The 49484-nt window shown below is 47.3% G+C and carries 34 protein-coding genes; 18 read left to right on the top strand and 16 right to left on the bottom strand.

Annotated elements, in window-relative coordinates; genetic code table 11:
- From QUA10_RS20390 to QUA10_RS20365, 6 genes are all read right to left on the bottom strand, one after another.
- On the bottom strand, window positions 1-2625 hold a 2625-nt coding region (locus QUA10_RS20390), incomplete at its 3' end, for a serine/threonine-protein kinase PknK (RefSeq protein ID WP_333086353.1).
- A gap of 215 nt (window positions 2626-2840) precedes the next feature.
- Window positions 2841-3527, bottom strand: a complete 687-nt coding sequence (locus tag QUA10_RS20385; protein ID WP_333082729.1) for a ribonuclease HII — start codon at window positions 3525-3527, stop codon at window positions 2841-2843.
- A gap of 1 nt (window position 3528) precedes the next feature.
- On the bottom strand, window positions 3529-5856 hold the full coding sequence (locus QUA10_RS20380) for an Rne/Rng family ribonuclease (protein WP_333082728.1): 2328 nt from the start codon (window positions 5854-5856) through the stop codon (window positions 3529-3531).
- 408 nt (window positions 5857-6264) lie between these two features.
- Window positions 6265-6393 carry a hypothetical protein gene (locus QUA10_RS20375; RefSeq protein ID WP_333082727.1) on the bottom strand — a complete coding sequence of 43 codons (129 nt, stop codon included), beginning with the start codon at window positions 6391-6393 and terminating at the stop codon, window positions 6265-6267.
- Between the two features lie 933 nt (window positions 6394-7326).
- Complete coding sequence (locus QUA10_RS20370) at window positions 7327-10161, bottom strand: TIGR03960 family B12-binding radical SAM protein (protein ID WP_333082726.1); 2835 nt, start codon at window positions 10159-10161, stop codon at window positions 7327-7329.
- Between the two features lie 140 nt (window positions 10162-10301).
- The gene (locus tag QUA10_RS20365; protein WP_333082725.1) at window positions 10302-10655 is read right to left on the bottom strand and encodes an STAS domain-containing protein; all 354 of its coding nucleotides are present in this window, start codon (window positions 10653-10655) and stop codon (window positions 10302-10304) included.
- A 383-nt stretch (window positions 10656-11038) separates the two neighbouring features.
- Here QUA10_RS20365 and QUA10_RS20360 point away from each other — a divergent pair, with 383 nt between their 5' ends.
- On the top strand, window positions 11039-11233 hold the full coding sequence (locus tag QUA10_RS20360; protein ID WP_193975465.1) for a hypothetical protein: 195 nt from the start codon (window positions 11039-11041) through the stop codon (window positions 11231-11233).
- A 461-nt stretch (window positions 11234-11694) separates the two neighbouring features.
- Here the strand turns inward: QUA10_RS20360 and QUA10_RS20355 are convergent, their stop codons facing one another.
- The gene (locus tag QUA10_RS20355) at window positions 11695-14529 is read right to left on the bottom strand and encodes a PAS domain S-box protein (protein ID WP_333082724.1); all 2835 of its coding nucleotides are present in this window, start codon (window positions 14527-14529) and stop codon (window positions 11695-11697) included.
- A gap of 1263 nt (window positions 14530-15792) precedes the next feature.
- On the opposite strand from QUA10_RS20355, the gene QUA10_RS20350 reads away from it, so the two are divergent.
- The 6 genes from QUA10_RS20350 (at window position 15793) to argH (ending at window position 23445) form a co-directional block, all read left to right on the top strand.
- Window positions 15793-16518: a DUF502 domain-containing protein gene (locus tag QUA10_RS20350; RefSeq protein WP_333082723.1), complete on the top strand. Its 726-nt coding sequence runs from the start codon at window positions 15793-15795 to the stop codon at window positions 16516-16518.
- 272 nt (window positions 16519-16790) lie between these two features.
- Window positions 16791-17423, top strand: coding sequence for a transcription antitermination factor NusB (gene nusB, locus QUA10_RS20345; RefSeq protein ID WP_333082722.1), 633 nt, complete (start codon window positions 16791-16793; stop codon window positions 17421-17423).
- Window positions 17424-17577: 154 nt separating this feature from the next.
- A complete protein-coding gene (ftsY, locus tag QUA10_RS20340; RefSeq protein WP_333082721.1) occupies window positions 17578-19326 on the top strand; it encodes a signal recognition particle-docking protein FtsY in 1749 nt (582 codons plus the stop codon).
- Window positions 19327-20055: 729 nt separating this feature from the next.
- Window positions 20056-21543, top strand: coding sequence for a PP2C family protein-serine/threonine phosphatase (locus QUA10_RS20335; protein WP_333082720.1), 1488 nt, complete (start codon window positions 20056-20058; stop codon window positions 21541-21543).
- The gene (locus QUA10_RS20330; RefSeq protein WP_333082718.1) at window positions 21533-21772 is read left to right on the top strand and encodes a hypothetical protein; all 240 of its coding nucleotides are present in this window, start codon (window positions 21533-21535) and stop codon (window positions 21770-21772) included. Before QUA10_RS20335 ends, QUA10_RS20330 begins: the two co-directional genes overlap by 11 nt.
- 287 nt (window positions 21773-22059) lie before the next feature.
- Complete coding sequence (gene argH / locus QUA10_RS20325; RefSeq protein ID WP_333082717.1) at window positions 22060-23445, top strand: argininosuccinate lyase; 1386 nt, start codon at window positions 22060-22062, stop codon at window positions 23443-23445.
- A 99-nt stretch (window positions 23446-23544) separates the two neighbouring features.
- Here the strand turns inward: argH and QUA10_RS20320 are convergent, their stop codons facing one another.
- Window positions 23545-23736, bottom strand: a complete 192-nt coding sequence (locus QUA10_RS20320; RefSeq protein WP_190738786.1) for a hypothetical protein — start codon at window positions 23734-23736, stop codon at window positions 23545-23547.
- A 465-nt stretch (window positions 23737-24201) separates the two neighbouring features.
- On the opposite strand from QUA10_RS20320, the gene bcp reads away from it, so the two are divergent.
- From bcp to QUA10_RS20305, 3 genes are all read left to right on the top strand, one after another.
- Window positions 24202-24675: a thioredoxin-dependent thiol peroxidase gene (bcp, locus tag QUA10_RS20315; protein WP_333082716.1), complete on the top strand. Its 474-nt coding sequence runs from the start codon at window positions 24202-24204 to the stop codon at window positions 24673-24675.
- 77 nt (window positions 24676-24752) lie between these two features.
- Window positions 24753-25208: an NUDIX hydrolase gene (locus tag QUA10_RS20310; RefSeq protein WP_333082715.1), complete on the top strand. Its 456-nt coding sequence runs from the start codon at window positions 24753-24755 to the stop codon at window positions 25206-25208.
- Between the two features lie 158 nt (window positions 25209-25366).
- Window positions 25367-26173: an alpha/beta hydrolase gene (locus QUA10_RS20305; protein WP_333082714.1), complete on the top strand. Its 807-nt coding sequence runs from the start codon at window positions 25367-25369 to the stop codon at window positions 26171-26173.
- A gap of 68 nt (window positions 26174-26241) precedes the next feature.
- Here QUA10_RS20305 and QUA10_RS20300 read toward each other — a convergent pair whose 3' ends face one another.
- Complete coding sequence (locus tag QUA10_RS20300) at window positions 26242-27153, bottom strand: pantothenate kinase (RefSeq protein WP_333082712.1); 912 nt, start codon at window positions 27151-27153, stop codon at window positions 26242-26244.
- A 314-nt stretch (window positions 27154-27467) separates the two neighbouring features.
- Here QUA10_RS20300 and QUA10_RS20295 point away from each other — a divergent pair, with 314 nt between their 5' ends.
- Entirely contained in the window at window positions 27468-29573 is a 2106-nt protein-coding gene (locus QUA10_RS20295; RefSeq protein WP_333082711.1) for a GAF domain-containing protein, read from the top strand.
- A 621-nt stretch (window positions 29574-30194) separates the two neighbouring features.
- Window positions 30195-32783 (top strand): Calx-beta domain-containing protein, encoded by a 2589-nt coding sequence (locus QUA10_RS20290; RefSeq protein WP_333082710.1) that lies wholly within the window; start codon window positions 30195-30197, stop codon window positions 32781-32783.
- Window positions 32784-33242: 459 nt separating this feature from the next.
- Here QUA10_RS20290 and QUA10_RS20285 read toward each other — a convergent pair whose 3' ends face one another.
- Window positions 33243-33458, bottom strand: coding sequence for a DUF4129 domain-containing protein (locus QUA10_RS20285; RefSeq protein WP_333082709.1), 216 nt, complete (start codon window positions 33456-33458; stop codon window positions 33243-33245).
- Window positions 33459-33806, bottom strand: a complete 348-nt coding sequence (locus QUA10_RS20280; protein WP_333082708.1) for a hypothetical protein — start codon at window positions 33804-33806, stop codon at window positions 33459-33461. It abuts the gene before it with no gap.
- A 348-nt stretch (window positions 33807-34154) separates the two neighbouring features.
- Between QUA10_RS20280 and QUA10_RS20275 the strand changes: the two genes are divergently transcribed.
- The 3 genes from QUA10_RS20275 to QUA10_RS20265 all read left to right on the top strand — a co-directional run bounded on the left by QUA10_RS20275 (window position 34155) and on the right by QUA10_RS20265 (window position 38608).
- Window positions 34155-35882, top strand: coding sequence for a diflavin flavoprotein (locus tag QUA10_RS20275; protein WP_333082707.1), 1728 nt, complete (start codon window positions 34155-34157; stop codon window positions 35880-35882).
- A gap of 358 nt (window positions 35883-36240) precedes the next feature.
- Window positions 36241-36870 carry a hypothetical protein gene (locus QUA10_RS20270; protein WP_333082706.1) on the top strand — a complete coding sequence of 210 codons (630 nt, stop codon included), beginning with the start codon at window positions 36241-36243 and terminating at the stop codon, window positions 36868-36870.
- A complete protein-coding gene (locus QUA10_RS20265) occupies window positions 36863-38608 on the top strand; it encodes a diflavin flavoprotein (protein WP_333082705.1) in 1746 nt (581 codons plus the stop codon). The genes QUA10_RS20270 and QUA10_RS20265 overlap by 8 nt, the downstream gene beginning before the upstream one ends.
- Window positions 38609-38713: 105 nt before the next feature.
- Here the strand turns inward: QUA10_RS20265 and pgsA are convergent, their stop codons facing one another.
- The 5 genes from pgsA to QUA10_RS20240 all read right to left on the bottom strand — a co-directional run bounded on the left by pgsA (window position 38714) and on the right by QUA10_RS20240 (window position 46205).
- Window positions 38714-39232: a CDP-diacylglycerol--glycerol-3-phosphate 3-phosphatidyltransferase gene (pgsA, locus tag QUA10_RS20260; protein ID WP_333082703.1), complete on the bottom strand. Its 519-nt coding sequence runs from the start codon at window positions 39230-39232 to the stop codon at window positions 38714-38716.
- 327 nt (window positions 39233-39559) lie between these two features.
- Window positions 39560-40405 (bottom strand): ADP-ribosylglycohydrolase family protein, encoded by an 846-nt coding sequence (locus tag QUA10_RS20255; protein WP_333082702.1) that lies wholly within the window; start codon window positions 40403-40405, stop codon window positions 39560-39562.
- A gap of 83 nt (window positions 40406-40488) precedes the next feature.
- Complete coding sequence (locus tag QUA10_RS20250) at window positions 40489-41199, bottom strand: sugar transferase (protein ID WP_333086352.1); 711 nt, start codon at window positions 41197-41199, stop codon at window positions 40489-40491.
- 274 nt (window positions 41200-41473) lie between these two features.
- On the bottom strand, window positions 41474-45835 hold the full coding sequence (locus QUA10_RS20245; RefSeq protein WP_333082700.1) for a hypothetical protein: 4362 nt from the start codon (window positions 45833-45835) through the stop codon (window positions 41474-41476).
- Window positions 45836-46067: 232 nt separating this feature from the next.
- Window positions 46068-46205 carry a hypothetical protein gene (locus QUA10_RS20240; protein WP_333086351.1) on the bottom strand — a complete coding sequence of 46 codons (138 nt, stop codon included), beginning with the start codon at window positions 46203-46205 and terminating at the stop codon, window positions 46068-46070.
- A 725-nt stretch (window positions 46206-46930) separates the two neighbouring features.
- Here QUA10_RS20240 and QUA10_RS20235 point away from each other — a divergent pair.
- The 3 genes from QUA10_RS20235 to QUA10_RS20225 all read left to right on the top strand — a co-directional run bounded on the left by QUA10_RS20235 (window position 46931) and on the right by QUA10_RS20225 (window position 49252).
- Window positions 46931-47644, top strand: a complete 714-nt coding sequence (locus QUA10_RS20235) for a Crp/Fnr family transcriptional regulator (RefSeq protein ID WP_190663937.1) — start codon at window positions 46931-46933, stop codon at window positions 47642-47644.
- 90 nt (window positions 47645-47734) lie between these two features.
- A complete protein-coding gene (locus QUA10_RS20230; protein WP_333082698.1) occupies window positions 47735-48232 on the top strand; it encodes a universal stress protein in 498 nt (165 codons plus the stop codon).
- 264 nt (window positions 48233-48496) lie between these two features.
- Entirely contained in the window at window positions 48497-49252 is a 756-nt protein-coding gene (locus QUA10_RS20225) for a DUF2232 domain-containing protein (RefSeq protein WP_333082697.1), read from the top strand.
- Window positions 49253-49484 lie beyond the last annotated feature (232 nt).

The following is a 49484-nucleotide window of genomic DNA, read 5'->3' as shown; positions in this document are numbered from 1 at the left end:
AGCGGCAATTTTAATTTCGTAAATTTTAACTCGATCTAAAATTGTTTGGGCTTCTTGCAAAACCAGTGCTGCCATCTGTTCCATACCATCAAAGTCACCATTTAAATAGGCAGCTTCAGCGGCAGCAATATAGAGATTCAGGGTCAATTCATACTGAAGAAGCCAGCAGTTGGCCCTCAAGAGTTCAATGCCTGTTTGCAGATAGATATTTGCCGCAGCATAAGCAGTTGAAGCTTTAGCTTTACGTCCCGCAATTAAATTTAATTGAGCTAGTCGATCTCGCTCAGTCTGATACTCAATTAACTCCACCCCCATATTCAACTGGTTGACAATATCAAAAATTTTATCTTGTATTTCTGCTTCAGGAGTATTCCTCAATAGCAGTTGCCCAATTTCGAGATGGGTTGACTGTTTCTGGGATTCGGGAATCAGAAAATATGCTGCTTGCTGCACTCGGTCATGTAAAAACTTGTAGGGAACCGATAACTCCGACGCTTGTGCAACTTCAACTGATTCCGAGTCGTGAAAAAACTTGTAAACTTCAGTAATCGGAATAACTAACCCTTCTTGCAACGCTTTCCACACATGAGCCGCTGTCTCACTCTGAGATTTTTTATGAACAATTGCCAGGGTTGCTAAGTCAAATTGGTTGCCAATACAAGCTGCAAGTTTCAGAACATTCTGGGTATCTATGGGCAATTTTTGCAACTGAATCGCCATAAACTCGACCACATCATCGGTAAAAGCTAGCGTCCTAACTTGGGAAATATCGCATTGCCAACCCCCGCTTGCTTCCCTTTGCCAAGGGGGGGGTGGGGGGGTTAAATCAAACTTAATTAACCCATCTTTATGAAGAAAATTAAGAAATTGAGTAGCAAAAAAAGGATTACCTTTGGTTTTGGTAAAAATTAGTTTCGTCAGAGGAATCGCCCTTTCTGGTGGACAGGAAAGAGTATCGGCAATCAGGCAATTTAGGGAAGTTTTGTCTAGGGGTGCTAAAGTAATTTGGTTGACTGTTGCCGAGTTTTTGCGAATCTCATCCAAGGTCAGGATCAGTGGGTGTGCTGGAAAAACTTCATTATCGCGATACGCTCCCATTAACAACAGATAGCGGGTATTCGTCTCGCTCATCAACAATTGTATTAGCTTCAAGGAAGCTGAGTCTGCCCACTGCAAATCATCCAAAAAAATTACTAAAGGATGCTCTTTTGTCGCTAAGACTCGGATGAAATTTTGCAATAATAGATTGAAGCGATTTTGAGCGGCAGTTCCCTCTAGTTCTGGCACTTCTGGCTGCTTGCCAATTAGTCGTTCTAATTCGGGGATGACATCGATAATGACTCGAGCATTCTCACCCAACGCCTCTAATATTTTGACCTGCAATTTCTGCACCTCTGCAGCACTTTCGGTAAGTAATTGTCGGATTAAATTCTGGAATGCTTGCACCCATGCCCAGAAGGGTATATCGCGCTTGAATTGGTCGAATTTACCTTTAATGAAGTAACCCCGTTGGCGGACAATGGGTTTGTGAACTTCGTTGACGACGGCAGTTTTACCAATGCCGGAAAAGCCTGCCACCAGCATGATTTCGCAAGTGCCTTCGCTGACGCGATCAAATGCTTCTAGTAGGGCCTTAATTTCAGTTTCTCTACCGTAGAGTTTTTCGGGAATGACGAAGCGATCGCAAATATCCCTATTCCCCAAGGCAAACTGGCTAATCTTCCCATTCTCTTGCCATTGCTGCCAGCAATTTTCTAAGTCGTACCGCAGTCCAAAAGCACTTTGATAGCGCGATTCTGGAGTTTTTACAATCATTTTCATAATGATGTTATTCAACACTGCCGGGATAGCTGGAATCAGATCGATCGGGGGTGTTGGAATCCTAGCAATATGGCAGTGAACTAGCTCCATCGGATCGGTAGAGTTAAAGGGTAATTTCCCTGTTAGCAGTTGGTAAAATGTGACTCCTAATGAGTAAAAATCGGTGCGGTAGTCAATCCCTCGATTCATCCTTCCGGTTTGTTCCGGGGACATATAAGCTAGTGTTCCTTCTAAGACGTTTGGATTTTGGATTTGTTGGTTTTCTCGGGGTAAAAGAGAGGAAATGCTGAAGTCAATTAATTTAACTTCTTTAGTTTTAGGGTGAATAATAATATTCTGGGGCTTAATATCTTTGTGAATAATTCGGTTGTGATATAGTCCTTCTATGGTTTGGACAATCTGAATCGCGATGGGCATAAATTCATCGAGGGGTAGGGGCGAAGTATGGGGGGAGGAAACCTCAGAATTACTTGATAGACGATCGCCCAAATTCTTCGCTTCAGCATTAGCAGTATACTCAGCAAGGGAAACACCCCCAACATCCTCCATTACCAGAGCAAAAGCATTGCGGTAGTTTAAGAGTGCAATGGGTTTGACAATTCCGGGAAGGTCAAGATTTTTGGTAATGGTGTACTGATTCCGCAACTGCACGAGTTCGCTAAAAGTGGGATACTCGCTCAATAGCAGTTTGATAATTACTTTTTGGTTTGACTCAGAAATTCCTCGATAAACCTGTGTTCTAGAGCCATTGTAGATTTGCTCAATGATGCGATAGCCGGGAATAGTTAACAAATTATCAGTCATGCTGAAGAGGTTAAATAAAGATTCTATAGATGCTACCGGAGCATGAAAATGATAAATTTCGGAATAGATTAAGACAGCTCTATTGCTTAGCTCGTTTCTCTAACAGGTGATATACATTGTTCAGCCTGTACTAGCTGAATTTTTTAAGCGGAAATTCTTGGTTTTTCAAATTTTATATAATTGCGCTCAAATTAGCTAAGTTTTTCACCGTTATTTTAAGATTTTCGACAAGGGCTAAAAGACACTCGGTGAAAAGCCGATCGCCCGCAGCGTTCCAAAGCCAATTTATGTTTTGCTGTTCCATATCCCTTGTTATTTGTCAAGTCATATTCAGGATACTTAACAGCCAAACGTACTATTAATTCATCGCGCCAAACCTTCGCCACAATACTAGCAGCAGCAATCTGAATCGATCGCGCATCACCCTTAATCATCGTCTCTTGCTCGATCGCCAAATTGGGGATTCTTTGATTCCCATCAACCAAACACAAATCCGGCGTCACCTTCAACTTCAAAATCGCCCGTTTCATCGCCAACAAAGAAGCCTGCAAAATATTGAGGCGATCGATCTCCCGCACCGAAGCCGCACCAACTTGACAGTCAACCGCCACAGCCCGGATTTTCACAGCTAACCGACTCCGGGCTGCGGCACTCAACTGCTTGCTGTCGCGCACCCCGCAACTTGCTAATTCATCGAGAACTTCGTCGGGCAAAATGCAGGCAGCAGCCACCACCGGCCCGAACAAAGCTCCTCGTCCGACTTCATCCACACCCGCAATTACCAGAGCGTTCGAGGGAGAGGGGGAAAGGGGAAGATGGAAAGATGGGAAGAGAGTAAAAATTTCTACTTCTTCCTTCTTCCCTCTTCCCTCTGACTTCTTCCTTCTTCCCTCTGACTTCATATCACTCATCCACAACGGCTGACGAGCGGCGGCGGCGGCGACGGTTGATAGCAGGCTCCTCTGGCTCGCTGGGTTGGCTGGGTTGGCTGGCTTCTATCGGCTCATGGGATTCGATCGGCTCATTGAGTTCGATCGGCTCATAGGATTCGATCGGTTCATAGGATTCGATCGGTTCATAGGATTCGATCGGTTCATAGGATTCGTCCCTCACATCGCTGGGTTCCTCCATCCGATCAAAATCATCAGTTTCGTCGATCGAACTCTCGCCATAAATTTGGGCATCATCATCATCATCATCCTCAGAAAAAGCAGGCTCAACTACCGACCTTTCTGGATAATAATCAGGTTCCTCAACATTCTGTGGAGGCGTCGTCGCTTCAAATTCAAATTCGAGCTGCTCGAAAGGCGGCTTGTTCGGTGCCGCTCCGGGGAGAGTCACCGAAACGATCGCATTCTTAGGATTTTTCACGCTGCGATCAGTAAGCACCAAAGGAGAAACCCCCATCAGAGCATAAACATCCTGCTCCTCCGCCGTCATTTCCACCGAAATCACCTCTGGAGGCTCCACCATCGGCTTCATCAACTCAGACTTAGCCGGACGCACGCGATCGAAATCCTCGCGCCTGCCAACAGTCGCCATATTCACCAGCCCGAAGCCCTCCGAAGCCGCCCGGATGCCGGGGGGTGCCAGATACTCAGAGCGCGTATCCGCGACGGGGGCGCTCGAAGTATTCGGCAGCCGCAACTTGCTACGTACAGGTTCCTCCTCCGCCGGGAGAGCAAAAGGCTCTTCGCCAATCCGGCGGCGGCGGCGGCGTCTGGTTCCGTTCCCCAAATCCTGATAGCTGGGATGGTTGAGCAAGTCCAAAGGCGATGCGTTGCTGCCGGTCTCAAAATCCAAACTTTCGCTTTGAGGCTCCCAAGCAGCCCGAGCAGGTTCGGGGGGGCGTTCTTCCCGCACGGGGGCAGGAGTTGCAGCTGCCACAGGCGTCAAGCTGCGGCGTTCCAATCCTTCGGGCAAATTCAACAAAACGCGGTTCGACGTAGCAACGGTGCGATCGCCCGATTCCCGCACCGCTGCGGCGAAGTCTTCTTCCCCAGGCAAGTGCACCAGATGACCCAACCCGCTACAAGTAGGACAACTGTGGCCGAACAACTCGTAAATATTTTGACCTTGGCGCTTGCGAGTCAGTTCTACCAGTCCCAATTCCGACAGTTGAGCGATTTGCGGTCGAGCTTTGTCAGCTTTGAGAGCTTTATTGAAATGTTCCAGCACCTGCAACTGATCGCGGCGGGATTCCATGTCAATAAAGTCAACAATAATCACCCCGGCAATATTGCGTAACCGCAGTTGTCTAGCAATTTCCGTTGCTGCTTCGCAATTTGTCCAGAGTACCGTTTCCCGAGCCGTCGCCGATCGAGTAAACGAGCCAGAGTTGACATCGATCACCGTCAGCGCCTCAGTCGGCTCGATAATCACATAACCACCCGAAGGCAAATCAACCCTTGGTCTGAGGGCTTCTCGAATCGCAGCGTTAACGCGGAAAAATTCTAAAATCGAGGCGCGCTCTCGGTGGTGATCGATCAAAACTCCCGCAGGAAGTTTACCGCCATTCCAGCTCATCAACTGCTGCTTCACCCGCTTAATTCCATTTTGCGAGTCCACCACAATCCGATTTACGTCACCGCTGAACATATCTCGCAGCACCCGCTGGATAAAATCGTCATCCCGGTTGAGTAGTGCCGGCGCCCGCGAAGTACCGCCTTCGAGTTGAACGGCTTCCCACTGTTTTTGGAGGACTTCCAAATCTTCCATGATCGCTTCTTCGGTCATCCCTTCAGCTTCAGTGCGTACCAGCAGCCCCATCCCGGCCGGTTTCACCAAAATAGCCAGGGCTCTGAGGCGGTTGCGCTCGGCTTCCGACTTGATCCGCCGTGAAAGATTGACTCCCCTGCCGTAGGGCATCAGTACCAAATAGCGGCCTGGCAGGGTAATGTTGCCTGTCAGCCGGGGGCCTTTGCTGCCCGTCGGTTCTTTCATTACCTGTACCACCACTTTCTGCTGGGGGGTCAGGAGTTCTGTAATTGCTCCTGCCGAGCGTTTAAGGCGCAGCGGGCCGAGGTCTGTGACGTGCATAAACCCGTTACGTTCTGGATCGCCAATATTAACGAAGGCCGCATCTATCCCAGGGAGTACATTTTCAACAATACCTAAGTAAATGTCACTGACTTGATGGCTGCCTGTAGCTACCACAAGTTCTTGGATTTGATCTTCTGAAAAGACGGCAGCAATGCGATGCTGCTCTGCTATAACTATCTGCTTTGTCATTCAATTTCCTCAAAAAACTGGCAGCAAGTTAGAGACACTTACGCACTCATAGTGCCTCTGACTTAGACTGTAATTAGTAGTAGCTTGAAGAGTTATTAGCTGTGAGTTGGTGCAGGGTGGAAGGAAAGTTAACTGTTGACCGTTCACTGTTAACTGTTAACTGTTGATTGTTCACTGTTAACTGTTACAGATAAAGTAGTTAAACCCGCCCGTACAGAGTTATGAGTTATGCTCAGCAGATAAATCTGAGAGATAGAAATAAGGAGGCTTTTATCGAGTTAGCAATATTGAGATTTGAGTTGACAATTGCGAAATCAATACTCAAAATTCAACACTTACAACTCTTCCTTTGAACTCAGCGAATAAATTCATTGACACCGTACCAATTTCTTAACACACAACTTAACACTACGAACTGATAACTCCGCTTGCGTGGTGGTTGAGGGCTGGTTTTGAGCGAAAGTAGGTAGGAGTGAAAGCGTAAGGACTTTTGTTGAATTCTTGTGCGATCGCACTCAACATACCCCAGCTTGGCATTCGACTGCAACCTCCGCCCCTGCCAACCCTAAAACCTCGTCAGTCGATTTGAGATTTTAGATTTGAGATTTTAGATCTACTCCACAGATGAATCTGGGACATTGAACTAGACTCTAAAATCTAAAATTTTTGGTTCTCCACGAATTAAGTCGGGGGCTTATTTCCGTTTTTTGACGGGTCAGTCGATTTGAGATTTTAGATTTGAGATTTTAGATTTACTCCACAGATGAATCTGGGACATTCAACTAAAGTCTAAAATCTAAAATTTTTGGTTCTTCACGACATAAGTCGGGGGCTTATCTCCGTTTTTTGACGGGTCAGTCGATTTGAGATTTGAGATTTTAGATTTACTCCACAGATGAATCTGGGAGCTGGAACTAAAGTCTAAAATCTAAAATTTTCGGTTCTTCACGACTTAAGTCGGGGGCTTATTTCCGTTTTTTGACGGGTCAGTCGATTTGAGATTTTAGGTTTTAGATTTTAGATTTACTCCACAGATAAATCTGGGAGCTGGAACTTTAATCTAAAATCTAAAATTTTTGGTTCTCCACGACTTAAGTCGGGGGCTTATCTGCGTTTTTTGACCCGTAAAAAAAATCTATTGTTGAATACCCGCTCTGCGGTTTGAACCGTGAGATTTTTGAATAAGCCGACCACCGACAACCAGTCGATTGATCGAAATTAATCGCTAAATTTGGTTCAGACCCCGCTCCGGCGGGTTTGGCGCTAGATTTAGCCCGTGAATGTACAACAAAAAGGCTTGAAGTCTTGAACAGAAGCAATTTGCACCCAGCCCGCGTTGCTGGTTGACGAGGGCGGCGAGCGACTAAAGCGCTCGAGCCGCCGCGGCTTCCATAACAAGCGATTATAGCGTGAAACGACACATCCCGATCGAGAGCCGAAGGTGAAATATTCCACCACGGCTTCCCTATCTTAACCATAACCCAGGATTAGCTGACTACGCTGAACCTGTAGAAGCTGAATTTCCTGCTGGCTGACTTGTTCGAGCATGAACACAATATGTTCTGGCTTTAGCAAGTTGCCATCGCTGCGACAACTGCCGGTAAAGCGCAAGACGGCTCTACCTTCGGATGTAGCACTCCTAGCAGAGGTGCTGTCTGGTTTCTGCTCTACAAGTTCTAGTTTGTGCAGTCGATCGCGCAAATTGACATCCTTCGTCTTTCCCGACTTAGTAGTATGCACCCGCCAAAAAGCCTCCATTTCGGCGATCGTCTTGACCCAAGCTTCCCAGTTGGCATCAGGAGCCACGGAGACAGGAGCAGAATTTTCATGGTCTAATTCGCCATTTTCTGTCAACGAAACCCCTACAGCCACCGTAATCACGTACTCCGCTGCTTCTAACAACTGGTTAGCAGAAGGAGCCTTGAGATCGATCGACTCAACCTTGTAAATCGGAATATTTTCCGGCAGCTTAGCGGCCAACTTTTCCCGAAAACTCTCAATATCGATCGACTCAGTGAGCTCAAAGTCGGCAATTTCCCCAGTGCTGGTAACACCCAGAGGCAGAGCATTTGCGAGAGAAATCCGAGGGTTCGGGTGAAACCCGCCGGTAAACGAAATCGGCAAATCGGCTCTGCGGACTACTCGATCGAACAATCGGATCAAATCCAAATGACCAACCAAAGCCATATCGCCCACCTTGCCGAACCAAACCCGCAAACGCTGTTTCCGCTCCGTATCCGGGACAAACTCCCCAGCAAACTCTGGAATTGGCAGCGCATCCACAACCACATTGTGTCCGAAATCGGTGCCACACACCCCACAGCGCGAACACCCTTCAAAGGAACAGTCGGGAACCGTCGCTGCTTCTAAAGCCTTTTGCAAGTCAATTTTAAGCCAGTTTTTGTCGATCCCCGTATCTAAATGATCCCAAGGCAAGGTCTGATCGAGAGATAGAGAGGGGGAGGGGGAGAGGGGGAGAGGGGGAGAATTGGAAAAATCTTCCTTGATTTCTCTTCCTTCTTCCTTCTCCCTTCTTCCGACGGACATCGGACTGACATCCGTTACATCCGTTACATCCGTTACAGAATCCGTTGCCGAACTTCCTTCTTCCTTCTCCTCTTCCATCTCAAACAGATTCCACTCGCCGCTTTCGACTTGGCGGTATTTCCAGGTAAGGCCCGACTCATCGATCGCCTGAGTCCAAGCTTTGTAAGCCTGATCCAAGCTTTCCCACCACGCATCCATACCCGCGCCAAGTTCCCAAGCGCGGCGGACTACAGCAGCCAAACGCCGATCGCCCCGTCCGACAAAATCCTCCATTGCCGAAATCCGCACATCAGTGTAATTCACCTTGACGCCCCGCATCCCCCGAAACTCTTCCTTCAGGAGTTTTTGCTTACGGGAAAACTCAGCAGTAGAAACCGAGTGCCACTGAAAAGGAGTGTGAGGCTTAGGCGTAAAATTAGAAATTGTCAAGTTAAAATTCAGTCCCCGCCTGCCATCGATCCTGCATTCCCTGTGCAGCCAGCGGACTGTTTCAGCGATACCCAGAACATCAAAATCTGTTTCTCCGGGCAAACCGATCATAAAATACAGCTTGATTTTATCCCAGCCGCGATCGACCGCAGTTTTGACACCCCGGAGCAATTCTTCGTTGGTCAAACCTTTGTTAACGATGTCGCGCATCCGCTGAGTACCAGCTTCCGGCGCAAAAGTCAAACCGCCTTGTCGCGTACCGCCGAGAATGTCGGCAATATTATCGTCAAATCGGTCAACCCGCTGGCTGGGTAGAGACAGAGAAATATTTTTATCTTTCAGGCGATTTTTGATTTCCATCCCGACAGCAGGGAGTGCCAGATAGTCGGAACAACTCAGGGAAAGCAGGGAAAACTCGCTGTGCCCGGTGGCTTGCATCCCCTGTTCGATCGCCTCTACGACTTGCTGCGGTTCGACATCGCGCGCGGGGCGAGTCAGCATTCCCGGCTGACAGAAGCGACACCCGCGGGTGCATCCCCGGCGGATTTCTACTGTCAGTCTGTCGTGTACTGTCTGGACGTAGGGAACCAGGCCGATCGAATAAGCTGGTATGGGAGTTGCCACGCGGCGCAGAATTCGTTCTGGAACTTGCGGGCGGTTGGGATGAACAGAACCGTCGGCCGCCATATCGTAGAATTGCGGGACGTAGACACCGGGAATTTGCGCTAAATCCAGCAGCAATGCTTCTCGGCTCAAATTATTTGTTTTGCCTTCTGCCAAAATCAAGCCAATTTCTGGCAGCAACTCTTCTCCATCACCCAAAGCGATGAAGTCAAAAAAGTCCGCGTAGGGTTCGGGGTTGGAAGTTGCCGTTTGCCCGCCAGCAAAAATCAGCGGTATTTGACCGTTTTGGGGATTTGTTGCTCTTTCTTGCCAAGTTAGGGGAATGCCGGCTAAATCCAGCATTTCCAGAATGTTTGTTGCTCCGAGTTCGTAGCTGAGGCTGAAGCCCAGAATATCAAATTCTGTGAGCGATCGCCTCGATTCTACGGCAAACAGCGGAGTTTTGGTCGATCGCAGTTTTGCTGCCAAATCTGGTGCGGGCAAATAAGCTCGATCGCACAACTGTCTCGGCCCTGCGTTCAAAATGTTGTAAAGGATGATGTGCCCCAGATTGGAAGCACCAACTTCATAAACTTCTGGGTAAGTGAGAACCCAGCGCACCAATGCCTCGTCCCAAGGCTTGTGCGTAGATCCCAATTCGTTTCCCAGATAACGAGCAGGCTGATTAATGTCTGCTGTAAGTAATTCTTCGACTTTTACTGCCACGGCTCGACTCGCTAAATATTTGCGACTCTTAAGCAGCCTACCTTAAAATCTGCCAACACGCCAACGACAGTAGTCTGTCTTTTCGGGCATTTAACGGAATTTACTGGGTTTTGTTGCTTGTTTTCGCTGAGGAGGCACCTCTACCAGTGCTGGTTTACACAGGAGTTTTCGGCTTCAAAGCTATCGACATTTTCAAATATCTCAAAAACTCGATCAAGTTGGCTAAGTTCCAGAATCATCTTAATCCCGGCGGATACCGAGCAAAGACTAAACCTGCGCCCCATTTTTTTCGCCTGCTTCAGGCCCGAAACCAATGTCATCAAACCGGCACTGTCAATAAATTTTACTGCGCCCAAATCTACGAGTACCGCTACAACCCCGGGGGCTGCAATTGCTGTCATGAGTTGCCGTCCCAGTTCTCCGCAGGTGGCTGCATTCAGGTGGTCTAGGGGTCGAATCACCGTAATTGGTTTATGGGCAAGAAGTGTCTGCATATGTCAAACCTATGGTTGCTACGTACTTTCAACTACTGTGCTGGACAGATGTAAGCCTAAACCTACTTGATTACTCTGAGCCTAACTTGCTCTGAGCGAAATCGACCAGTTGTTTTCAGTAATTTTACTGAATCTTTATTTATTGACTCTTTTTTATAAAATTTTGTGCAAGATTTGCGAAGGAAACGTAAGCTACTATACTATTTTTTATTTATGCCGGCAGGTTTAGTCTTGAGAATTCTAAAAAATGCGATCGACTCTCCCCTGGCTGTTAGATAAAAGTGATTCATGTAATTGAAATCACTTGTTAGTTCTGATTTAGATCACGCGCGTGATCGACTGTTCAGATAATAATTAACTTGTACGGAGTTCTCCGAGCTACTATGCAAGCAACCTATGCTATTCGTCATCTTGTAGAAAAAGCCCTCTACATTAAGCAGTTAACGCCTGACATTGAAAACGAAATCAACTACGAGCTCACCCGTTTGGGCTACATCTCGGATATTGATTATGAGGCTTTAGAGTTATTAATGGATGAAATGGATGCCGGTCGGGTGCAACTGGTATCTAGTCGATAGTTGAAACCAGGGCCCAGAAACATCCAAGAGCGAGACAAAATCCTTGTAGGGCGGGAAATAGAGGAGTGCGAGAAGCATTGACCCCGACATGGCATTTTTCAATTGAAGCACGTATTTAGTGAACTTCATATTTGAGGAGATACAGTTAAGGACGATCGTCCCTGCAACTCATACAATTTTAGATTTTAGATTTTAGATTTTAGATTTTAGATTTTAGGAGTCGGACTACTGATGATGATCAGGGTTTGGAACTTGTCTACAGTTGCATTCCTTTTAGAAACTGCTATCAGTATCAAAAATTACCAACTTTGAGGCTAATTAAATTTATAACTGTTGGGGCTTGACAAGTTAGCTAGAGTTCTGATTTCTACTAAGAAAAACGTTGTTATGCCGAATTTTCCGATCGCTAAAATGCAAGAAAAATGATGTGTAGTTACGACATCCGTCATCGCGGAGTCAATCTAAAATCTAAAATCTAAAATCTTTGAGCGCGCCGCCAAACTTGCCACCACCGCCACCAACTCAGCAGGCTCGATCGGCTTGGGCACGTAAATTTGAAAACCTTGCTGCAGTGCCCGTATTCGTTCCTCTACCCTACCAACCGCCGTGAACGCCAACGCCGGAATTTCCCTGTCCACCATCCGCGATCGCACTTGCCGCAGCAGAGCCTCTCCGTCAAGGGCCTGTATCCCGATATCGATCGCCAACACATCCGGATTCAGCCTTTCAATCGCCTCCAACGCACCTTTTCCAGAGCTAGCAGTCTCCACCTGGGCGCCGCAATCTTCGAGCACGGTACAGGCAAAATCCAGGGAATCCGCGTCGCTATCGACCACCAACACCCGAACTCCCGAAAGATTGCTGTTGACAAAAGACTCCTTTACAGGGGCTCGCGCCTTGCTTTGAGGAATCGCCAACTCCCCGAGTCCGGCAACAGAAAATCCGCCGTCACCAGGAAGCTGTTGAATTGGCAATCTCACTACAAACCTCGACCCTTTTCCCTTCCCGGCTGATTCGGCTTGCACCGTCCCCCCGTGCATTTCCACAAAATGCCGTACTAGGGCTAAACCCAAACCCAATCCGTTGTACGATCGCCTTATAGAGCTGTCAGCTTGGCTGAACCGCTCGAAAACGTGCGGCAAAAACTCTTCTGAAATCCCTTGCCCCGTGTCGCTGACTTCAATTTCGACACTAGCGGGCGACAATTTTTTACAGCAAGCGGATTCCTCACGGGCCAAAGTCCTCTCCATCTTTCGCACCTCCACCTTCACCTGTCCGCCATCGGGAGTAAACTTAATCGCATTCGACAGCAAATTCCACGCTACCTGCTGCAAGCGACCGGAATCGGCAAAAATCCGTCCTGCAGTTGGGTCGAAATCCGTCACAATTTCAATATTTTTGGCGGCAATCGCGGGCGCGAGAGTATCGATCGCAGCCTCAACAGTCGAAATCACATCCACCCAACGCAAATTCAGCGACAGTTTCCCGGTAATAATCTGTGACACGTCCAGTAAATCCTCGATCAGAGTTGCCAGCGCTCGTGTATTGCGGTCGATCGTTTCCAGAGCCCGAACAGTCGTTTTTTCGTCAAACTTGCGGTTTCGCAGCAGTTGCGCCCATCCCAGCATCGCATTCAGCGGTGTCCGCAATTCGTGGGACAAAGTTCCTAGAAACTCGTCTTTAATTCGGTTCGCCCGCGCCAATTCCTCGGCTCGATCGTGCAGTTCTCTTTCCAACTGCTTGCCAACCGTCAAATCGAGAATAAAAGCCACAGATTCTTGCCGCTTTTGGGCCAGCAAAACATATCCGATCAACACCGGAATCCGGCTGCCGTCTCTCCTCCAGAATTCCTTTTCGTAGGGAGTGCAAGCCCCTGTTGCTTGTGCCTCTGTCATCCCCTTCTTGTCGAGAGACTGGTACTCCGGCGGCGTGATATCAATCGAGTTTAATTCCCCGCCATGCAACTGTTCCCGCGTGTAACCAACTATCCGCAAAAATTCATCATTGGCCTCGATAATACGGCCGTTAACATCCCCGAAGATAATTCCTATCAAGTTAGCTTCGGCTAACATTCTCAGCTTTTCTTCGCTAGCTTGGAGTGCAGCTTCTGTTTGCTTGCGCTCGGTAACGTCTTGGATATAACCCGACAAACCAGAATCGGAAGGATAAAAACGCATCTTCAACCACTTATTCCATAACGGTACGAATTCTTCATACTCGATTGTTACCTTTTCTGCTAATGCTTGGGTCGCCATTTTGTAAAACGGTAAATCTAAAGCGCAGGGAAATATATCCCAAATTTTTTTCCCAATCAGTTCTACTTTTGGTTGACCTAACAGCTCAATAGCTTGGTGGTTGACATAGGTATAGTTCCAATTTAAATCAACAGCGATAAAAGCATCGGTAATGCTTTCGAGAATGTTCGTAATTTTATCGTTTGCCAATTGCAGCGCTTTAGCTGTTTCTTCTGCTTGCAACCTCGCTTCTTGTTCGCGGGACAAAGCTGCCGCCCGTTCTTGTTCTGCCTGTTTTCGATCGCTAATATCGATGTAAGAACCGATGTAACCTGCAAAAGTGCGATCGGGTCTGTACCGGGGTACGCCTGTACCCAAAACCCAGCGGTATTCCCCATCATAGCGTCTCAGGCGGCATTCGAGTCGGTACTCGCTGCCAGCGTCGAAAGCTTTTTGGTAAATATCCAGATATTCTGGTAAGTCATCTGGGTGCAAGTTTTCCATCCAACCCGTGCCCCTTTCTTGCGCCAAAGTTCTACCGGTAAACTCCAGCCAAACTTTGTTAAAGTAATCGCCAAGTTGGTCAGTATCCGACATCCAAATCATCACCGGCGCGGTATCTGCCATAATCCGAAATCGAGCTTCGCTTTCCTGCTGCTGTGCTTCGGCTTGCTTGCGCTCATTTCGTTCTTGAACTTCCCGCAGGGCCCGCTCAATCGACGGCACCAGGCGTATCAAACGGCGTTTGAGAACATAATCAGTAGCGCCGCTTTTCAAAGTTTCGATCGCCACTTCCTCGCCCAAAGTAGCCGAAACAAAAATAAACGGCACTCCCGGACAAGTAGTGTGGGCGATTTCCAGCGCAGCTATCCCGTTAAAACAAGGCAGCATATAATCTGCCAAAATAATGTCAAAACGTTGTTTTTCCAGCGCCGTGGCAAAGTCTTCTCGATTTTCCACACACACCATAGAAAATTGGAGCCCGCCATCCATTAGATATGCCTCAATCAGTTCGGCATCTAGGGGACTGTCTTCTACTAAGAGGATATTGAGCGTTTTCACAAAAATTCCTTTTACTTAAATATTAATTATCTGATACAAAATTTGATCTGGCTGCGGCTTTAAGTGAAGCCCACAAAAGTCTTGCGTTTTTAATGGCATAAAAAAATGTAAAAATCAATTGGTTTCATGAGTTGAGCATTCATATCTCAATCTTAGCTTCTAATCAAGTCTATTGCTGCTTGCAGCGAGGTAAATCCCGGCTTTGACTTGAGCGGCTAGTACGCTTGTTTTTCCTTAACTTTCGTCGGCTTCCAAGAAATCGGCATCGCTGGAGTCTTGCTTCTATGTAGCAGTTTAGCTATACCCTGTTAAACAAATAGTTTCGCGCTTCTGGCTAGAAACAACTAGCTATGTAGTAATTTATCTCGCTTGCTACTAACTACTGCTACCTCGTTTGGCAGATTATTTTTTTTGTAGTGATGCCAGAGTTGATTCTATATTGCTTTGTCGCTCCTCTCAAGCTCGAATTCGCTTGAATTCTGCCATTATTTCCTGAATATCGATCGATCGTGTCAAAAAAAGTCAAAGTTGCTGGTATGTCTGCTTTACTTTTTGCCGGATTTACGTACCATGCAAGTGTTGCATGGTAGGCACCACTTGCCTTGTTGATCGCAGTCGCCCTCAAAAAACACCGTTATTTCAGTGGCAAGTGGGTACACTGCATCTATCTAAAGATAGATTTTTGCAGACACACTGCACTCAACCTGCAGAGATTCCCCACAATTACGTACAACTCATAGGTTGCACCATTTTCAAGAACAGGCTTTCCGGCCTGTTCCACAAAGAGTGAATTTGATTGTGGGATGGGCAGGAGAACCCGTCCATAAAAAGCTTATGGAAAATGGTGCAAGATATAAGTAAAACGAAGTGCCACCCCGCCGAAAATCTGAGAAAGCTCGATCGACCAATTAAATTCCTATACAGATCGCAGAAAATTTTCTCTGGACTCTCTACACTTGGACTCCCTGGCTGCCTCTGACCGATCGGCTTATTGATTGAACCAACCCAAAGTGTCTTAAAATATACAATACGGTGAGCTGCTGCACAGCCCGCATATATTAAAATCAAGCGCCAACTTGCAATAATTCTTTAAAATAGAGGTACAGCACCGGCGATCCCTAACTCTTCCCCCTCAGAAAGGGTAGGGTTTAGCAGAATTGAAAACCATCGTCTATGGTGACTTCCAGTAAAGCCCGTGCAGTTGCTTTAGTCTCAGCTTTATTCAGGTTATTGGCAACCAGTTACGAGGAGATTTGACCCGCCGTGCTCCAACGCATCAAACAAGACTTAAAAAACGACCTGATCGCAGGACTATTGGTAGTCATACCCTTAGCTACCACCATCTGGCTGACAATTACCGTCGCCAGTTGGGTGATTAATTTTCTCACCAAAATTCCCAAGCAGATCAACCCTTTTGACGGACTCCACCCGATTTTGGTGAATCTGCTAAATCTTTTAGTAGGGCTGGCTGTACCCCTGCTCAGCATTTTAGTCATCGGTTTAATGGCCCGCAACATTTTCGGCAAATGGCTGCTCGACTTTGGCGAACGGGTGTTGCAGGCAATTCCCCTAGCGGGTTCGGTTTACAAAACCCTCAAACAACTGCTGGGAACCCTCCTCAACTCAAACGACAAATTTCGCCGCGTGGTGTTAGTGGAATATCCCCGGCGGGGAATCTGGACTTTAGCATTTGTGACCGGTACGATCGAGAGTAACGATATCCCGCCTCACCTTTCCGGTGAAACCCCGATCGGCATTTTCATCCCCACCACTCCCAACCCCACTACTGGATGGTACGCTATAGTCCCGGAGGCGGATTTAGTCAACTTGTCAATGTCGATCGAAGATGCCTTTAAAGTCATCATCTCTGGCGGCATTGTCAACCCCAACAACTCAATTGCTGTAACCCCCGAAAAAATCAAGGGCAAAACACTCGAACCCTTGGTATCCGAATCAAGATACCAGGCTGTTCCAGTCGAAGAAGAGTGAACCAAGACATCTTTAGTGACCCGTAAGACCGTGTAAACTTTCCCCATAGCAGATAATATTTCGACAAAACCAGCCCAAACCGAGAAAGCCTATACTCAGAAACCCGGTTTCGAGCATAAATCTTAGGTTTGACAGCCAAGTATCTGTAAACTACCCGCCGCTGGCGAGTCAGACGGCTGGTCTTGTACCGCTTTTAGTCGAGTTTTCTGCTAAAGTTCAAGTCCGCGCGCGATCGAAAAACTTCCTAAATTCTCAATTCCTATCTAAAAATTATGAAAAAAGCCCGCGAAACAGCACGCGAACTAGCACTCCTCGGTATCAGCCAACTGCCGGCGAATCCAGAACTCTTAGAAGCCAAGAAACTGCAAGACGTTCTCATCGCCGCCATCCGTACCCTGACAGCAGAAGTTCAAGAATCCCTAGAAGCAGCAGCATCCGAAGTGCAGCGGAGTAGCGACAAACTGCTTGCCAGCGAAATCCGCGCCTCCGATATACAAAGTGCTAGAACAATGGTACGGGAAGCAGTCGAACTCACTCAAACCGCAATCAACCGTCTCGGTTCAGCAATGGAGTTTCCAGAACTAATCCAGCTAGCCAACCAGCAAGATGTCCGCACCTATGCTTTGCAAATCCTGACCAAAGTCAGCGCCAACCGTGTTCAAATTGATGAATTGCTCTCGGAATCCCTTGTAGACTGGCAAATAGAACGGTTGCCCCGGATCGATCGAGATATCATGAGAATCGCGATCGCCGAAATGTTATATCTCGGCTTACCCGAACAAGTCAGCGTAAACGAAGCCGTCCAACTGGCAAAACGCTACAGCGGCGACGAAGGACATCGCTTCATCAACGGAGTCCTTCGCCGAGTAGTCGATAAAATCAATGCAGAAGTTGTTAGTCCCTAGTCCTTAGTCATCAGTCCTCCGGGTGCTTGGTGGACACCTTACCCGGAGGGTGCAGACCGGGGCGCGAACCTTACCCAGAGTCATTAGCAATCCGCAATCCGCAATCCGCAATCCGCTCTAAACTAAGGACTAATAACTATATTCCCAATTTCCTATGGTATTTAATTGGTTTCGTCGCCAGTACAGCGAAAGCAAATCTTCTGAAACAGAGGCAACCCCCGAACAGCCGCAAGATGAGTCGGCAAAATCCGCACCGGTTGAGCCTCAAACAGATACAACAGAGCAAGCTTCTCCTGCTGTAGCCGAAGATTATCTCAATTGGGCAAAAGCTGCTTACAAAAATATTCAAAAACAGCAAAAACCCGAAACAGAAGTTTCCGAGACAGCAGCGCCCGATGTTCCAGCAGCCGAAGGAGAAATCGCCACAGTTGCAGAAGTTGCAGAACCTGCGACTATTGAAGCAACCGAGCCGATCAAACTTGAACCAGCACCAACTGTTGCAGAAGTTCCAGAAGTTGCAGCACCAGCAACAGTTGAAGCAATCGAGGTTTCGGAACTCGATGCAGCCAACCCAGCAGAAATTCCAGAAACTCTGCAACCAACAGCCGGGGCGATCGACATTGCACCTATTGCTCAACTATTAGAAGTTACAACAGAAAATATAGAAATTGCCGAACCTTCAACAGAGGTTGTAGAAACCGAATCACTCGCATCCGACGGCGAAGCAGCCGAAGCCCTGCCGTTTTGGGCTAGAGCTCAGGCCGATCGCATGGAGCGCATCGAACGCCTCAAAGAAACAGCCCTTGAAGAACCAGAAGTAATTGCAGCCGCCGCCGAGAGAGCCGCAATTATCGAAGAAATTCCCGGTTTCGCCTTTGACGAAGGCTTCCTGTGGTCTTCAGAAATCTTAGCCAGTCAAGGCCGCCGACCAGACCAAGTATCAGTCGAAGAAATCACTTGGCTGCAAAAACTGCGGAAAGGCTTAGAAAGAACTCGTCGCAGCTTAATTAATCGACTAAAGGCGATCGTCGGTCAAGGCCCGCTCAATCAAGACGCGGTAGCGGAAATTGAGACTTTGCTGCTACAAGCCGATGTCGGAGTCGCAGCCACCGACATCATTATCAGTCGCCTCCAAGAAAGACTCACACAAGAAGTGCTGCCGCCAGAACAGGCTCTAGCTTACCTGAAAACGATTCTGCGCGATATTCTGGACGCTCCCTGTGCCGAAACCGCCGCCGGTAATCCCGCCTACAGCCTGACATTTGCCCCGGAAAAAGACACTTTTAACATCTGGTTAATCGTAGGAGTCAACGGTGCGGGCAAAACTACAACGATCGGCAAACTTGCCCATATTGCTCAAAAATCCGGCTACAAAACCCTGATTGCTGCCGCCGACACTTTCCGCGCCGCCGCCGTCGAACAGGTGAAAGTTTGGGGTTCCCGCAGTGGCGTTGAAATTATTGCCAACCCAGGGAAAAATACCGATCCGGCTGCTGTCGTATTTGATGCGATCGCCGCCGCCAGCGCCCGCGGCACAGAACTGCTGATCGTAGACACCGCAGGCCGCCTGCAAAACAAAAAAAATCTGATGGACGAATTAAGTAAAATCCGTCGCATTGTAGATAAGAAAGCCCCAGGCGCTACCGTAGAATCTCTACTGGTCTTGGATGCCACACTGGGTCAAAATGGTTTGCGACAGGCAGAAGTGTTCGCAGAATCGGCCAAATTAAGTGGAGTAGTATTGACAAAACTCGACGGTTCTGCTAAAGGTGGTGTTGCCCTAGCAGTAGTGCAGCAGCTTGGTCTGCCAATCCGCTTTATTGGAGTCGGGGAAAGCATCGAAGACTTGCGCCCGTTTTCTAGTTACGAATTTGTGGAAGCCCTACTCGATTTTAGATTTTAGATTTTAGATTTTAGATTGATCAGGTATCTGTGGTCGTCCCGATTTTTGGAGGCGGGTACAGAGGTTCAAAATCTCAAATCCTTAACCTCAAACTACCATCGCAGGACTTGCGCCACCACGGGCGGCGAGTGAAAACTAAATACCTAGAAACAATACCTTCCGCCTGTTCTTGCTGGTTTGGATTCAAAGTGCCAGTAGCGTGTCAAATTAAGCTCAAATTTAGTATCAGTCTGCTGTCTGATTGCACAATCTTCCCGATACCCCTGGCCCTCCAGGGCTGTTTCATTCTCTTGTAGTGGCTGCCCCCGTGGCTGCCCCGATATCTGAAACCCCGACTCGTTTATGGGCTGGGCGGGCACAGGGGCACCGCCCTACAAAACCTTGGTTTTCCGTAGGGGAAATCCCCCCGTGGTTGCCCCGAAACAGCCCTGCCTGGCCCTCCCCTTAAGAAGGGCGACAGCAAATGGTTAAAGTCCCCCTGCTTAAGGGAAGCCGCTGCGGTCTTGGGGCCCCCCAAATAAAGCAAGCGGCGTGGATTTAGGGGTATCTAGACTCAGCTATAAACCAGATTTCTTAAGAATTTTAGACTTAAGTTTATACTCATGTCCTAGTGCCCAACTTACTCGATCAAACCAAACTACTTGCTCGAAAAAAAAACGGGTTTCTGTTTAAGTGGCCCGTAAGTCCTCAATCATTACTCCGTCTAAGATCGAAAATCACACATTTACAATGACTGCTGTGCCTTTGCCTCGCCCCTCACCTCAACCTGCTGACCGCCCCTCGGGTCGCAATTCCACCGACGCGACGCCAGTATTTGCCCTCAAAGAACTGGTGGCGCGTTTGCACCGATATCAGCACAACGTTCAAGATATGTTGGGCTCGCTGGGATTTGCCCTGCGAAGTTTTAACAATCTCAACCAATTTTTGGAGTTGGTGCCTTTGGTGGCGACTCGCGTTACGGACGCCGACGGGGGAGCTTTAGTGCTGTTCAAACCCAACGGTCAAGTCAGGTTCCAGCAGTTGCATTGTCAGGAAGGACGGCAGTGCCAAGATATGCGAAAAGCGCTGGAAATAGCCACCAGACAAGCTACAGCAGGTGTGGGCGCTACTGCTGCATCGTTTTCGGAAACCTCTGGGCAAACTTCTAGTCTAGACCTGCAAGTCGGTCGTTATTTGGGCCCGGATGTTCATTTGTTTGGGGCGCCAATTTTAGTCAACAATTTGGAACGCGGACGGCTTTATGTTTTTAGCAGTGATCCGCAATATCTCTGGACTCCCAGCAGACAGAAATTAGTTCGGTTGGTGGCGGATCAAACCGCTGTGGCTATTTGCAAAGACGAACTTACTGTTAAGTTGGCGGAAAAAGACCGCTTAGACAGAGAGTTAGAAATCGGGGCGGAAATTCAATTGCGGCTGCAACCCCGTAGTTGTCCGAAAATTCCCGGCCTTGACGTGGCCGCCCGCTGCCAAACTGCTAGCAGAGTCGGCGGAGATTATTATGATTTTATTCCCGCTGACTATGACCCGATTGGCAAGGAAGATGAGGGGGAACACCCCCCATCCCTAATTAAAAATCTCAAGTCCAAAATCGACAAGGGCCGCTGGAGCATTGTGATCGGCGACGTGATGGGCAAAGGAGTACCTGCTGGCCTGTTGATGACGATGACACGGGGTATGCTGCGGGCAGAGGTGTTGAACCGCCACTCGCCGTCGAGAATTTTGCAACATTTAAACCGGGTTATGCACGCGGATTTGGAAAATTCCCACCGTTTTGTGACTCTGTTTTATTCGGAGTATGACCCGAAAACTCGCGTTTTGTCTTACAGCAATGCTGCTCACCACCCGCCTTTGCTGTGGCAAGCCGCCACTAATTCGATTCTTCAGCTTGATACTTTGGAGGGAATGTTAATTGGGCTGGATGCTGATTCGCTTTACCAAGAAGCCCACATTCAATTGCAGCCAGGAGATACTATTATTTATTACACAGACGGATTTACCGATGCTTCTAATCAAAGGGGCGATCGGTTTGATGAGGATAACTTGACCTCGGCTTTTCAGTGGGCCTGTCAAAATTATCAGCAGTCTGAAGAAATTTTGGATTATTTGTTCGATCGCGTTCACCAGTTTATCGGCATCGGCAATCGTAACGAAGATGACATGACACTGGTTGTACTCAGGGTAACACCTTTAGCAGGAGAAAATCACCATGATAGTTAATTTAATGCCGGAAATTACTGCTGGATTAATCAACTCGATTAATTGGCACGATGCTGCTCACATGGTAGTTTTGAAATCTCATTTGAGTTCGACGGTGCTTTTGGGCCAAAGTTACGAAATTTTTACGAATTTCCAGAAAGCTTGGAACAATTTTGTTTCGACAGGTCAAATAGGAGCTTTTTTTATAGGTATTTTTGTTGGGTGGTTCTTGAAAGGGATTTTTCGTTAGAGTTATTGTCGCAGAAGGTATCGGGAACTGATTTAAAAGGTTTTTAGCCAAAACTTAACTTTTTTATGATGCTGCAAAAGTTTCACAATTTTGTAGTCCAGACTTCAGTTTTTTCGGGTGAAAAGATGTATAAAAATTTGGTAGTCAGGACTTGAGTTTTTTCTTGCCGAATTGGGAATGGAGGACTAAAGTGCTGACTACAAACCGGAGGAAAGACTAAAGTCTTTGCTACAAACCGGTTTTATAGACTTCTGCAAGAGAGATACAATCTAGTTTTAGCTTGAGCAATGACAACACAACAAAAAACTTGGAGTCAAAGATTTGAATCGGCGCTGCACCCGGCGATCGCCCGATTCAATGCTAGTATTGGCTTCGATATTGAATTGATTGAGTATGACTTGACGGGTTCTGTCGCTCACGCTAAAATGCTGGCCAAAACGGGGATTATTTCCGCAGCAGAAGGCGAACAGTTAGTCAATGGTTTGGAACAGATTCGCCGCGAATATCGCCAAGGACTTTTTGTTCCGGGAGTTGATGCAGAAGACGTTCACTTCGCTGTAGAGAAGCGGCTGACGGATATTGTGGGAGATGCTGGGAAAAAGTTGCACACGGCCCGATCGCGCAACGATCAAGCCGGCACTGATACTCGCTTGTATTTGCGCGATCGCATCGCCGAAATTCGCGAGCAATTACGCGAATTTCAAGGGGTTTTGCTCGATATTGCCGATCGTAACGTGGAAACTTTAATTCCCGGTTACACTCATTTGCAGCGCGCTCAGCCGATCAGTTTGGCTCATTACCTGTTAGCTTATTTTGAAATGACCGATCGCGATTGGGAACGCCTCGGCGATATCTGTAAGCGGGTGAATGTTTCGCCTTTGGGTTGTGGCGCGCTGGCGGGGACGACTTTCCCAATTGACCGACATTATACGGCAGAACTATTGCATTTTGACAAGGTTTATGCTAACAGCTTAGATGGAGTGAGCGATAGAGATTTTGCGATCGAATTTCTCGCTGCCGCCAGCTTGATTCTGGTACACCTGAGCCGCTTGTCAGAAGAAATGATTTTGTGGTCTTCTCACGAATTTGGATTTATTACGCTCAAAGATAGCTGCGCTACTGGTTCTAGCATCATGCCCCAGAAAAAAAATCCCGACGTGCCGGAGTTGGTGCGAGGCAAAGCGGGGCGGGTGTTCGGTAACTTGCAAGCCTTGTTGGTAGTAGTGAAGGGACTTCCTTTGGCCTACAACAAAGATTTGCAAGAAGATAAAGAGGCTTTGTTTGATACCGTCAAAACGGTAAAAGGTTGCTTGGAAGCAATGACCATTTTGCTACGGGAAGGCATCGCCTTTAATGGTGATCGCCTCGCCGCTGCCGTTACAGAAGACTTTTCTAATGCTACAGACGTAGCCGACTACTTGGCCGCCAAAGGCGTTCCCTTCCGGGAAGCTTACAACCTTGTCGGCAAAGTCGTCAAAACTTGCCTTTCGGGGGGCAAACTCCTCAAAGATTTGACACTTGAGGAGTGGAAAGACTTGCACCCAGCTTTTGAGACAGACATTTACAGCGCGATCGCACCTCAGCAAGTGGTGGCGGCTCGCAATAGTTACGGGGGTACCGGGTTTGAACAAGTGAGAAAATCACTTATCGCTGCGCGCGATCGGATCGCCTAAACATCGTTGAATTATTCGACAAATTCCGGCTGGCTATCTCTCCTTAGAACGATCGTGTTTTCCACTCTGGTTCTAAGTTCAGCAGATAGCCTGACTCAATTAATCTTCAGCAGCAGCCATGTCTTTGTCTCTGCCGCCACCGCTCATGGCGCCCATGCCACCGCCGTTACCGCCGTCAAATCGTCTTCTCTTGTTGGAGAACATATCTTGATTTCTCCGCTTGCGAAACTTGCGAGCGTATGCTTGATTTCGTTGTGCCTTCTCTTTCTTGAGATTGCGGCGCTTAGCCATTCTGACCTCACTAATAAACATTGACAGTCCCCGGGCTTTCACGCCCAGGGATTCTTAAGTTTGACACTCTGTGCACTCTTGGTGACTGAGATTCTTGGTTCAGCGAAGTCACTTACTGGCGACAGGATTTCTCCAGCCAAAATATAGGTGTCTTCTCCCCAAGCGTTAATTCCGGTATGCCCTACCGTACTCGATCAGTTCTCTTTATGTAGTTAGGTTTTCTTCAAATTTAGCTTTCCTAAACCGCAACACCGTTAGGTGTGACTACGCACTCAACTAATCCAGTTAAGTTTTTACGTTGGCTAGTTATACTCAATTTTAGACCGATGACGATCATAGCACACCCGGTACAAGACCCAGAAAAAAGAACACGGGGATTCAAGTCGCTGGGAATCTGGGTTTGATCGGGACGCAATGTTGTCAATCTTCCAGAAGATTTCTATAAACTCTTGACAAATACGACAAATGACTATAAAAACCGGTGACGTAGCTCCTGTCTTCAGCCTGCCCGACGCGGAAGGCAATGTCGTCAGCCTTGCAGATTTTCGAGGGCGGCGAGTTGTACTTTATTTTTACCCTAGGGACAATACCCCTGGCTGTACCAAAGAAGCTTGCGGCTTTCGCGACATTTACTCAGACTACCAGTCGCGCAATATAGCAGTCCTCGGCGTCAGTACAGACGGGGCGGGGCCCCACGCCAAGTTTGCAGCTAAATATCAACTGCCTTTTCCCTTGCTGTGCGACTCAAACGCCGAAGTTGCTACCGCCTACGGCTGTTACGGACTCAAAAAATTTATGGGAAAAGAATTTATGGGAATTACTCGATCGACCTTCGCGATCGACCCTGATGGTAGGATTGAAAAGGTTTATCGGAAAGTCAAACCAGAAACTCACGCAGCCGAGATATTAGCAAACTTGCCAGACCTCTCGCCTGAATGAAAAATTAAAAATTAAGACTTTTGAGCTGCCAGCTAAGAAACCTGAAATTACTTTCCCCTAAACAAACTTTTGAGTTTATGCGTCGATTGTGGCAAATTGTACAAACTGTGCTGGGACTGATTTTTCGACATCCCGTCACTGGTACTGCGGTGATTCCCGTATTGCCGGACGGGCGAATTGTGTTAATTCGCCGCCGCGACAACGGTCGCTGGGCACTGCCGGGAGGTATGGTGGATTGGGGAGAGGATATTCCCACAACTGTGCGCCGGGAATTAGCGGAGGAAACAGGACTCGATTTAGTTAAAATCCGTCGCTTGGTGGGTGTTTATTCGGCTGCCGATAGAGACCCTCGCCTGCACTCGATTTGTATCGTAGTGGCAGCAGAGGTAGAGGGAAAGATGCAAGTTCAGGATACGCTTGAAGTCAGCGAGGTTGAGGCTTTTTTGCCCGCATCGCTGCCGGAGGGCGCGCTCAGCCACGATAACGACCAACACTTACAGGACTATTTTCAAGGCCTGACAACTTTGGCGTAAATCGGCGGGGCATCCAAATTTGATCAAAGTCGGAAATTACCTCGCCGTCAAAAATTTTCTGTTATAAATGTGGAATTAATTTTCACTGTTTTCCTACTTTTATTCACAAACTCTGAACATTAAATTAATCATCTTTTTATTACTAAATATTTAACCGGATGTACTCACCGCTACGCAATTCTCGGGTCAAACTCTCTGTAGGGCAAATCTTCTGGCACGAAGTCGGTCAAGGCCCGAATTTAGTATTTTTGCACGGTTCTTGGCACGACAGCAGTCAGTGGCTGAGGACGATTGAACATTTGAGTCCCTACTACCACTGCTTCGCACCGGATTTGCTGGGGTTTGGCGACTCGGAACGCCCGAATCTTCATTATTCGATCGACTTGGAAGTAGAATGTCTCGCCCAATACCTCGATACTTTGAAGTTGCGACAGGTTTATTTAATCGCTCACTCTGTGGGCGGCTGGGTGGCCACCAGCTACGCTATCAAATATCCCGATCGAGTTCAGGGTTTGGTGTTGTTGGCCCCAGAAGGCGTCAAGGTTGGCAACCGGCGGGGGCGGTGGCAGACGGCTAGCTGGCTGATCGGTCAACCACCGCTGGCTTTGTGGTTGCTACGATCGATCTATCCAATTGCTAAGTTGCTGGGTAGCAAAAAAAAGATTGACGGATTGCTAAAGTTCAGACAGCAGTTGATGGAGTCCCCTGTTGCCGTGCAGTTGCTGTTCGGGCGGCGGCGGTCTGAAATTACAGCGGAATTAGTTGATGAGAATTTGCCTTTGCTGAAAGCGCCTGTTTTGCTGTTGCACGGTTCTGAAGATACTCCCGCAGCTTCGTCTCTGTGTCAATCCTATGCTGCTCTGGCTCCTAATGCCGAACTGCAATTGGTCAGTCCGGGGGAAAGCAATTTGCCGCAGGAAGTCCCGGATGTTGTTGCTAAATATATTCGCGAGTTTGCTAAGTGAATTGGGAATTGGGAATTGGTCATTGGTCATTGGTCATTGATAAAATGACAACAGTCAACAGTCAACAGTCAACAGTCAACATTTAACAGGCTAATTCCCCAAAAAATAGCCTCGGGTGCGTCAATTAAGCCTGCGGCTGTATCAGGAAAGGCTGCGGTGAGGTATTTTAAAAGCATAGTGCGATCGCCACCCGTGACCGCAATTTTGCTATCAGGAAACAAACACCGCCAATCTTCAATAAAATCCCTAACTCCTGCCACCGTCGCATACACAACTCCGCTTTGAATTGCCCCAGCAGTGTCTTTCGCCCAGCGGTATGGCAGATTTTGTGGTAAACTGATTAAAGGTAATGCAGAAGTTTTTTTAGAGAGCGACGATAACTGCAAACCCAAGCCTGGTAAGATTGCGCCCCCAACTAAATACCTATTGACATCAGCCCCAGTAAATGTTAAAGCTGTACCAGCATCTATAAGTAAAACTGGCCAACCCAATTGGTTGCCAGCGCCCAGTACAGCCAAAGCTCTGTCAATTCCCAGGGTAGGATAGAGTCCGCCGATCGGCAACTGGTCTAAAGTAATAATTCGGACATCAGGATAACTCTGCCAAATTGCTGTTTGCTGGGTAACTACTGAAGCCAAAATTAGAGGCAGCGGCACTAAAGAAAGTGTGCGAGGATTAGAAAAAGCGGTAGTAGCAGGAAGACAAAGGAGAGTTTGAGAAGATATTTCCTCGATCGACCTCATTACTATTTGCACCAAATATTCTGCTCTTTCCTCCTCCGAGAGCCGGGAAACAGCATCAGTATTTAGATGCTGTGTATCCCATGTTTTCTCCAGGGTTTTGCCCACAAATAATCCCCAGTGCAGCCGGGAATTGCCGATCGTCAAAGCTATTTTAATCTGGGCTTTACCTGTCAATCCAGAAGTAATGTTGTCGGTGCTTGCTGGCGAACGGAAATTGTCGGGAATTGAATTTTCCATATTGATCGATCCGGCGCAAACATTGAACTAAAGATAGATTTTAGATTAATTTTATTCGCTTAAACGGGCGGTTAACTCTATTTGACATCTGACCAAGTTCCATGTCACGCGCCAATTAGTATTGTCGGATGCAGATGGCATACTTGCTAAATATAAATATTTGTAAAGCAAATAATTGCTTTGCTCAGGCGGCATCCTTTATAATGTCTTAAGATATTCCAAAGTCCTGGTAGCTGCGATGGGGCTGTTGGCGGGGTAAGCATAGGTTTAAAAAACCAGACTCAATCAAAATACTGTACAACTCCTGAGTAAATATGTCTTTAAAAATACAAGAACACGAAAACCCCTGGCAAAGAGTAACTTCGCGGTTGCCTGAATCGGAAAACTGGAGGCAGGAAGAAAGTCTTTCGCTGCCGGAAGTAGACCAACAAAAAGCCCTAATCGTGCAGATGCAGCAGCAAGTTCAGTTATCAAACTTGCTGAACCAAATTAATAACGAAATTCGCAGTACACTTGACATAGAAGAAATTTTGACATCGGCCTGCAGATTGCTGGGACAAGCATTACAGTGCAGTCGCGTGAGCATTTTAGTCAAAGAATCAAATACAGAAAAAACTTTAGTTACGCGCGGAGAGTACAACGCGGGGGACTATCCGATCCAACTGGGAATGAAAGTACCGATGACTGACAACCCGCATTTGGCTGCAGTCGTGTCTCAACAAGATTCCCTAGCAGTGACGAAGTTTCTCGATTTTCCGGGATTGAACCCACAAACCCGAAAAATTGCCGAAGCTTTGGAGATTAAGTCAATGCTGGCAGTAGCTACTCGCTATCAAGGTGAAGTGAATGGCATAATTGGCTTGCATCAGTGCGATCGCGAACGGGAATGGACTGATTGGGAAAGGCAGCTTTTAGAAGGGGTAGGATCGCAATTGGCGATCGCTATCAATCAAGCCAAACTCTATAGCAAAACCAGGCGCCAAGCCGAACGAGAATCGCTGCTACGGCTGATCGGCAACCAAATTCGCAGTACCCTGGATCTGGGAACTATCCTGGAAACAGCGGTGAGGGAAGTCCGCCAAATGTTGCAGTGCGATCGAGTTATTATCTATCAGTTTCAAGACAACTGGCAAGGAAAAGTTGTTGTTGAAGATATGGTCATTCCTTGGCCTTCAATTTTAGGAGATATGGGGGCTGATAAGTGTTTCCGGGGAGATTACGCCGATCTTTACCAGCAAGGGCGAGTCAAAGCAATTAATGATATTTTTAATGCTGGTTTAGAGCCTTGTCATGTCGATTTCTTAAATAGTTTGCAGGTTAAAGCTAATCTAATTGTGCCAATTGTTACATCCAGAACTGAAGAAAATACCCCCGACACAGCCGGAAATTATAATCCTAAATTTCCCGGTAGGCTGTGGGGTTTGCTGATTGCTCACGAGTGCCGGGATACCCGCAATTGGCAGCGGCAAGAAATGGAGTTGCTCTCCCAGATAGCCAACCAAATGGCGATCGCCATTCAGCAAGCAGAACTTTACAGCCAAGTCCAAGATGCTGCGGTAAAATCTCAAGCTCAAACCCAGCAGTTGCAGGCTGCGTTAGAAGAATTGCGATCGGCGCAGCAGCAATTGATTCAAAGCGAAAAAATGTCAGGTTTGGGGCAAATGGTAGCGGGAATTGCTCATGAAATTAACAACGCCAACAATTTCATCCACGCTAACTTGTTTCACGCTCAAGAATATTTTAAAGCCTTGAACGAAGCTCTAGAACTAGCCGGAAATGCCTGCCCGGAAGCAGCAGAGGCAATTGTCAGAATCAATGAAGAACTAGAACTCGATTACATTCGAGAAGACTTTGGTAAACTGCTCAATTCAATGCGGGAAGGTAGCGGGAGGATTCGCTCTATCGTGATGACGCTGCGAAATTTTTCTCGTTTAGACCACGCTGAGTTAAAACCAGTAGATTTGAATGAAGGTTTAGAAAGCAGTTTCTTGATGCTGCAAAATAAGCTAAAAACCCATATCAAAATAGAAAAGCAATATGGCAGTTTGCCGCCTGTCCAATGTCATGCCAGTCAAATTAACCAAGTATTTTATAATTTGATTGACAATGCTTTAGATGCGCTCCAGTCAACGAGCAAACCGGGGGAATTAACCATTCGCAGTTGGCAAAGTGAGCCGGACTGGGTAACAATCTCTGTCCGCGACACGGGAACTGGCATTCCTGCAGAAATTCAAGACAAGATTTTTGACCCATTTTTTACTACTAAACCTGTGGGAAAAGGCACTGGTTTGGGACTTTCAGTGTGCTATCAGGTAATTGTTCAAGCTCATGGTGGCAAGCTGAGTTGCGTCAGTCAGGTTGGCGAAGGAACTGAGTTTATTGTAAAGTTGCCGCTGACTAATCATAGGGTAAGTGCATAATTCCTGCTTTAGTCAGATTAACCATGTTTTGTCACTCTGGCAGTAGTATAGAAGCCATTTGACATCTTGAGGGCGATCGTCAATCACATTACGGATCACCAATACACTTGATTTTTTAGCCATCGCATTTTTAATAGCATCAGATTTAACTTACGCCCGAACCTCAATTTTTAGAAATTCCCAACAGGGTTATGCTTAGACATATAAAATCCTGAGTATTTTTACTTATTATTGTCTCTCCTGATTCACTTTTGCCCGCTGAATCAGTGAAAGCTGCTGCTTGGGGGGCCGGAACCTGGGATTTAAGCTCTCCTCTACAGATGTGGAAAACCCGCTTTTTATAGGGCTGAAAAAAAGATCGCAATTTTTCCGGATCAAACTTATTGATGATGAAAGTTAAACATCCCTATGTAAATAGGTCTAAATAGGTGTAATTATTTACACTCAACATTTAATCAGGGGAAATAATACCTTCAGATGCTTATTGGGCAAGCATTTTTACTTGATTTACCTGCACGTATGAGGAAATTTTTCTTGCAGTGACAGATCGCTACAAGAAAGCCCAACCTCTGGTTTTCAGTCAGTTTTAATCCTTAATTACTCATCATTAACACAGAAGCTATGGCTACTTCATTCACTGGTTCTTTGGGTACAACCACTAATTACAGCAGTATCGCTGACCTAATTACACAATGGCCTACTGCCGCCAAGAATCAAGGCATCCAACTCTCTGGGATAGCTTTTGATGGCTTTGAAACGAACTACACTAACCCTACTCCCATCAACAACCTCACGTTAGCAACGAACGAAACCCCTAAAAGCGGGTTGAGCTACGGCGCTCCGGCTGGTATTGGTGTCTACGGCTCTTATAGTGGTTGGTTTACCGACGCCACTAAAAATCGGGCGGAAATCAACTATGACCCCAACGCCAATCTATCTCAGACGCTGAAGGTGAAATGGGCAGATAACAAAGACATCACTAGCGCCACGATCGGCCTCAGTGGATTATTTCCCAAATCAAGTTCTACTACAGCCGACGATCAAGGCGATGAAGTTGGTTCGCTGCAACTCTTTAAGGATGGGGCGCGGGTATCGGCCAGCAATTTTACGATCACTCGCCTCAGCGCTCCTGGCACTCCAAAACCGCTCGGTGTGTCTTCAGATGGAGTGACTTTCACTGGCGATAGTATCGATGGCAATTTCACATTCCAGATAGTAGGAGACTCTCTCACCGGCGTTACTTTTGACGAACTGCGGTTCTCCGCCACAGCCTACGCGAACCCCACCGCTGCCTACCTCGCTGCCTCCACTAAAACCGATAGTTCCGACTACCTAGTGCGGAGTATTCAATATCAAGGCTTTGATGTGACGCCAACGCCGACGCCGACGCCGACATCTCCAAGTCTCTTCCAGTTCGCCCAACCAAATTACACGGTGGCTGAAGGCGGCGTGGCTACGATTAACGTTACTCGCACCGGTGGCACGGCGGCTGCATCGATTAGCTACACTACTCTTGACGGTTCGGCAAGTTCAGCAGGCACAGCAGCAGATTACACTTCGGCGGCGGGGGTGTTGAATTTTGCTGCGGGGCAAACAACCGCTAGTTTCACCGTGCCGGCTTTGACTGATTTGAATGTGGAATCGCCGGAAACGGTGAATTTGGTGCTCTTCGGTGGCAATGTCGGCAGTAGTCCGTCAATTTTGACGATTAGTGATGTGCCGCCAACTCCGGGGACAACTCCGACGCCGACGGCGACAACTCCAAGTATCTTCCAGTTCCAGCAACCAAATTACACGGTGGCTGAAGGTGGGGTGGCGACGATTAACGTTACTCGTACTGGTGGCACGGATGCTGCATCGATTAACTACTCTACTCTTGACGGTTCGGCAAGTTCAGCAGGCACAGCAGCGGATTACACTAGCGCGACAGGGGTGTTGAATTTTGCTGCGGGGCAAACAACCGCTAGTTTCACCGTGACGGCTTTGACTGATGTGAACTTGGAATCATCGCCGGAAACGGTGAACTTGGTGCTCTTCGGTGGCAATGTCGGCAGTAGTCCGTCAATTTTGACGATTAGTGATGTGCCGCCAACTGGGACAACGGTAACTCCGACCCCAACTCCGACCTCTCCAAGTATCTTCCAGTTCGCCCAACCAAATTACACGGTGGCTGAAGGCGGCGTGGCGACGATTAACGTTACTCGCACCGGTGGCACGGCGGCTGGATCGATTAACTACCAGACTCTTGACGGTTCGGCAAGTTCAGCAGGCACTGCCGGCGATTACACTCCGGCGACAGGGGTGTTGAATTTTGCTGCGGGGCAAACTACCGCTAGTTTCACCGTGACGGCTTTGACTGATTTGAATGTGGAATCATCGCCGGAAACGGTGAATTTGGTGCTCTTCGGTGGCAATGTCGGCAGTGGTCCGTCAATTTTGACGATTAATGATGTGCCGCCAACTGGGACAACGGTAACTCCGACGCCCACTCCAGCAACATCAACAGCAACCCAGTTTGTTTTTAGTGCGGCTAATTTCACCACTCCGGAATCATCTGGCTTTGCTACGGTGACAGTCAATCGCATCGGCCCCAGTACGGCTGCCGGAACCATTAGCTACAGTACTCTTGACGGCAGCGCCCTATCAACTGGAGGAACTGCGGCTGATTATGCGTCTACTGCTGGTGTACTCACCTTTGGCCCTGGGGTAACTTCCACGACGTTCAACATCTTTGTCAATGCTGATACTGTGCCTGAAATGACTGAGAGTGTTAACCTATACCTCAATAACGGCCCCGTCGGCACTCCGTCAACAGCAAGACTAGACATTATTGACGGTAGCAGCAGTGCATCTGGCAATATCTTCCAGTATAGTGCGTCTAATTACGGCTCGATCGGCACTCAGGGGGGCAGCACAACGGTTACAGTTACTCGCTCAAGCGGCTTGGGTGCAGCATCGATTGATTATATTATTCTGGCGGGGACTCCAGGCGCCGGCCCTGCACCTGTATATGGTACCGACTACCTGCTTAACCCGGGCGGCCCCACTGGCGGCACGTTGTCCTTCGCCGACGGCCAACTCAGCCAAACCTTTACTCTTCAAGACAACCTATTTAGTACCAATAATGGGATTGTGCGCTTAGGTCTTGCTAACCCCACTGCGGGCTACAGTTTCGGCAGTACAGCGGCAACAAGTATCACTCTCATCTAAGGCTATTAGTAGGGCGAGGAATCCTTGCTCTACTAATATGTCCCGCAAGTAGTTAAATGCTTTTTATCAGTCTGATTCCTCACTACAGCTTTTTTCAAGAAAGCGAGGTACGCGGGTAAAATCTTCGCTGTGTGACAGTCGCTGGCACCGACAGCTAATGGGATTCACCTACAGGGCTGATTGTGGGCGGCCTCGACCCGAATCCCATTGCTGGTGATAGTTTCGTCACCTTCAACCCATTTGCTACTCCGGTCTGATAGCACCCTTTCAAGGTCGTACTCTTAGATGCTACGCGCGTTATTCGAGTACGACCTTAAACCCTTGTATATTGAAAGAATTAGATGGCGATTTGCTATTGGGTTGGAGTTTTTGAGATTGTCGGTTTTTGGCAATTATTTTTGGTAAAACCTGCCCCTATAATTATCGATTGGATATTATTGTTTTTTTGCGCTTACCTACTTAATCCTTAATTTGTTGATAAGCTTGCTGACACTGTTGAAAGGTTGAGGCGGAATCTTCCCTATTCCCGAAATATAGTTGCTTATGTATTTTTATCAAAGTTTCGTAAGGCACTGGCTGGGGGAATTGCTGGATTAATTGCAAATATTCGTCATCAGTGCGGCTGGGTTTGTGAACCACGGTTCCCCCATCATTTAACCCCTGCAACAAAGCCATCTAAAGAGAGCGACCAGCTTGGCGGTATTTCCCTTGCTGCTGCAACTTTTGCGATCGCAACAACCACTCTGCTACCGACAAATCTTTAATTGTTTGTTTCGCACTGCCATCAGTTGTTTGATTCCTCTTTTTAAAATTATGAATGTAAAAACGTAACATTTGCCAAATCTGCCAACTCGCCAAGGCTGCGAGCAATGCTAAGATTAACCAAAAGGTGACTTTAGCGATCGCCCACAAGAGAGGGGAATCAAACCAAGATGGCAATTTGACATTCGGTATATTTTGGGCTTTTTTTAGTTCCCACCACTCCTCCAATCGCTTTTGCCACTGTCCTAATTGCCAACCCAAATTAGTTTTATCAAAGGAAGTTTCAGAGATAGCTTTACATCACTTAATTGATTGGGGCTTGTGGATTTGGGATTTTTTTTATTCGATCGTCTTACTGCACATTTTGTACAAGTTAAGTGGCTACTAACTAATTGACTGCTCGATCGCAATTTCCATGCAAAACTCAGTACCTCGATCGCCCAATCGATCAAACTTGCTTTCCATACCACACATATTTGCTTTTTGTCAAGAGAAATAGAGCACTTTTGGGATGCTTAACTGAGTGATAGGAAATTTGATAAAGATTTACAAAAGAAACGTGTCAGAATGGAAACAATAAGGTAATGGGTAACAGACAAGGAGGCACTGATGGTAGCGCTGACTGAACGAGTCCAACGCAGATTGACGGTGGAAAAAGTCGAAATTGCCCCTGACACAACGGCAATTCGATGCCTGGACTGGGATAGAGACCGCTTTGACATCGAATTCGGACTCAAAAACGGTACAACATACAACTCATTCATCATTCGCGGTGAAAAAACAGCCCTCGTCGATACCTCGCACGAGAAGTTTCGCCAGCAATACATGGAAACTCTGACGGGCGAAATTGACCCCAAAGAGATTGACTATTTAATTATCAGCCACACCGAACCAGACCACAGCGGTTTAGTCAAAGATGTGCTGGCGTTGGCACCCCAAGCAATTGTCGTGGGGGCAAAAGTAGCAATTCAATTTTTAGAAAACCTTGTACACCAACCATTTGAGCGATTGGTAGTCAAAAACGGGGACAAACTAGATTTAGGAAACGACCACATTATCGAATTTGTATCGGCGCCGAACTTGCACTGGCCCGATACTATTTTTAGCTACGACAGCAAAACTCAAGTGCTGTTTACCTGCGACGCTTTCGGGATGCACTACTGTTCCGACAGCACCTTCGATGACGATTTAGCAGCAGTTGAGGAAGATTACCACTTTTATTATGAGTGTTTGATGGCTCCCAATGCTCGATCGGTACTCAGTGCGATGAAGCGGATGGCAGAGTTGGGAGAAATCAGTACAGTTGCGACCGGTCACGGTCCGCTGCTGCGACACAACGTAGTTGAGCTCACCGGGCGCTACAAAAAGTGGAGCCAAGCGCAAGCTAAGGCAGAAACCACTGTAGCGGTATTTTACACTTCCGATTACGGATTTAGCGATCGACTCAGCCAAGCGATCGCCCACGGTATCACCAAAACCGGTGTCGCTGTGGAAATGATGGATTTGAGAATCGCCGACTTGCAAGAAGTCCGCGAACTTGTTGGTACCGCCGCCGGTATCGTGATTTGTTCGCCGCCGAGTAGTGGTACGGCTGCTGCGAATGCCGAAGCTGCTATCAACACAATTTTAGTTGCGGCTAACAACAAACAATCTTTCGGTTTGTGCGAATCCGGCGGTGGCGATGACGCATCGATTTACCCGCTGCGAAACAAGTTCAAAGAGTTGGGTTTAAAAGAAGCATTTCCCAACATTTTAATTAAAGAATCACCGACAGAAGCGAGTTATCAACTTTGCGACGAAGCAGGCACCGACTTGGGACAGTGGCTGACGCGGGACAAAGCAGTCAAACAGATGAAATCCCTCGACAGCGACCTCGATAAAGCTTTGGGACGAATCAGCGGCGGACTGTACATCATCACCGCCCAAAAAGGCGATGTTAGCGGTGCGATGCTAGCTTCTTGGGTAACTCAAGCTAGCTTTAAACCGCTAGGTTTAACAATAGCAGTTGCGAAGGATCGGGCTATCGAATCGATGATGCACGCGGGAGATAAATTTGTTCTCAACGTGCTGGAAGAAGGCAATTATCAAACCTTGATGAGGCACTTTTTAAAGCGTTTTGCTCCGGGTGCAGATCGATTTGCCGGAGTTAAAACTCAACCAGCAACCAACGGTTCTCCGATTTTGACAGATGCTTTGGCGTACATGGAATGCGAAGTAGTCAGCCGGATGGAACTTTCGGATCATCATATCGTATATGCGATCGTCGATAGCGGCCGCGTCTCCAATCCAGATGCACTGCCTGCTGTTCACCACCGAAAAGTTGGAAATCACTATTAGGAAGTCAGTTGACGGTTGACAGTTGACGGTTGACAGTTGACGGTTGTCAGTTGACTGTTGACTGTTGGCAGTTGTCAGAAGCAAGAGGGAAATCCAACGATATATTGATCGACTGTCTGAGTCAACACACCCCCAACATATAGTAAGGTGCGTCAGCCGATGTTTTATTCGACTTCATCATCGACTATCTACTGACGCACCCTACAATTACAGTCCAGGACACAACTGGCTAGCCAAAAACTCTCAACTTTGGGTGCTTGTGGCGCACCTTACCAGGTTCAGGGTGTTGGGTGCGCCACAAGCAGCAAACCGGGCAAACCGTTGTCATTTAGACTCCATTTTAATAGGGGAATTGCCAATGCCTGCCAATCTTTTAGAAGACCGAGATTACACAATTATTATTGCCAGAAGCGATGCCAGCAGAGACCCTCACCATCCTTGGTACGAGGATTGGGTAGAAGCACAGGCATCTCTGATCGACTTAGCAAAAAAATGTCAGGAATTTGACAGCGACGGCATCACCCTTTACGAAGCTTCTACTCCTATGTGGAAGTATAAAAATTCAAATGTTGCCCGGTTAGCTCAAATTTTGCAGCGACAAAATACGGAACCGGATTCAGAAAACCCGACTGCAATTAATTTGGAAGAAGCTCTGAAAGCAACTTTTAGTGATTATTTCGCAAGCAAACCAAATGCCAAAGGGAAGAACGGAGCAATAATTGTTGCAGTCCTAGATCAAAAACCAGAAAATACTGCTGCTGTTGCCGAAATTCTTGTAAGTGCGGCCAATACAATAGATAAAGATGAAGAAATTGGAGTGAGCTTTATCCAAATTGGGGATGATTTGACAACCAGGGAATTTCTGATTGACCTGGATACCAATTTACAGGGTCGAGGTGCAAGGTTTGACATTGTAGATACCAAGTTTTGGCACGAAATCAAAAGAAGTTCTGTAGTTCAGTTTCTCATAGGTGCAATTAATGACTAACACTTTGACTCCTAGACTCGCATCCGATGCCAAACCCCGCGACGTGCAGTTTATCCCGATCGCACTCGATACTTTTATTGTGCGATCGCGCACTTGGGATCGACTCAAATTTGAAGTCGAGTATTCGCTGCAAAAGGGTACGACAGCAAATAGCTATATTATTCAAGCTGACAAAACTGCTTTGTTCGACCCGCCGGGGGAATCTTTTACTGAAAATTACCTGGAATTTTTGCAGCAACGGGTGGACTTGAAAAAGCTGGATTACATAATTTTGGGGCATTTCAATGCTAACAGAGCAACTACGATTAAAGCTCTGTTAGAATTAGCTCCTGAAGTAGCCTTGGTTTGCACGAATCCAGCGGCAATTAGTTTGCGAGCCTCTTTCCCCGACCAAGAATTAAACATTATGATCGTTCGGGGAGAAGAAACTCTCAATTTAGGAAAAGGTCACGCCTTAAAATTCATCGCGACTCCGACTCCCCGCTGGCCTGACCAACTTTGCACCTACGATCCGCACACTCGAATCGTGTTCACGGACAAACTATTTGGAGCTCACGTTTGCGGCGACCAAGTATTCGATGAAGGCTGGAGCGTTTACAGCGAAGATCGGCGCTATTATTACGATTCTCTGCACGCATCCCAAGCAAAACAAGTGCTGGCAGCAATGGATAAATTCGCCGATTTACCCACAGCATTTTATGCTCCCGGTCACGGCCCGATCGTCCGTTACGGCCTTAATGAACTGAGCAATTTGTATCGGGAATGGAGCCAGCAACAAAATTCAAAAGACTTGACAGTTGCTTTGATTTATGCTTCTGCTTACGGAAATACGGCTACTTTAGCGCAGGCGATCGCCAAAGGAATTACGAAAGCCGGCGTTGCGGTGGAAAGTATTAACTGTGAATTTGCCGAACCGGGAGAAATTCAAGAGGCGATCGAAAAATGCGCGGGATTTATCATCGGAACTCCCACGCTAGCAGGACACGCTCCGACGCAAATTCAAACTGCTTTGGGGATTGTTTTATCTACCGCAACTAAGAGCAAATTAGCGGGGGTTTTCGGTTCTTTTGGCTGGAGTGGAGAGGCGATCGACTTAGTGGAAAACAAGCTGAAAGATGCTGGCTATCGAATTGGATTTGAGCCGATTCGCGCTAAATTTAAGCCGACGGCGGCCACAATTCACGAGTGCAAAGAAGCGGGAACGGATTTTGCTCAAGCTTTGATTCGATCGCAAAAATTGCGGGCACCGAAACCGCAGTTAGCAGCGGGGAGCGATCGCACTGAACAAGCAGTAGGGAGATTGGTTGGTTCGCTGTGTGTACTCTCGGCGAAGCGGGGGGAGGTTAGCAGTGCGATGCTGGCTTCCTGGGTGTCGCAAGCAACTTTTAATCCGCCGGGTGTGACGATTGCGGTGGCGAAAGATCGATCAATCGAAGCTTTGATGTACGCCGGAGATAAATTTGTGCTGAATATCTTAGCCGAAGGGCGACAGTTGCGGAAGTATTTCATGAAAAACTTTGCTCCCGGAGAAGACAGATTTGCCGGAGTCGAAACAATGGAAGCTAGCAACGGCTGTCCGGTTTTGACTGATGCTTTAGCTTATTTGGAATGCGAGGTAATAAGTCGGATGGAATGCGGCGATCACTGGGTAGTTTATGCAGCGATTGAAAACGGTCATTTGCTGCAAAATGATGGGGTGACAGCGGTGCACTACCGGAAATCTGGGAGTCATTATTAAGGGGAAGTAATCTTGATAAATCCTCGCTTTTCCACAAGTCCGCCGGGGGTTTAAACCCCTGCCGGACTCTGGGAAAGCGCGTGTTTCATAATATATAAAACTCCCTTACTTTTCTTTTATTTCCTGTTCCGGCCACAGATAAATAGCGCCAGAAATCAAAGTTAAAGCCACAGAAACCCAAAAAGCAATTAATGCGGGAAAATTCCACGCTTCAGACAGAGGAGCAATTAAAAGTGCGATCGCCACAATCTGACTCACCGTCTTCAACTTCCCCCAAATATTAGCTCCCGAAATCGTAGTTTTATTAACACGCCACCCGGCAATTGTCAACTCCCGACCCAAAATTAAAAACACTGCCCACGCCGGCACTTTCCCCAACTCAATCAACACTAAAAGCGGGGCGAGAACCAACAATTTATCCACCAAAGGATCGAGAAACTTACCCAAATCGGTAATTTGATTTAGTTTTCTAGCCAAATAGCCGTCCAGCCAATCAGTAGCCGCAGCTACCACAAAAATTACGGTGCAAATCCAGCGGCTTTGCGCGCTTGGGTCGTACAAACCGTAGAGCAGAAAAGGTACTCCCAGTAAGCGAGAAAAAGTAATCAAATTAGGCAAATTCATAAGAGATAGGACTAAGGCCAACTGGCACATTAAACAAAGGTATGTAGTTGCGCTTTAGCGCTCTTAGCTTAGGAAAGAGGGCCCAAGCACAACTACATACCTAAAATTTAACCCTATTTGTGACAGTTGGCCTTAGTCCTAATAGAAAGAAGTTTGGCAACGAAGTAGTGTAAGGGATTTAACGGATGTAATATCAAATCCGTTAGCATCGGAATAGTAAATTCGAGTTCACTGTTGACTGTTGACTGTTCACGGCGTTCACGGCGTCAACCGTCAACATCATGTATGAGTGTAACCGGAAATGATATAACCTATCTCAGGAAGAAGTCAGAAGTCGATCGCACAATTCATTAACTTTCGATCCAGTTCTATGATATAATCTCGACCGTAAGATTGATTTTCTAATCCTTGTACCAGATTTTCTGGCAGGTCTTGGGCAATTTCACTGCTACAGGAACCAGCAGCTAAAGCAATAGTTGCTACTGTATCGACATCTCCCGAAAAGGCAATGCAATCTTGGAGCAGTTTGCTCATACTATCATTTCGCATGACGGCAGTAATAGCTGCTCTAACACAGACCAAACCTTTAACGCTGACTTCTCCTTGCCAAGGTATCGACCACTCACCAGCGACGTGCCTTTCTAGAAAATTTCCCAAATTTTTCTTTAAACCTAGCTGATAAATAAAGTAATGGGACATCAAAGCTGCTGCTATAGCTGCATTAATGCCATCAGGAGTGTTGTGAGTAATGGCAGCTTGAAGGGTAGCATTTTCGATGACTTTTTCAATAGTAGGAAAAATGCCAATCGGCCCGGCTCGCATCGCCGATCCGCTTTTATCGCTAGCGGAGTGAATTTTTTCTAAGAATTCTTTTCCGTCTTGAACTTGTAGCAAAAAATTGTAAAATTTACCAGCATAACCAAATCGCCGATCGCGCTGAAAAGCTGCAACAAATTTGCTGGCTAAAAGTTCCGGTGTCCAAGGTTCTCGGCTGACGATAGCTTCTGCGACGGCTAAACTCATCTGCGTATCGTCTGTGTAACATCCAGGCTGGATGTCGTGGCGGGGATGCTTGATGTAACCGTTGAGATTGTTGTACAATTCGATCGTCTGCTGGTCAACAAATTCAAAACCCGCACCGTAAGCGTCACCAATCGCTAATTCTATTAACATATATTTAATCCGTTTCCTACTATTTCATCCCCTATTTTTTCCTAAAATTTAAAATCCAAAAACCCCCCAAAATAGCAAGTCTATTAACACGCACCGTTTTTACTCAAGACAACCAAAATTGTTTTGCAAATCAGAGTGATGTCGTAGACAACAGACCACTTGCCCTGATAGTCGAGATCCATGCGGACAATCTCGTCAAAGTCTTTAACTCTAGACCGTCCGTTGACTTGCCACTCCCCAGTCAGACCGGGTTTGACATTTAAACGCTGCCAGTGGAACTCGTCATAGGCAGCAACTTCATCGGGAGTTGGCGGTCGAGTTCCCACTAAACTCATGTCGCCAACTAACACATTCCAGAATTGAGGCAACTCGTCCAAACTCGTGCTCCGCAAGAAGCGGCCGACGCGGGTAATTCGCGGGTCATTTTCATTCTTAAAAATGTGACCCTTGGCTTGGTTGCTAACTAAATGTTTGAGATTTTCTGCACCGACAACCATGGATCGAAACTTCCATATTCTGAAATGTCGCCCTTTGAAGCTGCAGCGGACTTGACTGTACAGCAGCGGGCCCGGATTGTCTAATAGCATCGCCACAGCCACCGGCACCGCCACCACAGCAGCAATTGCCAGTCCCAGCAGCGCACCCAAAATATCGATCGCCCGCTTTACCTTGCTCGTTACGGATCGGTGATGCTGTTGTTTTGATACACAGACTTTGTAAGTAGATTCTTGAAAAAATAAGGACAGCATTTCGGATAATGATGATTTAGACGAGACACCCATCGGAAATTTCATATGATTTCTCTCAACTTTAACGATCTCTTACGTCCATCTTATTAGCCATCCCAAATCTTCAGAACCTGAAGAGCTGAGCTTTGCACAATCTTTAAAAAGCCATCACACTTTTATAAAGTTTCTATGTACCTTTTATAAAAACGTATAAACTTTATGTAAAATTACGTAATTTTACATAAAAAAGTTAGTCCAGTACCCAAAAAAACCTGGTTTCAGCTAGGGCTCTTCCCGGAAGACAGGGAGGATTCTACTGAGAAACCGGGTTTTTTGCCGTTTAGCGATAAATATCAGTGCGAACATCCCAAGCAAGTGTTAGCGGCTCTAACAATTTTTGCTGGCTGCTAGAGGCGAGTTTGCCTAAATATTCACGAACAACAGAGGCGTGTTCGAGATTCAAACGATAACCCCGTGAGACATCTTCAAAGAAAAGCGGCTCAGCCAAAATTTCTTCCCAATCAGGATTTTGCCTCGACTCCTCGACCAACAGCATGAAATCTTCGTCCGCAGGCACAAGTCCCGCCGGCAAATTTCCTTCCAAAATCCGCAAAACTCGGGGTTCGCAGGTGCGGGTATTTACGCCTTGGCGTTCCAACAACTGCAAAATTTCCTGAAAGCTCAGAGTTTCCTCACCCAAAACCTGCATTAATTCCCACAGCAAAAAAAAGTCGCTGTACTGCTGCTGCGACAAATCCAAAATGTGAGGATAGAGAGCCAAACTCGCCAACCCGCAGGCAACTCGACCAAATTTTTGGGAAAAATTGGTACTTTGAGATACAGAATTTAATGCAGAATTGTGAATCTCAAAAATATCTCGATCGCCCTGCAATTCCTGGTCTTGAACCACGATCGCATTCGGCAACTTCTGCCGCAACCAGCGGGCGATCGCAGGCCAAGCACCCATACCCCCCGCACAAATCGCCTGATTAATCCCCGCCGGCGACATTCCCGCGCGGCTCAGCAAAGCATTCAATTCACGGTTCAACTGCTGCACAAAAGGCACTAAAACGAGACTTTCCAAATCTTTGCGCTTCACATCCCAATGCTGCTGGCCAATATCCAAACTAAAACTTTTTTGATGTTGCAAAATAACTTTTATTTGCCTTGCCGCCTCTAACAATTGCAGGCCAAAAACAGAACCTTGTAACTGCTGCTGCAATTGATAGCGGTTCGGCAAATCTGGATGGCCAGGACGTGGCAAATCGATCGACATTCCCCAAGTTTCATTTTTAGCCAACAACTGACAGATAATATCCTGATCGAAAGCATCGCCAGCAAAACCAAAACTCTGGCAAGTAAAATCAGCACGAGTTAAATCTTGAAGATTGGACGGCAACTCAACTAAAGCTAATTCCACCGTCGCCGCCCCCGCATTCAAAATCAAAGTTCCCCCGCTAAAAGAGGAAGCATTCACAGTCAGCGGTGCAGCTTCTTCAGTGCCCTTAGCAGAATCCACGGCTGACGACTCGGCTTCCATGCCATTTTTCACAGGAGTTACAGCAGCAAGCAAAGTGGCGATCGCATCTTCCACCACAAAAATTTGCGAACCAGAAGCCACCAGAGACGCGCCCAAAACCGCCTCCCGCAGATTAAACATATAAACATCCGACCAACCGGCCGGAGTCCCCAAAATTACACCTTGCAAGTCTAAAAGCGCCGCATCGAGAGTTTCGGGCGTCAGTCCCGAAGCCCTACAAATTAAATTGGAAACTGGCAATCCGGCAAAATTCGCCCTCGGCATTGCAGAATCCAAAATTTCCTCGGATTCAGCAAATTTTTGCCCCTGCGTCCTCGGATTCAAAGTAGCCAGCAGCGCCCGCACAGCTTGCAGTGGCAAGGCGATCGAAAAAGCCTGCAAGGGCGACCACTGCAACAGCGGTTCGTACATCCCAGCAGCCTCCCGCTGATAAGGGATGCCCACCTTTAAAGGCCATTTAAAATTTTCCAGTAAAAATTCTCCTGCCGCCAAAGCCTGGGGTCGGAATCCCACCGACTTGACTGTCACCTCTGACCCTGGGCTTCCTGGGGCTGTTTCCGCCAGCACCGCAGCCGAGGGAATCCGAAAGCTGGCGTCTGCTGGGGAAGCCTCAGCCTGCGATGCTTCCCAGTAAATTGGGTGCAACTGGCCGCTGGTGCGATCGACCAAAGCCGCAGACAAGCCACTGGAACCGAAATCAATGCCCAAATACCAGCTAGAATTCCGGCGTTCTGGGGATGGGGCGATCGCACCTGCTGCAGAATGCCCAGCCGAGTCTTGCTGCTGTGTCCCGGCTAACTCGCTAAAATCGGTTTTGCCCTCAACAACTGCTGCTTTACTCTCTGTCGAAATTAGGTTTTTTTTTTGACTTTCTGGAGGACTCGATCGCAGTTCGTTAGTTTCGGCAGTTTCTGGAGGGGGAGAATCAGTCGAAGGTCGATCGGTCTCGGTTAAACTAGCCAAAATCTCGTCTAGCGTCAAATTCGAGTCATCTTCCTCAGCAAACAAATCATCCTCAAGTTCGTTTTCCAAAACAAAAGGTTCATCCTCAGATGAAAGTTCCAACACATCGGAGAACAAATCCTCCAGCGTGCCGAGTTCTTCCTCTGCCGCCTCCGCAAAGGGATTGTTTGGAATGCCTTCGGGGGAACTCGCCGATAAATCCAAGCTGTTAGCGACTGAGAAATTCGATCGCCCGAAGCTAGTATTTTCCAATCCCTCCAGATTGTAGAGGTCTGCCTCCAAAAGTTCCAGAGTATTGTTGTCCAAATTTAGAGCTCGATCGAGGTCATCTTCTAATGCCTCGACCGGCAGCAAATCCTCGTCCGGCGAAGCTTGGATGTACCCATCATCGAGCCGCTGCGAGGATGAGTCGAATTCACCAGTTTGAACGTCACCGGCACTTGGTACAGCGGGCGTGGCACTGGGTTGGTTCGGGCTAATTTCTACAGGCGTTCTCAACGGCGAAGCTGCTGATTGAGTCTCAGTAGCGCTGAACTGCTCGCTGAGGTTTTGAGCCGTTTCTAGATTTTCTCGATCGTCCCCCTCAAGTTGCACCTCAGCGGTTGAGGGTGGTGCTTCTGAAACTTGAGGTAGTGTTGCCACTTGCGGTTCAAATAAATCTGCACTATCTAAAGTTAGAGACTCTACAGAATTCCCCCTTACAAAGTCTGAACCTTCATCTACTAAAGTCTCTTCCAGAGATTCGCCTTCATCCAGCAGATTTATAAACAAATCTTCGGTCATTTTTAGCGATTCGGCAGTTTCCTGATCCGTCGCCTCTTGATATTCTACACCTTCACTTTTGGTCTCAATTACATTATTTCCTACCGGGAAACTTTCGATTTCTAATTCTACTTCAGGAACCGCTTCTCCCGCAAACAAACTTGCATACAAATCCTCAATCTCTTCTTCTGTTTCTGTTAACCTATTCTCCGATTCACCGCCAGTAAACCGAGCTGCATTTCGAGATATTTCGGGGGTAGAACCAAACAAATTATCTTCCGACTCCGGGAGCAAACCTGGGGCTTGAATGCGGTCGCGGTCGCGCCTCAACTGTCTGAATTGCGGAGAAATTTCTGTACCAGCGTAGGGAAATCTGTCTTGTTCTCCGAATTCGCCGGTGCGAATTTCCTGCACCGAGTCTTCCGTCAGAGTCTCTGCGGCTGAGTGCTCGATCGCAGTATTTGAAGGGGCTGGAGCGACAGGAGATTGATCGGCTGCTGTTGGGGTGACGGTTTCGAGATTATTTGCTAAATCGATCGGCTGTTGAACGTAGGATGAAGCTTCTCGCCCCAACTGTGCAGCTAAGTGGTTGACCAAAGCCGCGAACATCGCCTCGCTCTGCTGGCTCAAACCGTACATATTTTCGAGTTCTTGTCTCAAGGAAGCTTGATAGCTTTGCAGATTTGCTTGCAAAGCCTCGAACACGATAGCCATCCTAGAATCGAGACTCATCAGCAGACTGTCAGCATGAGATTGGAAAAGTTGCATTTGCTCCAACCTCTGAGCCGGCGTCAGCAGCGGGTTTTCTTCTGAGGTTTGTCGGTTAAGTGTTACGTCAATAGCCGATTGTTCATCAGGCGCACTGCCCAAAGAGTATGGTGCTGAGATGCTTTGCAATAACTGATTTTCTAGGGAACTGAGAATTTGGGAGAAATCGCTAGTCAAGGTTTCTTCCAAGCGACCAGTCAGTACCTGCAAGAATTCAGCAATGATTTGTTGTTGGTTGGCTTGTTGCTGAGCTAGGGATTGTTGCTGCTGCCGTTTTGCTTCTAGCTGTTTGATTTCTTGAATTAGAGCTTGCTGCTCTTGCCGCAGAGCTTCTATATCTTCTTGGAGCGGCCCTGTCAGGCTGGAACGCAGGTGGCTGATTTCTCCGGTTACGGCAAGCATGATTTGCTCTGCTGCTGAGGGGCCAGGAGCGGGCAGAGGCACTTTGGGTACTGGAACTGGTTGTGGGCGCACATTTGGGCGGGCGGGGGCCTTTGGGGCCGTTAGCTTTGAGTCTGAGGAAACCAGATAAGCGCGAACTCGCTCTAAAAGTTGGCGCTGGTGGACAGTATCAAGAGAACCCGTCCAAGGCAAGCGGGGTGCGGGCTTGCTGAGTACCTCGTCAATCTCAGCAATCAGTGCTTGAATTTTGTACTTCTGAGAATTCAAGGGCGGAACCTCTGGGAATGCGGCTTGGGAGAAACTTTACCGAAAAAAGACTGAAGTCAGGCGGCAGCGATGCCAATAGATAGAATAATCTGAATGCGAGTCAGTCAATAATTCACTAATATTTTCTGACAACTGTTAATTAACGTTTTGTCTGCGGATAACTTCTATTGCCTATCATAGGTTAGCCGGTACTTCCGCACCAAATGCCCGCTTCTATCAATTCCAAGTGCTTTCAAATTCTGCGACTCAGGGGCGAGTTTCCCTGCCCGGAGGCTGATTCCTGCTCGGAATAGCTGCGATCCCGACGAACTTTTGCCTTCACCGGCTGAAACGGCGGGCCGCACACTGTCACCGCGAGTTTAGTTAGCATGGTGGGGCGCCACTGTCTCTTCATCTTTCACCGACTTGGAAAAAACCTCAAACAATTTGCGATTTGGGATACCGAGATTCGGGATTGTCCCCGTATACTGGATTTGAGTAACCTTTGATTATAGCCTTTTATCTGTCTTCATGACTAGATACTAATGGTACAATAATCTTGGGGTAGCAGAAAAGTTTGCTGGGAGGTGGGTGGGTTTCGCTCGCCAAGAGCGCCTGTCTTTAGGCTCGCAATGGCTGGGGATTTTGCCGATCGTGCTGACATTAGCCTGGTTCTAGGCAGTTTGGATTTGGGATCTGTCTACCGTGCTTGCAGGCTTGTACTCGTGGATTCTACCTTCTCGACAGCAGGGCGAGAGTGACAACAAATCTCTCAGCAGTGTTAAGCTTGTCTTCGCGAAGTGCTTTCAAAGGTAATTCGATCGGCTCAGTCGTTTGCCACATTGCTAAAATTTTGTTAATAAAATTTGCTCAGTGGTATATATCTAAAAAATTATGGTATATTCTTTAGTTTCTAGCTCCCAATCAGAGCTTGAGGCTATTAATTCCCATATTGAGCCTTTGACCGCAAAACTTTAGAGGTAAAATTGCCGATTTTAGATCCTTGATTTTAGATCATTGTTTCTCAAATCTTGAATCTCAAATCGAATGACTCGGCTGCAAGCTATTTCTAACTGCCCAGCGCAGCTCAAGCGCATAAATTAAAATGATGGCCTCATGGAAGACCGCTTTAACACCCGAGATCCGAATTCTAATATAAATCAATTGATAGTTTCTACTCCTTTTTTTGCAGGATTACCCGATCCTGTAATCGAGAGAGCAACTGTCCACATCGTTACCCGCAGTCATCCGTCAAATCAAGTGATTTTACTCGAAAATGACTGGGGAACATCAGTGTATTTTATATTGGATGGTTGGGTGAAAATTCGCACCTACAACCTAGACGGAAAAGAAGTAACACTGAATATTTTAGGGAAAGGAGAATTATTCGGGGAAATGGCCGCGATCGAAGAAGCACCCCGATCGACAGATGTGATCACCCTAGCCCCGACACTGATCGGCAATATGCCATCTCAGGATTTTGTGCAGCTCATTCATACCGAGCCGCTAGCAGGCATTCGCCTAGCTCAACTGATGGCGCGTCGCCTGCGACAAGTCAACCGCCGCCTGCGTTTGCGAGAGTCTGACAGTACGTCGCGAGTAGCAGATATTCTATTATTTTTGGCAGAGGGGCAAGGCAAAAAAATCCTGGAAACAGGAGGTACTGAAATACCGAACCTGCCACACAGAGAACTGAGCAGTCTCAGCGGGCTGGCTCGCGAAACAGTAACGCGAGTGCTGAGCAAGCTGGAAAAAAAAGGAACTATTCAGCGCGAACGTGACGTTTTGTGCATTCCCGACCTGCACGCCTTAGAGCGTCTGTTAGTCTAGAAGTATCAGAGTTTGCTTTTATTGAATCTAATTCAAAAGCACTCTCTGTTAACTAACTGATATTAATGATTTCCCGCAGGAGGTAAAGCTGTGAGTTTTAAGAAAATTTTCGCCGCCTTAGATGATTCTGAACTCGGCCACCGCGTCTTCACTCAAGCTTTAGAATTAGCTCTGAACGATCGTGCCGAGGTGATGCTCTTTAACTGCGTTACTGTTAACTCGCTGGGCGAGACGGCAGTGCCAATTCCGGTAGATTTGGGCATGAATGTCGAGTTAATGGATCAAGCTTATCAAGCTCAACGTTTGCGGCTGGAAAGGGAGGTAAAACAGGCTTCTGGTTTGCTGAAAAATTACTGCGACGCCGCAGCAAACAAAGGATTGCAAGTGGAATTTGACTGCAAAATGGAGGGCGATCCGGGGCATTGTATCTGTGAATCCGCCGAAAATTGGGGCGCAGATTTAATAGTGTTGGGGAGGCGTGGCCGCACGGGGTTCACAGAAGCTTTCCTCGGCAGCGTCAGCAATTATGTCGTTCACCACGCATCTTGTTCGGTTTTGGTAATCCAGGAAGCCAAAATTGAAAAATAATGCTGCTGAAAATTTAGGCTGAGAAAACCCATCTAAAATAAGACTTGCGTTCCTACCTAAACCCGGTTTCTGCGAGCAATATTAAATTTGGCGGCGAGGCATCCAAACAGTGAAACCGGGAATCAGCCGTATGGGGCGCAAGTCCCGTAAAATCTAAAATCTAAAATCTAAAATCTAAAATCTAAAATCGGAAAATCGGGAATCAGCCGTATGGGGCGCAAGTCCCGTAAAATCTAAAATCTAAAATCTAAAATCTAAAATCGGATGAGTGATTTTTTGTCAGCAGATGCTGCGTCTAATTCGAGTAGTTCACCCAGTACAAATAACGAGCCGCAAACCGCCGATATTTCAGCAATGGCTGGCGATCGCACCAATCCCGATCCGGGGAAGCGCGCCTCTGGGGAAGCGCCTTTAAGGCTGGTAGAAACGGCTTTTTTGGCAAGTACCGCTAGCTTAATTTGGCTGGTAAATTATTACTTTCCGCTGGGGCCTTTGCTGCGGGTTTTTTTCCCGATACCCATCGCCCTGGTTTACTTGCGCTGGGGCAACCGAGCCGCTTGGATGGCAGCTTTGGTATCGGGTTTGCTGTTGTCGGTACTCATGGGCCCGACGCGCAGCATTTTATACGTGATGCCTTTTGGAATAATGGGAGTTGCGCTGGGAGGACTTTGGAGGCGTAAAGCGAGTTGGTCACTCTCTATTAGTGTGGGCGCTGTCATTGGTACTGTCGGCTTCTTTTTTCGGTTTTGGCTGCTGTCGGCGTTGGTGGGTCAAGATCTATGGGTTTACGTAACGGCCCAGGTAACAGAGATGGTGGAATGGGTGTTTGTGAAGCTGGGCTGGCTTAATGTACCGAGTTTGAACACAATTGGGGCGATCGCCGCCGGGATGATTTTGGTTAACAATATTGTCTATTTATTTGTAGTGCATTTAGTAGCTTTGCTGCTATTAGATCGTTTGGGAAATCCAATTCCGCGGCCACCAAGCTGGGTACAAGTTTTGATCGATTATGAAGAGTAGTTATTGGGCATCGGGCATCGGGCATCGGGCATCGGACATTGCTAATTGCTAATTGCTACTAAATAACTAAGGACTAATAACTAATAGACCTCTCGTGAAAAGCAAGTCTTGAACAGGCAGGATGCCTGTTCCACAATAATTATTGCAGAGGTCTAATACCAATTTCCTAAAATAGTGCTACAGTTAGTAGGTGTACCTTTGGTGAATTAGTACCCAAATATAAAGAATAAAA

Source organism: Microcoleus sp. Pol8_D6, assembly GCF_036700965.1.
Classification (GTDB): Bacteria; Cyanobacteriota; Cyanobacteriia; order Cyanobacteriales; family Microcoleaceae; genus Microcoleus.
The sequence above is the reverse complement of the archived record's forward strand: the minus strand, read 5'-3'. Positions and strand labels throughout refer to the sequence as shown.

Excerpts from the sequence above, each read along its gene's own strand:
- QUA10_RS20305 (WP_333082714.1), top strand. The coding sequence starts at position 25,367 with ATGTACTCACCGCTACGCAATTCTCGGGTCAAACTCTCTGTAGGGCAA.
- QUA10_RS20225 (WP_333082697.1), top strand. The coding sequence starts at position 48,497 with ATGAGTGATTTTTTGTCAGCAGATGCTGCGTCTAATTCGAGTAGTTCA.
- QUA10_RS20290 (WP_333082710.1), top strand. The coding sequence starts at position 30,195 with ATGGCTACTTCATTCACTGGTTCTTTGGGTACAACCACTAATTACAGC.
- QUA10_RS20285 (WP_333082709.1), bottom strand. The coding sequence starts at position 33,458 with ATGGCTTTGTTGCAGGGGTTAAATGATGGGGGAACCGTGGTTCACAAA.
- QUA10_RS20240 (WP_333086351.1), bottom strand. The coding sequence starts at position 46,205 with ATGCTAACTAAACTCGCGGTGACAGTGTGCGGCCCGCCGTTTCAGCCG.
- QUA10_RS20235 (WP_190663937.1), top strand. The coding sequence starts at position 46,931 with ATGGAAGACCGCTTTAACACCCGAGATCCGAATTCTAATATAAATCAA.
- QUA10_RS20330 (WP_333082718.1), top strand. The coding sequence starts at position 21,533 with ATGATAGTTAATTTAATGCCGGAAATTACTGCTGGATTAATCAACTCG.
- QUA10_RS20300 (WP_333082712.1), bottom strand. The coding sequence starts at position 27,153 with ATGGAAAATTCAATTCCCGACAATTTCCGTTCGCCAGCAAGCACCGAC.
- QUA10_RS20295 (WP_333082711.1), top strand. The coding sequence starts at position 27,468 with ATGTCTTTAAAAATACAAGAACACGAAAACCCCTGGCAAAGAGTAACT.
- QUA10_RS20255 (WP_333082702.1), bottom strand. The coding sequence starts at position 40,405 with ATGTTAATAGAATTAGCGATTGGTGACGCTTACGGTGCGGGTTTTGAA.
- bcp (WP_333082716.1), top strand. The coding sequence starts at position 24,202 with ATGACTATAAAAACCGGTGACGTAGCTCCTGTCTTCAGCCTGCCCGAC.
- QUA10_RS20365 (WP_333082725.1), bottom strand. The coding sequence starts at position 10,655 with ATGCAGACACTTCTTGCCCATAAACCAATTACGGTGATTCGACCCCTA.
- QUA10_RS20375 (WP_333082727.1), bottom strand. The coding sequence starts at position 6,393 with ATGCCAAGCTGGGGTATGTTGAGTGCGATCGCACAAGAATTCAACAAA.
- QUA10_RS20310 (WP_333082715.1), top strand. The coding sequence starts at position 24,753 with ATGCGTCGATTGTGGCAAATTGTACAAACTGTGCTGGGACTGATTTTT.
- QUA10_RS20250 (WP_333086352.1), bottom strand. The coding sequence starts at position 41,199 with ATGAAATTTCCGATGGGTGTCTCGTCTAAATCATCATTATCCGAAATG.
- ftsY (WP_333082721.1), top strand. The coding sequence starts at position 17,578 with ATGGTATTTAATTGGTTTCGTCGCCAGTACAGCGAAAGCAAATCTTCT.
- QUA10_RS20270 (WP_333082706.1), top strand. The coding sequence starts at position 36,241 with ATGCCTGCCAATCTTTTAGAAGACCGAGATTACACAATTATTATTGCC.
- QUA10_RS20320 (WP_190738786.1), bottom strand. The coding sequence starts at position 23,736 with ATGGCTAAGCGCCGCAATCTCAAGAAAGAGAAGGCACAACGAAATCAA.
- QUA10_RS20360 (WP_193975465.1), top strand. The coding sequence starts at position 11,039 with ATGCAAGCAACCTATGCTATTCGTCATCTTGTAGAAAAAGCCCTCTAC.
- argH (WP_333082717.1), top strand. The coding sequence starts at position 22,060 with ATGACAACACAACAAAAAACTTGGAGTCAAAGATTTGAATCGGCGCTG.
- nusB (WP_333082722.1), top strand. The coding sequence starts at position 16,791 with ATGAAAAAAGCCCGCGAAACAGCACGCGAACTAGCACTCCTCGGTATC.
- QUA10_RS20275 (WP_333082707.1), top strand. The coding sequence starts at position 34,155 with ATGGTAGCGCTGACTGAACGAGTCCAACGCAGATTGACGGTGGAAAAA.
- QUA10_RS20265 (WP_333082705.1), top strand. The coding sequence starts at position 36,863 with ATGACTAACACTTTGACTCCTAGACTCGCATCCGATGCCAAACCCCGC.
- QUA10_RS20335 (WP_333082720.1), top strand. The coding sequence starts at position 20,056 with ATGACTGCTGTGCCTTTGCCTCGCCCCTCACCTCAACCTGCTGACCGC.
- pgsA (WP_333082703.1), bottom strand. The coding sequence starts at position 39,232 with ATGAATTTGCCTAATTTGATTACTTTTTCTCGCTTACTGGGAGTACCT.
- QUA10_RS20385 (WP_333082729.1), bottom strand. The coding sequence starts at position 3,527 with ATGAAGTCAGAGGGAAGAAGGAAGAAGTCAGAGGGAAGAGGGAAGAAG.
- QUA10_RS20380 (WP_333082728.1), bottom strand. The coding sequence starts at position 5,856 with ATGACAAAGCAGATAGTTATAGCAGAGCAGCATCGCATTGCTGCCGTC.